Source organism: Streptomyces hydrogenans (assembly GCF_014656075.1).
In the GTDB taxonomy this organism is placed as follows: domain Bacteria; phylum Actinomycetota; class Actinomycetes; order Streptomycetales; family Streptomycetaceae; genus Streptomyces; species Streptomyces hydrogenans.
The window spans coordinates 1-55369 of the sequence record NZ_BNBS01000044.1; the positions used below are offsets into that span (position 1 = coordinate 1).

Consider the following 55369-nt stretch of genomic DNA (forward strand, 5'->3'; position numbering starts at 1 on the left):
CTCCAGGGTCCAGGAGGTGATGGTGGTGGTGCCGGTGTTCTTGACGGTCCAGTTGGCGCCGAAGCCGGTGCCCCAGTCCTGGGTCTTGGTATAGGTGGCGGTCGCCGAGGTCGCGGCCTCGGCGGGGGAGGCCAGGCCGACCATGGCGGCGAGCGGGAGGGCCAGGGCGGTCAGGGCCGCGGCGGCCCGTGCTCTGAATCCTCTTCGGCGCGTCGGTGCTTGAGTGCTCAACGGTGCTCCTCAAGTTGCGGACGTTCTGGGTGGGGGTGGTCCGGAAGAGTTGCGCGCGCCCCGCGAGCGTAGGAAGGTCTGGACCAATCGTCAAGAGGTCCAGACCAACGTCAGTTCCGTTTTCTCAGACCCCCAACTCCTGTGCCAGCACGGCCGCTTGGACCCGGCTCCGCAGCCCGAGCTTCCCCAGCACCTTGCTGACGTGCGTCTTCACCGTCGCCTCCGCCATGTCCAGACGGACCGCGATCTCCGCGTTCGACAGCCCCGACCCCAGCGCCGACAGCACCTCCCGCTCCCGGGGCGTCAACGGCTCCAGGACCGAGGGATCCGCCCGCGGGGCCGGCCGGGACTCCGTCGCGAACTCCGCGATCAGCCGCCGCGTCACCGCCGGCGCGATCAGCCCCTCACCGCGCGCCACCGTCCGCACCGCCTCGATCAGCTCCCGCGCCTCCGCGTTCTTCAGCAGGAAGCCCGAAGCCCCCGCGCGCAGCGCCCCGAAGACGTACTCGTCCAGATCGAAGGTGGTCAGCACCAGCACGTCCGCGAGCCCCTCCGCCACCACCAGGCGGGTCGCCGTCACCCCGTCCATCCGGGGCATCTGCACGTCCATCAGCACCAGGTCCGGCCGCAGCTCCCGGGCCAGCTCCACCGCCCGCTCCCCGTCCTCCGCCTCCCCGACCACCTCGATGTCCGGCGCACTGCCCAGGATCAGCACCAGCCCGGCCCGTACCGCGCTCTGGTCCTCGGCCACCACCACCCGCACCGTCATGCCCGCTCCTCCTCGCTCACGTCCACGGGCAGCTCCACCCGCACCCGCCACACCTTCGCGTCCCCGTCGCCCGCCACCGCACCGGCCTCCAGCGAGCCGCGCAGCAGCGCCACCCGCTCCCGCATGCCCACCAGACCGGCGCCCGAGCCCGGCGCGCGGGGCCCCGGCCGCTCCCCGTACCGGCTCGTCACCGTCACCCGCAGCGCCCCGTCCACGCGCGCCAGCGCCACCCGCACCTCACCGGGCGCCGCGTGCTTCAGCGCGTTCGTCAGCGACTCCTGCACGATCCGGTACGCGGCCAGCTCCACCGGCGCCGGCAACCCGGGACCGTCCCGCCGGGCGTCCTCCAGGACGAAGCTCAGCCCGCTCGCCGCGCCGTTGGTCCCCGCCTGCGCCACCAGGGCGTCGAGCCCCGCCAGCGAGGCGGTCGCGGCCGGCTCGGTCTCCGCGCCGCTGTCCCGGAGCAGCCCGATCAGCCGCCGCATCTCCGCGAGCCCCGCCACGCTGTTCTCCCGGATCACGGTGAGCGCCCGGCTCGTGGTGCCGGGGTCGTCGAGGGAGAGCGCCGCGGTGGAGTGGATCGCGATCGCGGAGAGGTGGTTGGCCACCACGTCGTGCAGCTCCCGCGCCATCCGGGCCCGCTCCGCCGCCACCGCCTGCGCCCGGTCCATCTCGGCGAGCAGCGCGATCTGTTCGGTGCGCAGCCGGGCCGCCTCCGCCGCCTCCCGGTGGTTGCGCACGATCGAACCGGTGATGGCGGGCAGGAAGGAGACCATGCCGGTGATGACGCCGACGAGCAGGGCGATCGCGTTCTGCCACCACACCAGGAACGTCACCGTGGTGGCGACCGTGACCAGCGCCGTCGTGTACGGGACGCGGCGGGCCTGTGCCGGGGTGCCGTACACGACCGCCGCGTAGACGACGTCCGTGAACATCAGCACGGTGGCCAGGTTCCCGTTGGTGAACTGGTCGGCCACGATCGCCAGGGTGCCCAGGAGCAGGGCGGTCTGCGGAGCCACCCGGCGCAGCGTCTCCGCCCCGGCCATCACCGTCAGGGGGACGAGCGCCGCCCAGCGCTGGTCGAAGACCCGGTCCCCGGTGGTGTACAGCCCGTAGGACCAGAGCAGCACGCCGACGGAGAACCCGGCGACGGCGATCAGGACGTCGTGGCGGTGCGGGCGGGGGAGGCGCGGGCGGGCGTCCGGGCCGGGGCGGTCGGGGCGGGGGAGGGTCACGGACCCATCCAACACGTCCGAGGCGCCCCGGACCTCGACTGCCGGGCCGATCCGCGCCCGCCCGCGCCTCCGTCGAAGGATGTAGGCGCGATTCCTCACCGGCGACGACGAACCGGACCCACCCGCACGGGACGCTGGGAGGGACCCGCCGGGGGAAGCGAAAGGGGAACCGCTGTGATCGTCACGATGATCGTGGTCTGCGAGGTGGGCTTCTGGGTCCTGCTGGCCGCCGGGCTCACCGCCCGCTACCTGCTGCGCATGCCCAGGCTGGGCATGGGGTTGCTGCTCTGCGAGCCGCTCCTGGAGGTGCTCCTCCTCGTCGTCACCGCGATCGACCTCAAGAGCGGCGCGGAGCCCGCCTGGCGCCACGGCCTCGCGGCGATCTACATCGGCTACACCGTCGGCCACGGCCACCGCACCGTGAAGTGGCTCGACGGCCACGCCGCCCACCGCCTCGGCGGCGGCCCGCCACCGCCGAAGCCGCCCCGCTACGGCATGGCCCGCGCCCGGCACGAGGGGCGGATCTGGCTCGGCACCCTGGTGGCCGGCTCCGTCGCCTCCGCCCTCCTGCTCGCCGCGGTCTGGTACGTCGGCGGCGACGGCGACACCTCGAAGCTGGAGGCCTCGATCGCCGGGGTCTGGCGGGCCGTGGGCATCCACGGCCTGATCGCGCTCAGCTACTCGGTCTGGCCGAAGAAGGCCCCGAAGCCCGACCACGAGGCCCCCTCGGCACTCTCCGCCCAGCACCCGGAGCACACCCGGGACCCTCGGCAGGGGTCCGTGGGCCGTCCGTCCTAGCGTTCGCCGCCCGGCACCCAGAGGACGTCTCCGACCTCCTTGTTGGCCACCCTGGCCAGGATGAACAGGAGGTCGGACAGGCGGTTGAGGTAGGTGGCGGTGAGGGGGTTCATGGTCTCGCCGTGGACCTCCAGGGCCGCCCACGTCGAGCGCTCGGCGCGGCGGACCACCGTGCACGCCTGGTGCAGCAGCGCCGCGCCGGGCGTGCCGCCGGGCAGGATGAAGGAGCGCAGCTTCTCCAGCTGCTCCAGGAAGCGGTCGCAGTCCGCCTCCAGCTTGTCCACGTAGTACTGCTCCACCCGCAGCGGCGGGTACTCCGGCTCCGCCACCACCGGGGTGGCGAGGTCGGCGCCCACGTCGAAGAGGTCGTTCTGGACGCGGGTGAGGACCGTGGCCACCTCCTCCTCCAGCCGCCCGAGGGCGAGCGCGGTGCCGATGACGGCGTTGGCCTCGTTGGCGTCCGCGTAGGCCGCGATCCGGAGGTCGGTCTTGGCGGTGCGGCTCATGTCGCCCAGGGCCGTCGTGCCCTGGTCGCCGGTGCGGGTGTAGATGCGCGTCAGATTGACCATGGACCCCACCCTAGTGACACCCCCGCCCGCCGCACCTGTCGTGAGTGTGACGTCCGTCAAAGAGAGCGTGACGCGCATTACTTCGCGGTCACATGGCGCCCCCGGCCCGCTAATCTCCGCCGGAGAGCCAGAAGTGAACAGGTGTTAAGGGGTGGAATTCGTGGCCGGTAAGCTCGCCGTCATCGGGGCCGGACTCATGGGAGCCGGCATCGCTCAGGTCTCGGCCCAGGCCGGCTGGGACGTGGTCCTGCGCGACGTCACCGACGCCGCCCTGACCCGCGGCACCGACGGCATCAAGGCGTCGTACGACAAGTTCGTCGCGAAGGGCAGGCTGGACGCCGCCGAGGCGGAGGCGGCCCTCGGCCGGATCACCGCCACCACCGAGCTCGAAGCCGTCGCCGACGCCGACATCGTCGTCGAGGCCGTCTTCGAGAAGATCGAGGTCAAGCACGAGATCTTCCGCTCCCTCGACAAGATCGCCAAGGACGGCGCGGTCCTCGCCTCCAACACCTCCGCCATCCCGATCACCAAGATCGCCGCGGTGACGGAGCGCCCCGAGGCCGTCGTCGGCGTCCACTTCTTCTCGCCCGTCCCGATGATGCAGCTCGTCGAGCTGGTCCGCGGCTACAAGACGAGCGACGAGACCCTCGCCACCGCCCGCTCCTTCGCCGAGTCCGTCGGCAAGACCTGCATCGTCGTCAACCGCGACGTCGCCGGCTTCGTCACCACCCGCCTCATCTCCGCCCTCGTCGTCGAGGCCGCGAAGCTGTACGAGTCGGGCGTCGCCACCGCCGAGGACATCGACCTCGCCTGCAAGCTGGGCTTCGGCCACGCCATGGGCCCGCTCGCCACCACCGACCTCACCGGCGTCGACATCCTCGTCAACGCCACCGGCAACATCTACGCCGAGACCCAGGACGAGAAGTTCGCGCCGCCGGAGCTGATGCGCCGGATGGTGGACGCGGGTGACATCGGCCGCAAGAGCGGGCAGGGCTTTTACACGTACTGATCCCTGCCGACCACACCACCTCACTCCATGGAGTGAATTCAGGTATCGGTTCGACGACAAGGCGCAACGTATCTGCCGAGGCAGCAGTCAGTTGTTGCGAAGACGGAGCATTTCCCGGGGAGCGAATATGCACATCAGGGGCGACCATGCCGAGCTGGTCGTCGGGGGCCGCCTCGACGTCCGGAGCGCGGCGGACGCCCGTACGGTCCTGCACTCGGCCGTCGACGACGGCGTCGGCGACCTGGTGCTCGACCTGACCGGACTCCACTCCTGGGACGCCACCGGCCTCGGCGTGATCATGGGCGCGCACCGACGGGCCGGCCGCTGCGGCCGCCGGCTCGTCCTGCGCGGGGTGCCGCCGCAGATGCAGCGGCTCCTCGTCGCCACCCGCCTCCACCGCATCCTCGCCATCGAGGGCGGCCTCGCGCTGGAGTCCCTGCCCCGCGTCTGAACGGCCGGTGCCGGCGCGGACCCGTGACGAACGACGCCCCGCCGTCTGTGAAGCCCCCGTGTGAACCAGGCGTCACGCTCAATCCTCACAAGACCGTGACGTCTTGGTCTCCACGGCACCCCGCCTGTTCCCGGAGCCCCCGCGACCGTCTAGGGTTCGGTCGCCCGCACCCGACGACGGACCCACCCGGCGGGCTCCGCACCACCGCTCTTGGGGGCTTTGACCATGGACCCGATACACCGGGGGCCGGACGAGTCCGGTCACGACGCCGCGGCCGAGGACGCCCGCCCCGCACACCCCGCCGCCCTGCCCGAACGCGCCGCCCCGGCACCCGCCCGCGCCCGGGTCACCCGGATCGTCTCCGGCGGACTGCTCCTCACCGTCAACCCCGTCGACGGCAGCGAGATCGAGCCCTGCCCGCCCGGCGAGGAGCCCCCGGCCGCCCGCCGCCGCACCCCGGAGGAGCGCGCCGAGGCCACCGGTGCCGCCGCCGGGCCCCCGCCGCCCGGCCCCGCCGACCCCGAACTGCCCCTCCTGGAACGCGACGAGCAGCGCGCCCGGCTCGCCGAGACCCTGACCCGCGGCCGCTCCGCCCGCCTCACCGGACCCGACGGCTCCGGCCGCACCGCGCTCCTCGACGCCGTCGCCGACGACTGCGCCGCGCTCGCCCCCGACGGCGTCGTCCGGCTCTCCGGCCGGCACCGCACCACCCCCGGCGAACTCCTCCACGAACTGCGCGCCGCCGTCCTGCACGCCCCGCACCACCGACCCGACCGCGACGGCCTGCGGGACTCCCTCGCCGGGGTCGGCGCCGTCGTCGTCGTCGACGACCTGGAGTTCGGCGGCGCCGCCCTCGACGAACTCCTCGCCGCCGCCCCCGAGTGCGCCTTCCTCCTCGCCGCCGCCCCCGGCGTCCCCGCGCCCTCCGCCGAGGCCCAGATCGAGGAGGTCGCCCTCCCGGGCCTCGGCCGCGCCGCCTCCCTCGCCCTCCTGGAGGCCGCCGTCGGCCGCCGCCTCACCGACGAGGAGGCCAACTGGGCCGGCGACCTCTGGTTCGAGTCCGAGGGCCTGCCGCTCCGCTTCGTCCAGGCGGGCGCCCTGCTCCGGCAGCGCGACCGGCTGCGCGTCACCCCCGCCGAGTTCGACGCCTTCGGCGCCCTGGAGGAGGCGTTCGGACCGTCCGGTACGGCGCCGGCCGCGGGCCCCGCCGACGCGGCGCCCGGCCCCGACCCGTACGAGGACCCGGACATCGAGGTCCACGAGGTGCCGCTGCCCAGCCTCGGCGAGGGCGCCGCCCCCGCCGCGCTGCTCGCCTCCCGGCTCAGCCGCTCCGCCCAGACCACGCTCCGCTTCGCCGTCGCCCTCGGCGGCGAGGTCCCGCACCACGCGCACCTCCCGGCCCTCGTCGGCGACACCCACGCCGACGCCGCCCTCGGCGAGCTCCGCGCCTGCGGCCTCCTCACCCCGGCCGGCACCCGGCACCGGCTCGCCGGAGGCGTCCTCACCCAGCTCCTCGCCCACGGCTACGGCCACGACGCCGCCGACCGCGTCCACGCCGCCGCCCAGCACTACGCCTGGTGGGCCGGGCACCCCTCGGTGGGCCCCGAGCGGGCCGCCGCCGAGTCCGACGCCCTGCTCGCCGCCCTCGCCGCCCTCCTCGCGGACACCGCGGGCGGCACCGAGGCCGAGGCGGAGCGCCGTACCACCGCCGTCGCCCTCGCCAGGGCCGCCGCCCCCGCCTTCGCCGCCGGCCTCCACTGGAGTGCCTGGGAGCGCGCCCTGCGCTCCGGCCAGGAGGCCGCCCGGCTCGCCGGCGAGGTCGCCGAGGAGGCGTACTTCCACCACGAACTCGGCGTCCTCGCGATCTGCGCGGGCAACCTCGCCCGCGCCCGCGCCGAGCTGGAGGCGTCGATCGGCCTGCGCGGCGTGCTCGCCGACAAGCGCGGCACCGTCGCGGGCCGCCGGGCCCTCGCCCTCGTCGGCGACCTCGGCCGCGAGCGGGAGCCCGCGCCGGCCCCGGCCCGCGCCGACCCGGGCCGGGTGCCGACGGCCCGACCGGCCGTCGGCGGCCCTGTCGTCACTCCGCCGTGAACGAGTGCACCGTCGTGGACCGGTACGTCTCCCCGGGGCGCAGCACCGTGCTCGGAAAGGCCGGCTGGTTGGGCGAGTCGGGGTGGTGCTGGGTCTCCAGGCACAGGCCGTCGCCCGGCCCGTACGCGCGTCCGCCGCTGCCGGGCCGCGTCCCGCGCAGCGAGTTGCCCGAGTAGAACTGGACGCCGGGTTCCGTGGTGGCGATCCGGAGGACCCGCCCCGAGCCGGGGTCCCGGAGCATGGCGACCGGTTGGGGAGCGACGGTGCGGCCCTTGTCGAAGACCCAGTTGTGGTCGTACCCGCCGGCGTGCCGGAGCTGGGGATCGGCGGCCGAGATCCGCTCCCCGACGCGGCGCGGCGTGCGGAAGTCGAAGGGCGTGCCGGCCACCGGAGCCAGCCGGCCCGTCGGTATCAGCCCCGGGGTGACGGGGGTGATCCGCGACGCGGCGATCGACAGCTCGTGGTCGAGCGCGGACCCGGCGGACTCCCCGGCCAGGTTCCAGTACACGTGGTTCGTGAGGTTGACGACGGTGGGCCGGTCGGTGACGGCCTCGTAGTCGATGCGCCAGTCGCCGCACGCGGCGAGGGTGTACACGACCCGCACGCGCAGGGTGCCGGGAAAGCCCATGTCGCCGTCGGGGCTGGTCAGGGTGAGGACGAGCCCGACGTCGCCGTCCCGGGCGAAGCCGTGCGCCCGCCAGTTCCGCCGGTCGAAGCCCTGCGCCCCTCCGTGGAGGGCGTGGGGGCCGCCGTCGACGGACAGGAAGTGGCGGTCGCCGTCGAGTGCGAAGCGCCCGTGGGCGATCCGGTTGCCGTAGCGGCCCACGAGGGCGCCGAGGAAGCCGTCGGAGCCGAGGTAGCCGTCGAGGTCGCCGAAGCCGAGGGACACGTTCACGCGGTGCCCGTGGCGGTCCGGGACCTCCACGGTCTGCACGATGCCGCCGTAGCTCAGGACGGAGAGGCGCGTCCCGCCGTTCTCCAGGTGCCAGCGCCGCACCTCGGAGCCGTCCCCGAGCCGCCCGAAGGGCTCGGAGATGGGGTGGTTCGTCTGCGGGGTGAGGGGTGTCGTCATGTCAGTGCCTTGGGGGAGGGCCCGGGGAGCGGGTGGTGGTCGAGGGGGTGCGGGTGCGGGTGCCCGCCGAGTCGGCACGCAGCCTTGGTCAATCTAGATGTTCGACGTTCTTCACGAAAGAGTTTCGATCAGCTGCTCGCCCCACCCGAGGAGGGAATCCACCGAAGGTCCGGGCGCCGGCGGAGAGAAGCCCGGACCCGTGAGTCCCGGGATCGATCCCCCGTCCGTCGCCCCCCACCCCCGCCCCCACCACCCCACCAGCCCTCCCGTCCGAGCGGGAACGGGGGGCCTGCGAGAGACTGGACACAGGCGGGCGCCATCGGACAAGGCCGTCACCGAGCAGGGCTCTCCGCACGGCCCTGCCCCGGATCCCCGCGGAGGACTGCGATGACGCTCTTCGGCTCCGCCTCCCCGGCCGGAGATCCCCCCGGCGCGACCGACGTCATCACGGCCACCGTCGACGAGCGGGGCATCGTCACGGGATGGAGCGAGGGCGCCACCCGCCGCTTCGGCCACCGCGGCGAGGACATCGTGGGGCGGCCCCTCGACGCGCTCCTCGCCGACGACGCGAAGGCGCTCATGGAGCGGACGGCCGGTGTGCAGACCTGGAAGGGCGAGGTCACCGCCCGCCACCGGGACGGCCGCCCGGTGACCGGCGCCCTGCTCGTACACCGCCGTCGGATGGCGACCGGAACCGACCGCCTCCTCGTCTGGGGCGCCACCGACGCCCCGCCCACCCCGCGGGATCGCCTGCCGGTCGACTGGTGCTTCGAGCAGGCCCCCTGCATCATGGCGGTCTTCGACACGGACCTGCGCTACGTCCACGTCAACGCCGACGAGGAACGGGCCATCGGCCTCTCGGAGACCCAGCTCCGCGGACTGCGCATCACGCAGGCGGTTCCTGACCCGGAGAGCGCGAGGATCGAGAGCGCCATGCGCCGCGCGATGGAGACCGGCGAGCGGCAGTACCTCGAAGTGCACCTCCAGGTCGCCGGTGCGCGGGGCGCGCACGCGTGGGCGATCCACCTCGCTCCGCTGACCGACCCGGCCGGCCGCCTGCGCGGGGTGTGCTTCGCCGCGCAGGACACCACCGAGCGGTACGAGGCCAGGCAGCGCCTGCTGCTCCTCAACGAGGCGGGCACCCGTATCGGCACCAGCCTCGACGTGGCCCACACGGCACGCCAACTCGTCGAACTGGCCGTACCCCGGCTCGCCGACGCCGCCGTGGTGGACCTCCTCCCCGTCCTGGACAACGCGACCGAACCGCCCGACGCCCCGCTCGCCGACCCGGTCGCCCTCCAGCGCGTCGCCGGGCGGCCCGACCTCCAGGACACCGCCGGCGCCGCGGCCGCGCCGTGCGACACCTCGCTTCCCGTCGAGTGGCTGACCGTCAGGGAACCGACGGTGTACGGGACGGGCGCCCCCGCCCTCGCCCGGTGGGCGCGGCTCGACCCGCAGGCCGACCGGTTCGTCGAGGCCGGCGCCCACGAGGTGATGACGGTGCCGCTACGGGTCCGCGGAACCACCCTCGGGACCGCGCTCTTCATCCGCCACCGCCCCTCCGCCCCGTTCGCGCGCGAGGACCTGCTGCTCGCCGGAGAACTCACCGCCCGGGCCGCCACCAGCATCGAGAACGCCCGCTACTACGCCCGCGAACGTGCCATCGCCGTCACCCTCCAGCACAGCCTCATGCCCCGCCGGCTGGCCGACCAGACCGCGGTCCAGGTGGCCTCGCACTACCTTCCCGCCAGCACCCGGGCCGGGGTCGGCGGCGACTGGTTCGACGTCATCCCCCTCTCCGGCGCCCGGGTCGCCCTCGTCATCGGGGACGTCGTCGGCCACGGAATCCAGGCATCGGCCACCATGGGACGGCTGCGCACCGCCGTCCGCACCCTGGCCGACATCGACCTGCCACCCGACGAACTGCTCACCCACCTCGACGACCTCATCGTGCGCCTGGCCGCCGACGAACACGGCGACAGCCCCCACGTCCAAGGAGAGATCGGCGCCACCTGCCTCTACGCCGTCTACGACCCGATCACCCGCGCCTGCGCCCTCGCCAGCGCCGGACACCTGCCGCCCGCGCTGCTCCGGCCCCACGGCACCGTGGAGTTCCTCGACCTGCCCGCCGGGCCACCCCTCGGCCTGGGCGGCCTGCCGTTCGAGACGACCGAGCTCGAACTGCCCGAGGGCTCCCTGCTGGCGCTGTACACCAACGGACTCGTCGAATGCCGGGCCCGCGACTTCGGCAAGGGACTCGAAACCCTGCGGCACGCCCTCGCCCAGCCCGCCGACTCCCTCCAGGCGGTCTGCGACGCCACGGTCCACGCGGTGCGGCCCGCCCGCCAGGACGACGACGCCGCCCTGCTCCTCGCCCGCACCCGTACCCTGCGGCCCGACCACGTCGTCACCTGGGACGTGCCCCCCGACCCGACGGCCGTCGCACCGGCCCGCCGTGACGTCCGGGACCGGCTCGCCGCCTGGGACCTCGAAGAACTCTCCTTCGTCACCGAGCTGATCGCCAGCGAACTCGTCACCAACGCCATCCGCTACGGCCAACCGCCCATCCGGCTCCGGCTGATCCGCGACCGCAGCCTCATCTGCGAGGTCAGCGACAGCAGCGTCACGGCCCCACGCCTCAAGCGCGCCAGGACCTTCGACGAAGGCGGCCGGGGCCTCCTCCTGGTCGCCCAGCTCACCCAGCGCTGGGGCACCCGCTACGCCCAGGGCAAGACCATCTGGGCGGAGCAGGACCTCCCCGGCGGCGCACCGGCCGCCTGACGGCGGGCCCGCCCCCCGCGAGGCGGCTCGCCCCGCGGGGGGCGGTACGCCGGGCGTGAGGCGGCCCGCCCCGTGCGCCTCACGGCCGCGGCGCCATCCCGGCGAAGAGGGCGTCGAGGACGCGGTCGACGTACTCCGGGGTCAACGGTTCCCCCGTGATCAGCAGACGGAAGTACAACGGCCCGGAGAGGATCGCCATCGCCAGGTCCAGGTCGAAGTCGGGCGACAGCTGGCCCTGGTCGCGCGCCGCCTCCAGACGGGCGACGGTCTTCGCGGCCTGCGGGGCGATGAAGCGCTCGTTCAGGGCCTCGGCGACACCGGGGTCGTGCTGGGCCTCGCCGACCAGGGACTTGAAGAGCGGGCTGAGCGGTCCCCCCGCCAACAGCCCGACCGCCTCGTGGATCTGCCGGCGCAGATCGGCGCGGAGGTCGCCGGAGTCGGGATAGTCCAGGGCCGACGCGCTGCGCGAGAGCAGCGAGTCGAGCAGCAGGGCGCCCTTGGACGGCCACCGGCGGTAGACGGTGTGCTTGCCGACGCCGGCCCGGGCGGCGATCGCCTCGATGCTGAGCTTGGCGTAACCCAGCTCCTGCCCGAGTTCCAGTGTGGTGCGCATGATGGCCTCGGTGAGATCGGGGCCGCTACGACGGACGGGGGTCATGCCTCCACAGTAACGGCACGGCACGTGCCGTTCTTGACAGGCTCCCGTGATCTGGGCACGCTGGGCGGAGAACGGCACGGCACGTGCCGTGCCGCAGTGGGGGCGTGCGTCAGCCTCGGGGGCGGGCTGCGCCGCACCCCTCCGCCCACGACCCGTACCCGACCTCGCCCCCGCCCCGGACCCCACCCCCCCACGTCCTGACCCGCCACCCCTCACCCGACACCTGTCACGCGCCACCAGGGAGCCCGCCATGCCCGTCCCCGACGAACCCGCCGTTCAGGCCGTCCCCGCCGACCCCACCGTGCTCCACCCGATGCCCGACCAGCCTCGGGTGGTACTGCTCAAGCCGCTGGTCACCTCCCCGCTGATCGAGGTCGGGGAGTACTCGTACTACGACGACCCGGACGACGCGACCGCGTTCGAGACGCGCAACGTGCTGTACCACTACGGACCGGAACGGCTCGTCATCGGCAAGTTCTGCGCGATCGGCACGGGCGTCCGGTTCCTCATGAACGGCGCCAACCACCGCATGGACGGCCCCTCGACCTTCCCCTTCCCCACCATGGGCGGCTCCTGGGCGGCCCACTTCGACCTGCTCACCGGCCTGCCCGACCGCGGGGACACCGTCGTCGGGAACGACGTCTGGTTCGGCCACGGCACGACCGTCATGCCCGGCGTGCGCATCGGGCACGGCGCGATCGTCGCCAGCGGCTCGGTGGTCACCAAGGACGTCCCCGACTACGGCGTCGTCGGCGGCAACCCGGCCCGCCTCCTCCGCACCCGCTACAGCGACGAGGACGTCGCCCGGTTGCTCGCCCTCGCCTGGTGGGACTGGCCCGCGGACCACCTCACCCGGCACGTGCGCACCCTCATGTCCGGCAGCGTCGACGAGCTGGAGAAGGCCGCACCGACCGCCCCCGGCCGGTAGTCCACCCGACCCACAGGCCCCGTCGCCCCTCGTCCTCCCCACCCCCTCGCGGAAGAGCCCGCCGGCATGCCCCCTGAATCAACCCCGACCCCCTTCGACGACTGGCTCCGCGCCCACGCCACCCCGCTCGACCACCTCGACCCGGCGGCGCCCCTGGACGACCTGGAGCCGCTGCGGGACCTCGTCGACGGTGCCCGCGTGGTCGCCGTGGGCGAACACTCCCACTTCATCGACGAGTTCGCCGCGATGCGCCTGCGCCTCCTGCGCTTCCTCGTCGAACGCTGCGGCTTCACCGTCCTGGCCTTCGAGTACGGCTTCTGCGAAGCCATCCCCCTCGACGCCTGGGTCCGAGGCGAGGGAACGGACGGCGACCTCGCCGCGCTCCTGGCGACCGCGGTCCCCATCGGGCTCCAGGACCCGGCGCGCTACCTCCGCGGCCACAACCGTACGGCCGCGACACCGGTCCGCTTCGTGGGGACCGACATCCCGGCGGCCGGCGGATCGCTGCTCCCCGCGCTGGCGCCCGTCGCCGACTACCTGCGCCGGACCGACCCGGAATCCCTCCCCATGGTCCGGTCCGCGCTCACGATCGCCGCGTCGTTCGCCGGAGACTCGGCGGCCGTGGCCGCACCCGCCTGGGCACGTCTGCCCGCCACCGACCAGGACGCCCTCACCGCACTCCTGGCGCGCCTGACCATCCGCTTCCGAGCCCTGCGGGCGCTGTACGTCACCCGGGGCGACGCGCGCGGGTACGACACGGCCCTGCGCTGCCTGGAGGCCGCCTGCCACGGCGACTACACCTTCCGCGCCATGGCCGGACTCTTCGCCGGCAACGGCCTCACCGCCGACACCACCGCCCGCGACCACTACATGGCCGAGTCGCTCCTGTGGCACCTGGACCGGCTCGACCCCACGGACCGGGTCGTCCTGATGGCCCACAACGCCCACATCCAAAGGACGCCGATCTCCTTCGACGGCCACCTCGCGGGCCTGCCGATGGGGCAGCACCTGCACGACGCGCTCGGGGACGCGTACGTCGCCCTCGGCCTGACCAGCACCGCCGGCCACACGGCCGAGATGCGCCGCGACGAGGCGGCCCCCTTCGGATTCACCCTCCACGACACCCCGCTGGAGCCCCCCGCGCCCGGCAGTGTCGAAGCGGCCTTCGCCGGCAGCGCCCCGGGCCTCGCCGTCGCCGACCTCCGCCGGGCCAGGACCGAACGCCTCACCGGTCCCGACCGCATCCGGATGCAGAGCGTCCACCTGCACACCCCGGTCGTCGACGCCTTCGACGCCATCCTCCACACCCCCACCTCCACAGCCACCTCCGCCACCCACCTGGAGAAGCCATGACGAGCAGGTTCACCGAACTGGTCATCGACTGCCGCGATCCGGAGCGCCTCGCGGACTTCTGGTGCGCGGTCCTGGACTTCAAGGTGATCGACCGCGCCGAGGGCCAGGTCGAGATCGCCTCCTGGGAGCCGACCGTCGAGGCGGTCCGCGCCCGCCAGACGCCGCCCACGATCATGTTCATCCGGGTCCCCGAGGGAAAGACCGTCAAGAACCGCCTCCACCTCGACGTCAGCCCCGTCGACATCGGCACCGAAGCCGAGGCGACGCGACTGATGGCCCTCGGCGCGACCAAGGTGGACGTCGGCCAGGGTCCCGCCCGCAGCTGGATCGTCATGGCCGACCCCGAAGGCAACGAGTTCGACGTCGTCAGGTCCCTGGCCCCCACCGCGAAGTAGCCGGACCGCCCGAAGCGCCGTCCCCGCGTGCCCACCGGCGACGGCGCCCAGGCCCGGCACCCTCACCGCCCCCGCCGTCTCCTCAACTCGCCCAGCCAGGCCCGCACCTGCTCGTCGTCATGCAGGTACCCGGCGCCGTCCCCCGCGGGCAGATCGACCCCGTACAGACGATTCAGCGCCCACCAGGACACCTCGTCCCAGCCGACCCCGTCCTCCCGCACCCACCGCTCCGCCCACCGATCGGCCGCGTCCCGCGAAACCCGCCCCTCGACCAGAGAGACGAAGCACTCCTCGATCTCGTCGGGAGCGGGCGGGCGGTCGGCGTCCATGCTCCGACCGTACCGCCAGGGCGAACGCCACCGTGGAAGGGGTGCGAGGCGAAAGGCGCCGCGCTGTGCGAGTGGCCGTGGCGTACCTCGCGGTGCGACCATGCGGCGGGTGAACGACGGACTCCCCGACGGCTGGACCATATACGGCACCGACTTGGGCGCAGTCATCCGGGGCATGTGAGCGGCCCACCCCCGACGGCGAACGATTCCACAGGCGTGCCGCGCCTCGCCCGTCGGGCAGGATGCCCGTCATGGCACAGCAGATCATGTCCCCCTCCGCGTCCTGGCGTCGGATCGACGCCTGGCTGACCGCCCACGCGCCGGCCGAGGCGACCCTCCTCAATCCGCCCGCGACCCGGGACGACCTCCAGGAGGCGGAGCGGCTCCTCGGCGTCACGCTGCCCGACGGACTCGTCGAGTCGCTGCGATGCCACGACGGGGCGAGCACCTGGGTGTCCTTCCTGCCGGAGCAGTCACCTCTCACGGTCGTCGGCATCGTGGAACGCCGGCGGACCCGCATGGACGTCGCGGCGGAGAACGACGGCCTCGCCCCCCGCCCCTGGGACGACGAACCCTGGTGGCACCCGCTCTGGATTCCGTGGGCCGAGGGTGCCGACGGCGGGTCCCAGGTGATCGACCTGCGCCCCGGCCCGGACGCGGGCCGCCTCGGCTGGGCCGGGCACAGCGGTGGCGGCGACTTCACCGATTCCTGGCCCGACCTGCCGAGCCTTCTCCACGCGGTCGCTCACGCGCTGACCGAAGGCGGCGGCGTCCGGGAGCTGCACCCGTACCTCACCGCACGGGGCGAACTCTGGTGGGACGAGGAGGGCTGCGAGCGGCTCAACGGCGACCCGCTGACACCCGCACCCGTCGGGCTTCCGTAGCTCCGGTCTCGCGTCCCTGCCCCGGGCTCCCTGGCACGCGGGCCCCTGAGTTCCCGCACCCGCCCGGCAGGGTCCCTCCCTGCCGCGGCGCGAAGGCACCTTCGCCGTCCTTTTCGTACGGCGCCGGGCTCACCGACCGGTGGCACTCCGACCGGCCGACCGGGCAACGCCGTGCCCCGGCGGCCCGCACGCGTGCGCCCGCCGGCGCCGACCCGCACACCCGAGCGGGAACCGGCACGCGGCTCGACACGCTCCGCGCGAGCCCGGAATCCGTTCGTCCGCGCGGGGGGAGGTAGGGCAGGGTTGCGCCATGACCACCGAGGGACTGGACGACGACGGCCACATCGCCCGGGAGGGTTCGCTGGACCGCGTCCCGGCGGAGTTCACCCCCGTGGTCGCCACCGCCCGCGCCCTGATCGCCGAGACCTTCGGCGACGACCGGCTGCACAGCGCCTACCTCTACGGCAGCATCCCGCGCGGCACGGCGATCCCCACCGTCTCCGACCTCGACCTGCTGCTCGCCCTGCGCCGCGAGCCGACCGGCGCCGACCGGACGGACGCCGACGCCCTGGAAACCCGGCTCGACGCCTCCTTCCGGCAGATCGACGGCGCCGGCGTCCTCCTCTTCAGCACCGACACGCTGCTCAGCGACCTGGAACGCCACGACCTCGGATGGTTCGTCGCCTGCCTGTGCACCCCGCTGCTCGGCGACGACCTCGCCACCGTCCTGCCCCGCTACCGCCCCACACCCCTGCTGGCCCGCGAGACGAACGGAGACCTCGGCCTGGCCCTGCCGCGCTGGCGCGAGCAGTACGCCGCCGCCGTGACGGACGACCGGCTCAGGGCGCTCAGCCGCGTCGTCGCCCGCCGCGTCGTCCGCAGCGGCTTCACCCTGGTCATGCCCCGCTGGGGCGGCTGGACCAGCGACCTCACCCGATCCGCCGAGGTGTTCGCCCGCTACTACCCCGACCGAGCCGGGCAGATGGCCCTGGCCGCGACCACCGCCCGCACCCCGACGACCGACCGGACGGTCCTCACCCTCCTGATCGACGAACTCGCCCCCTGGCTGGCCGCCGAGTACACCTCCGTCCACGGCCCCAAGACCCCCCGGCCCTGACACCGACGCCGTTCCCCGTCGACCCCATCCGGAGCGAGTACGTCCAGGGCCCGGGACCGACGGCTCCCGCTCACCCGAGGGCTCGGACGAGGTGCTGCCCGAAGAAGGCGGCGGCTTCCTCGCCCACCCTCGTACGGACGGCGGGGTCGGAAGGGGTCGGCAGGAAGAAGTCGTCGTGGCGGACGCGGGGGCCGGCGGAGCGGCCGGCCGCTCCGGGGATGTGCTCCAGGTACGGCCTGGTGTCCACCTCGTAGGGGTTGACCGTGTCCGCTCCACCCCAGCGGATCCCCACGGGCACGCGCACGGTGGCGAGGCTCGCGCGGGTGACGAGACCGCCGACGCCGGGAGCCACTTGGAAGACCGCCCGGACACGGGGGTCCGTGAAGTCGGCCTCCGCGCCCTCCAGTGCCTGCCGCAGCTGCTCCTCCAGCGGGTACTTCTTCCGCAGCGCCTCCAGCACGTCGGGGAACTCGGGAATCTCCGGCAGGGGAACCGCCCTCGTCAGCACCGCCCGGAGCAGCGCCGGATCGAGACGGACGCCGGCGAGCGCCACCGCCGTGTAGCCGCCCAGGGAGAATCCCGCCGCGCCGACCGGCCCGAGCGGCTCCTCGCGAGCGAGCACGTCGAGGACGAAGGAAGCGTCGCGAGGCCGGTCCCACACGTGCAGAAAGCCCTCGGGCTCGTAGCCGTCGATGAAGTTGTTGCCGTGGTGGTCCAGGGCCACGACGCGGAACCCTGCCCGGCGCAGCGGCTCCACCAGCCACTCCATACGGCTGCCGGAGCCTCCGGTGCCGTGCGAGACGACGACCAGCGGAGCCCGTCCGGTCGACAGGTGCTCCGGTTCCCACTGGTAGACGCGGACGGGGCGCGGACGCGACGGATCCCGCAGGTCGGGGCGGGACTCGTCGTGGAGGAGGCGTATCAGCGGCTGCTGCCCGGAGGTCGTCATGGCGACATCGTAGGTTCGAGCCGCGCGGAGGGATCGGGGTGGTCCTCGCGGCAAGGAGGGACCACGTACACGTCACCTGATGCCCCCCGGACGCGTTGGACGGGCATGAAGATCACCACCGCTCTGGCCGGCGTCGCGCTCGCGGCTCTGGCCCTCTCCGGCACCGCTGCCGCCGCCCCTTCGCCGTCCACGGACGGCCACCTCTGGCTCACCGTCACCCGCACCACCGCCGAAGGCACCTCCGCCACCGGGAACCTGTGGCTGGAGTGCCCCGGCCGGGAAGGCGACGCCGGTCATCCCCACCGCGCCTCCGCGTGCGCGGACCTGGCCACGGCGGGAGGAGACCTCGACGCCCTGCCGGGCCGTGAGACGGCCCTCTGCTCGAACGACGCCGTCCATGTCGTCGCGACCGCCCACGGCAGGTACGGCAGCCGCGCGGTCCACTGGGAGCACGCGTACGCGTCCGACTGCCATCTCACGCTCGCCACGGGCGAGATCTTCGACTTCTAGCCCGTCCGGCGGGCGACCGACGAGGATCCTCGCCATGACCCATGTGATCGAGCCCGCCCTCCCCGACGACGCCTCCCGGCTGGGGCCGTTGCTGTTGCGGGCCTGGCTGCAGACCTACCCCCACCGAGGGGCGGGGATCGACGAGGAGTGGATCCGTGAGCACCGCGGCTCGTCGGCCACGGCGGAGGGCATCGCCCGATGGCGCGACTTCATCGAGGCGGCCCTCCGGGATCCGGACCTGTTGTTCTGCCGGGTGGTCCGTTCGGAGGCGGAGGCGGAGGCCGGTGCGTCCGCGGAGACCGTGCGGGAGATCGTCGGGGTCCTGTGCGGGCGCCGTGGCGAGGAGGTCACCCTCGGGCCGATGTACCTGTTGAACCACGTCCGGGGGCGGGGACTCGGCGACCGTCTGATGGCCGAGTTCCTCGACTGGGCCGGCGGCGCGCGCATGCGGCTGTGGGTCACCGAGTACAACGAGGGCGCGGTCCGTTTCTACCGACGCCACGGCTTCGAGACGACCGGCGACCGAGAGCTGTGGCAAGGAAGGCTGCCCAATGTGCGCATGACCCGCGAGGCCGCCTCCCCTGCCGGGGGCAGGGACGGTTGAGCCTCGCGGGACGTGTGGGCGGGGGCTGAGGGAGGCGCCTGGCGTTCGCGAAGGTCACGCGGGGCGGTCGTCGTCCTTGGGCCCCTGCTTGACGGACTCCGCGATCTGGTGTGCGGCTTGCGCGGGCGTGAGGTGGGTCGTGTCGACGACCTCGGCCTCGGCGTGCAGCCACGTGCGGGCCGCCTCGGCGTAGGGCTCCAGGTGGCGGAGCCGGAACGGCGAGTCGGGGCCGATCACGGTGTCGCCCGCGATGCGGCCGCGCAGGGTGTCCTGGTCCGCGTGGAGCACGAAGTGCCGGACCGGGACGGAGTGCCGGGCAAGACCCGAGCTGATCTCGCGCCAGTACTCCTCGACCAGGACGGTCATGGGCATCACCAGGATGCCGCCGGTGTAGTCGAGTACGCGCCGGGCGGTCTCGACCACGAGGGGCCGCCACGGCGGCCAGTGCTGGAAGTTGTCCGTGACGGGCAACCCCGGCGTGATGTCCATGAGCGTCTCGCCGACCTTCTCCGCGTCGAACACCCGGGAGTCCGGAATCAGCCGCTGCACGAGCGCGCTGGTCGTCGTCTTGCCCGCGCCGTGGGTGCCGTTGAGCCATACGATCATGACACCCGACGCTAGCGCGGTACGGCCCGCGGGAACAGACACGACGGAAGCGGGCCACCGACCCACTCCGCGTGCGTCCACTCCGCGTGCGTCCCGCTCCGGGAACCGTTTCCACGCGTCCCCGCTCCGGCCGTGCGGTCACAGGCCCGAGCCCGGGTCACAGACCGGGGATTCCGGCGCGCCTCGTGTGCAGCTCGGAGCGGACGAGTTCGAGGAGTCGGCCGCTCCAGTTGCGGCCGCTGCCAGCGTTCTCGCCCCAGTAGGCCGAGTTGACGTCGTCGTAGACCAGGATGGCGTCGTCCGTGGCCAGCAGGATCTCGGCCAGACGGGGGTGCTGGTCGTACTTGGCGCGCAGCAGGCTGGTCATGACGGCGGTGCGGAGGTGCTCCCAGCCCTCGCGGCGGGCCGCCGCGGCGGCGAGTCCGCGTGCGGTGGCGGCGGTGTCCGCTGCCGCGATCGCGTCGTGAACCTCCGGCCGGGTGACCGACAGGGCCCAGTAGGCGTGCGTGACGGAGGGGTACGGGATCCCGCCGATGGTGACGGGGGCCGGATAGTCGTCGCGCAGCGCGACGGGGCCGGGGTCGGCCACCGGCTCGTCCGGGCACAGGGGGAAGAGGTGGACCGTCGGGGTGTGCGGGGTCGCCGGCCCGTCGGTGGGAATCCCCGCGTCGTGCTCCGCGAGGCGGCGGGCGCGCTCCTCGAAGTACGCGAGGGCCCGGTCGTAGCTCTCCTGTGAGACCGGCGGGTCCTGCGGCAGGTAGGTCCGGCCCCCGGGGCCCGCCACCAGGGTCCGCAGCGGCCAGTCCTTGCTGTCCATGTCGCCGAGGGCCCGGCGACGGCGCGAGGCCGGGATGGCGAGGAAGGCCGCGCGTGCCGCCGCACGGTTCTCCTCCGTCCGGTCCGCGAGGAAGGCGGAGACGGCGGCCATGCAGCGGCCGATCGAGTCGGGCCGCCGGTTCAACCGGTCGATGGCGTCACGGACTTCCGCGACCAGCAGCTCGGGGGTGAGCCGGTTCCGCGGCTCACCGAACTTCCAGGTGGCCATGGCGTGCGCGGACGCCCCCGCGCCGTCCGGGAGGGTGGTGGCCACCCAGCCGGACCTGACCTTCTCCTCGAACTCCTCGACGGTGATCAGACCCCAGCAGTCGACGAGCCCGTCGGCGTAGATCAGGAGGTCGGTCAGGAAGTACCTGCCGTTGCGGATGAAGATGTGCCGCCACGTCCCGGGTATCCGGACGCCGTCCGCGGTGCGGTAGGTGACGCGTCTGCCGATCATCCGGTGATCGTAGTGGGCCGAGGGTGTGGCGCAGGCCCGGCCTCGGCGTCGGTCCCGACGGCCCTCGGCGCCGTTCGCTCCGGCCCTCGTCACCGCCCGCCTCGGCGCCCGCACGCGGTGGTCGGCGCGTGCCACGGGCCGGGGCGGGGGCGGATCCGCGGGTCGTCAGCGCGTCTCGCTTCCCGTGGGAACGACCGCCTTCGGCTGTCCGGCCGCGGGCAGCGGCACCGGGTTCGCGGCGGGCGTCGCCGCGCCGGCGGGTTCCGGCGCGGTGGTCACGCGGTGCGTGCGCGTCGGCAGGCCGAAGGTCGGGTGGGAGGTGGTCCACAGCGCCGTCCGGAGGATGCCCGCCTTGACGCGTGCGGCGTTCCGGCCGCCCATGAACTTCGTGCGGGCCCGCGCCTCGCGATCGACCGGCTGCAGGATCCCGTCGCGCCGCCCGAGGCTGATGTGGTTGCCGACGTAGTCCAGACCGGTGTGCGCGACCTGGCGACCGGTCAGGCGCGCGATGATCGCCGTCGTGGCCTGCCGGCCGGTGAAACCGGCGGAAGCGCAGGACATGGGCAGGGGGAGACCGTTGTCGGCGATCGCGCGGGCGCAGTCGCCGACGGCGTAGACGTTCGGGTGCGAGACCGAACGCATGGTGCGGTCGACGACGACGCGGCCGCCGTCCGCGACCTCCAGCCCGGCGGCGCCGGCGATCGGGGCGACCGCGAACCCGGCCGCCCACACGGTCGCGTCGGACGGCAGGACCGTGCCGTCCGCGCACCGCACCCCTGCGGCTTCGACCGCCTCGACCTCGGTGTGCTCGCGCACGGTGATGCCCAGCCGGTCGCAGGCGCCGCGCAGATGGGCGCGGGCCCCGTCCGAGAGCGGGGCGCCCAGCCGGCGCCGCGCGATCAGGGTCACCGAGAGACCGGGCCGTGCCTCGGCGATCTCGGTGGCGGTCTCGATGCCCGTCAGCCCGTCGCCGACGACGCACACGTTTCCGCCCGCACCTCCCGCCTCCAGACCGTCCAGCCGCTCACGCAGTCGCAAGGCGGAGGGCCGGGCCGCCACGTCGAAGGCGTGCTCGGCCGCGCCCGGCACGCCGTGGTCGGCGCCGTGACTTCCGAGCGCGTACACGAGCGTGTCGTAGTCGACCTGGCCGACGCCGTGGGCGTCCGTCACGTCGACGACCCGGCGCTCGGGGTCGAGGGCGGTGACCCGGGCCAGCCGCAGCCGGACCCCGGTGCCCGTGAAGACGTCGGCGAGCGGCGGGGCGTCGACGTCCTGGCCGGCCGCGAGCTGGTGCAGCCGCAGTCGCTGGACGAAGTCCGGCTCGGCGTTCACGACGGTGACCTCGGCGTCCTGGGAGGACAGCCGACGGGCCAGCGTCCCGGCGACGTAGGCCCCGGCGTAGCCGGCGCCGAGGACGACGATGCGGTGCTTCATGACGCTCCTGTCGGACATGGCTTCCTCCGCTGTCTCGTGTCTCGATGTGTCTCGTGCTTCGATGCGTTCGTCCTCAAGACACCGCGCCCCCGGCCGCTGTGACATGAGGTGACGCAGGTCACGATCGCCCCCGCCGTCGCCGCTGCTGCCGTGTCGGAGGGAAGGGGAAAGGGCGACACCTCTCCGATGCATGCGAATTTCGCATCCCTGATGCTAATTTGGCATGCATGTTGGGTACGGAAGAGGTTCTGAGGCTGACCGTGGCGGCCCTCATGTCACGGGCGGGGGAGCGGCAGGGCGACCTGGCCGCCGCCATCGGGCTCTCCCAGGCGCAGGTGTCGCGCAAGCAGAGCGGCGCCGCGCACTGGTCCCTGGACGACGTCGACCTGCTCGCCGCTCACTACGGCCTGCCCGTCCTCGACCTGCTCGCCGGGCCGACTCACGCCGTGGGCGTCCTGCACGGTGCCGCCCCCCGGCTCCCGTCCGCGGCGCCCGCCCCGACCGGCCCCACCTCGGAGTCGACCCCCGAGCCGGTCGCCGCACCCGTCCCCGCACCCGTCCCCGCACCCGTCCCCGTGCCGGTCCCCGTGCCGGTCCCCGTGCCGGTCCCCGTGCCGGTCCCCGAGGCGGTTCCCGTGCCGGTTCCCGAGGACGGCCCGGTAGGCGCGCTGCCCGCGCCGGGACTTCCCCTGGGGCCGTGCGTGCTGTGCGGGGAGACGGCCTTCGACGAGGTCGACGGCTTCCCCCAGCACCTCAGCGCCGAGGCGTGCGCCGCCGCCGCGGCGGCTTCGGCCCCGTCCGCCCCTTCGCCCGCCCCGTCCGCCCCGGAACCGCCCTTGCCGGCGGACGAGCCCGGACCTGGACCCGTACCCGTACCCGACCCTGAATCCGAACTCGGACCCAAGCCCGAATCCGTACCGGTCGCCCCACCAACCCCACCAACTCCTCCGACCCCGCCCGCCGCACCCGCGACGTCACCTCGACGCACCGCCCCCGCGTACGTCTCCGCCCTCCTCGTGGAGCAGATCACCGACCGCGTCCGGGAGGCCCTCACCGACCACGACGGTGACGCGGACGCCGCACAGGCCGCTCTGATCAAGTCGGCGATCCCGGACGTCATGGCCCTGTTCAAGGCGTCCCGCGCGAGCGGTCGTTACGAGCACTCCGACTTCCCTCCCACCGCCGACATCCTGCGGAAGAAGTCCCAGAAGGGCGCGGACGAGATCTGGGAGGGCCGCCCCAAGTGGCGCAACCCGGCGGTCTTCGCGGCGGCCAAGCAGGGCACCCGGTTCGAAGTGACCGCCCTCGACATGAACGCCGCCTACCTGAGCGCCCTGAAGTGCTGGCTGCCCATCGGACAGCTCCGTGAGGACACCAGTGGCGTCCACGACCCGAAGCGGTCCGGCGTCCACCTGATCACCCCGGCGGACTGGGAGCAGCCCGACCTGCCCAACCCCCTGGGCAACCGCATCGAGCCGGGGCCGCTGTGGGTGACCGAGTCCACGCTGCGCCAGCTCCTCGCCTGCTCCCGCAACGGCCTCGCGGGTCCCCCCGTCCTCCACCGCTCCCTCGTCTCCGGCGCGTCCGAAGCCCTCCTGGAACGGCTCCGCCGCGCCCTCGCCGACGTCCGCAGGACGGCGCTGGCCGAAGGCGACACGCTCACCGTCGAGTACGTCAAGGCGATGTACGCGAAGTTCGTCTCCACCATCGGGGAGTCGAGCGCCAACCGTGAGATCCGCCGGCCGGACTGGATGCACATCATCCGCGCGAAGGCGTTCGCGAACCTGTGGATGAAGGCCGAGAAGGCGCGGCTCGCCGGGCTGACGGTCGTGGAGATGTCCGGTACCGACGAACTCCACGTCATCGGCGACTGGCGCTCCGTCTTCAGCGAAGGCCGCGACCTCCATGAGGTCAAGGCGAAGAAGGTCTACACCCTCGGAGGCAAGTGATGAACGGATCCCCGGACCTGTGGGCCCGCTGGGGCAGCTTCGGCGCGTACGACGCCCGCGGCATGAAGGGCGGCGAGGCGCTCATCCTGGAGCTCAACCGCATCGTCCACTCCTCCGGCATCGCCTCGCCCGTCACCTCCAGGCGCGGCCTCACCGCCCGACTGCGCTACCTCGACAGCGGCGCCGGCCGCGCGGCCCTCAAGGAGCAGGGCGTCACGCCGCGCACCATCCGCGCCTGGATGAGCAACAAGGGCAAGACCGCGCCGACTTCGGCGAGCCGGGAGAAGATCGATGCCGCCTACTGGCACCGCCGCCGCGACAACCTCATCCGCTCGGGCTGGCTGACCCGCCACCTCGACAACGAGGGCCGCGGCAGCAGCATGGAGATCTACCCCGTCGACACCGCCCGGACGGCCCCCGAACACGTCCGCCCGGGCATCAGCCAACGCACCGTCACCGTCCGCTACATCTGGGGCGACCTCGTCGACGCCTGGGCCCGCAAGGACGCCGTCACCGTCGACGAGATCTGGGACGACGTCATCACCGACCTCGACTCCGACTACAACGCCTACGCCTACGTCTCCGCCGTGGGCATCAGCGCCTGACCCCGCCGCCCCCGCTCCCGCCCCCGGCTCCGCGCCGGTGTCGCCGGGGTGGCGGGGGCTCCCGTGGGCCCACCCCGACGACGACCAGGGCTCCTGACTACTTCACCTCGACGCCGTACCCGCGGACCAGGCCCTCAAGGCCCTGGTCGTAGCCCTGTCCGACCGCGCGGAAGCGCCACAGCGGTCCCCGGCGGTAGAGCTCGGCGAGGAGCAGAGTGCGCTCGCTGGTGGCGGCGTCGAGGGTGGCCTGCGCCGTGACCGGCGCGTCGCTGCCGGGCGCGAGGGTGATCTGTACGGCCCCGATGTCGCCGAAGACGGCGGCACCGTCGATGGCGGCGGCGATCGCGACCCGCCGGACCGCCGGCGGCAGGACGGTCAGGTCGACGGTGACGGACTGCTCGGTAGGGCCGTCGCAGAGGAGCCGGACGGCTCCGTCGGGGCTTTCGGGAGCTCCGTAGAAGACGAAGTCCCCGTCGCAGGAGACCTGCTCGTCCTCGTCCAGGACGAAGGCCACGACGTCGATCTCGCAGTCCGACTGCCGTGCCCAGGAGGCGCCCAGGTGCCAGCGGCCGTTCGAGGGGAGCGTGGGCAGGTCGACGACGCCGCCGCGGGGCAGGACGGCCCCCGCCGTGCCCGTCCGGGCAGGGGCGGCGACCGTCTCGGGAGCGGGGGGCGCGCCCAGCCAGTCCGGCGCGTGGACCGGCAGCTCCAGCGCCGTGACCCGGGCCATCCGGCGGTCGGTCTCGCCCCCGGGGAGGAGGATGACGTCCGTGACGCTCGCCGAGAGGTTGAGCGCGGCGGCCCAGCCCCGTTCCACGATCCGCACGCGCGCCGCGGACGCCGCCTCGTGGGTGCCGCCCAGCACCAGGACCCGCCGACGGCGGGGTGCGGCGACGGCGGGGTGCGTCGGCGCGGACGGGGGCGTGGTGACGGCGGCGGGCGCCGGTTCGGTCCGTGCCGGTACGGGGAACGGCTCGGGTGCCGGTACCTCCGCCGGAGCTGCCGCGGGCGGTGCGGTCGGCGCGGGGGACTGCTTCACGTGCGGGGTCCCGGGGCGGACGTCTTCCAGGAGCCTGAGGAACGTGTCTTCGTCCAGGACCGGTACGCCCTCGGCGGCGGCGCGCCTGGCCTTGGCCGACGCGGAGGCAGCCTCGTTGGTGACGAGGACGCTGGTGTGGCGGCTGACCGACGCCATCATGTTCAGTCCCGCGCCGACGGACCGACCGACCAGCTCGGCCCGGGCGGTGGTCGTCTCGCCCGTGATGGCGATCTTCATGCCCTGGACGAGCGGGCCGCCCGGTTCGAGCCGGCCCGGATTGCGGAAGGCGCACGGGGTCTTCGGCGGGTTCGGCGCGAACTGGGGATCCTGCCGGGGCGGGCAGGGCACCAGGGGGAGCGGCAGGTCGAGCCGCGCGGCCTCGGCGAGGGAGGCGCGGAAGATCCCGGCCAGGACGCGCGTGTCGTCGAGGGCGTCGTGGGCCCTGGTCTGCGGAACCCCGTAGTGGGCGGCGAGCGACGCCAGGCTCAGATCGTCGGTGGGCGGTTCGACGCGACGGTTCAGGGCGAGGGTGCACAGGCGCTGGGTGACGGGGAGGCGCAGCCGCGCGCGGGCGAACTCGTGGGCCAGGAAGTCGTAGTCGAACTGCGCGTTGTGGGCCACCAGGACGCGGTCGCGCAGCAGCGCGCCGACGCGCTCCGCCACCTGGTCGAAGGTGGGGGCGCCCGCCAGGCGCTCCGGAGTCAGGCCGTGGACGTGGACGGGACCGGGATCGCATCCGGGGTTCACGAGCGTGCTGAACTCCCCGGTCTGCGTTCCGTCGGGACCGAAGGTCAGCACCGCGACCGAGAGGATCCGGTCGCGCCGGGGGACCAGCCCGGAGGTCTCCACGTCGACGAGCGCCCAGTCGTGGGCGTAGTCGGGGCGTGGAACGTCGAGTGCGGGGGCTACGGAAAGCATGACGGTAAGGATGATCCGGACGTGATCACCAGTTCAACCCGAAGGGCGATTTACATAGATATGCCGTCGCAGAGGCTCGCCCCGGACGGCAGCGCCGGCGAAGGTCCGCCGGGCAGAGCGCGCTCCGGGCAAAGGGGGCCTCGGACAAGGGGGATCTGGTCAGGGCGGCCTCCAGGGAGGGCGGGCTCCAGGCGAGGCGGGCTCCGGGAGGGTGAAACATTTCCGCGGACTCGGGACGTCGGAGGTACGAGAGCAAGCGCACCACCTCCCGCACCGCGATCCGAGGATGTCCCTTCATGTTCCTTTCGCTCCCCAGGTCGGCCACGGCCCTCGCCCTCGGCCTCGCGGCGGTCGTCGCCACCGCCGCGTCGCCCGCCGCCGCCCAGACCGGCACCTGGCGCGACGTCAGCCCGCCGGGCAGTGACGGCAGCGTGCTGTTCGACGTCGAGACCACGCGCGGGACGACCTGGGCGGTCGGCCTCCGCAGCGACGACACCACCCGCCCGTTCGCGCCGGTGGCCATGCGCTGGACCGGTACCGGCTGGCAGGCGCCGCCGCAGCCCGCCGACCACGGGCGCCTCGACGAACTCGCGGCCGGCGCGCCGGACGAGGTGTGGGCGGTCGGCACGCGCTACGACGCCGTGGACGACACGGACTGGGGGCGGGGGAGCGCCCTGCTCCAGCACTGGAACGGCACCGCGTGGACCGAGGTCGCCCTGCCCTTCCCCGAGGGCGCGACCGATACGTCGCTGTCCGCCGTCGCCGTGGACGAGGGCGGCTCGGTCTGGGTGTACGGCGGCTACACCGACGCGGCCGGACAGTACGTACAGGCCCTGTTCCGAGGGGACGCTGACGGTGAGGCGGACGCGGACGGGGACGGCGGCTGGACCCGGCTGCCCGGGGACACCGGGCTCAACTGGGTCTCCCAGCTGGAGGCCGGCCCCGGCGGCGTCCTCCACGCCGTCGGCGACGGCGTCTCCCGCTTCGACGGCACGTCATGGACCAAGCAGAGCCTGCCGCCCACCCTCGACGGGGCGCTCTTCGACGGCATCCAGACGCGGACGGCCGACGACATCTGGGCCGTCGGCCACATCCGGGACGAGAAGCTGTGGCGCCGCCCGGTCGTCGTTCGCTTCGACGGTCGGGCGTGGCGCACCGTCCGCACCCCCGCGGAGACCGGCCAGCTGTACGACATCGCCTTCGACGGCTCCGGCCGCCCCGTGGTGGTGGGCGAGACCATGAACCCCGAGGTCGACCCGGACGGCAACTACGTCCTCACCCCCGGGCCCCGGGGCTTCCTCACCCGCACCGAGGAACCGCCGGGAGCGGGCTTCCTGTACGGCGCCGCGACCGACGCGGCGGGCCGGGTCTGGACCGTCGGCGGCACGGCCGGCGCGGAGGGCGGCATCTCCCCGGGGGCGTACGCGGGCATCCGCCGCTGAACCGCCGGAACCCTGAACGGACCGACGCCGTCCGTGCCACGGCACGACGAGGCCCCTGGGCAGCCGCCGCCGGTGTCCCCGGGGCCCGCGGGGCGGGTGTCGTGAGCGCGATGACAGCCGGCAGCACCGCGCTCGCCGGCGTGAGCGGCCTCAACGCCGCCATGCGCCGGAGTATGCTCGCTCGCCGGCCCGACCTGCGGCCCGTACCGACGCGGCGACCGTGATGTGGGGGCGGCATCCCTTCCGTTCGCCCCAGGGGGCAGTATGGGGCCGATGTCGTCTCGCGCGGTGGGTGGAGGTCGGTGTGACGGAGGGCGAACGCGACGCGGTGCGTTTCCAGCACGTCCTGGAGCGCAGCCGGAGGGCCGAGCGCGTGGGGTGGTCGGCCATCGGCGTGGTCGTGGGACTGGGGGTCCTGGCAGCTCTCGCGGTACTCGTGGTGGTCGTGCTGTTCGTCGTCGCGGCGGTCAGTGTGAACTGAGTGCCGTCGGATTCCGGAGCCAGACGTAGTCGACCGGCTGTGCCGTGTTCCAGCTCGCGGCGAGGCCGGCGTCGACGGTGACGAATCCGGCGCCCCGATAGCAGGCCAGAGCGGGCTCGTTGTCGGGGCGCACGCGCAGGAAGACGTCGCGGAATCCCGCCGCGAGCGCCCGCCCGAGGAGCTCTCGCACCAGAATCCGGCCGATGCCCCTTCCGCGTGCGCCGGGGGCCACGATGATCCGGGCGAGCTCGGCCTCGTCCTCCTCGTCGTCGAGCCACACCTCCCCGTATCCGAGGACGGTCCCGTCCTCGACGAGCACGTGCGCCCGGACGTCGTCGTCCTCCTGCCAGGCGGCGACCGTGCGCGCGGTGACGGGGAACTCCCGCCGCCCGCACCACCGGACGACTTCGTCGGCATGGGCGGGCCACTCCGCCACGAGGGAGGCGTGAGCGGCCGTGAAGGGGAGGAGGTCCATGCGTGTCGGTCCGTCCGTGAGCGTGAGGCGAGCGGGAGAGCGCCCTTCAGCATCCCGGGAGTCCGGCGCTCGACGCACCTCCGTTTTCACCGGCGCTTTCGCGTACCTGGTGCGACAGGCGCTCGACGTATCCCCGTTTCGGCCGGCGCCTCCCGGCGCTCGTCCCTCAGGCGGTGCGCTTCACGTGGTGGACCAGCCACGTCATCAGGGCGTCCAGGTCGGCCGTGGCGGCGAGGACCCGGTCGACCGCCTCGGGGGTGTGCAGCCACTCCTCGCAGCCCAGGGTGCGGGCGGCGACGAGTGAGCGGTGGCGCAGCAGGGCCGCGCGGGGGTGGTCGGCAGGGTAGCCGCGCGGGGGGCGTTTCATGACGTCCCCGGAGATGTCGTAGCCCTTCCCGCGTACGTCCTCGACGAGGGCGGTCAGTTCGCGGCCGCTGCGCTCGGAGGCCACGGCTCTGCGGAACGAGTCCACCTGGCCGGGATCGGGGTACCACCAGGCGCCCTGGATCCGCAGGCCGTCCAGGGAGAACCGGAGACCGATCTCGATCTTGCGGCCGAGCCGGATCACCGCGCTCTGGTTCTGCCACCACCAGGAGCCGGTGCGGTAGTGCCACACGGAGAAGTCCTCGTACCGGGGGTCGGCGTCCGCGATGTCGCCGAGCAGGGCGATCATGGGCTGCCGGACGAGTCGTTCGCGGTCCGCGCGGCAGTGCTCGCGGACCGCGCGGGGCGGTTCGCCCTGGAGCTGCCACAGGACGTCCATGGCCTGCTCGGGCCAGCCGGTGAACTGTCCTCGCATGCGCGCAGGATAGCCCGTGCGGGGGAGCGGCCGGACCCCTGCCGTCCGCTCCCCGCGTGCGCGGGTGGTTTCCCTCGGCGGCCGCCGCCGTCCCCGGGGCGTCGACGGCCCGCCACCGTGGTCCAAGGCGTTCAGGAGGGCTGGACGTGGTCGAAGACGGCGAGGGCTTCGGCGGGGTCCGGGCTGACGAGGCGTTCCAGGCCGGCCGCCGTGATGCTCGCCCATCTGCCGGCCCGTTCCCACATCCGTACCTCGAAGGCGCGGACGGCCCCGTCGAGGTCTCCGTCGCCGGTGGCGATGGCCTCGGCGAGTTCGGCGCCCTCCAGCATCGCGAGGTTCGCGCCGGCCCCCAACGGAGGCATCAGGTGGGCGGCGTCGCCCAGGAGCGTCACGCCGGGGACGTGGCTCCAGGTGTGGGACACCGGCAGGACGTACAGGGGGCGGTGGACGAAGGCGGTGGTGTGGCGGAGGAGGTCGAGGACGGGGTCGGCCCAGCCGTCGAACCGCTTCAGGAGGCTCGACCGCACGGCTTCGGCGTCGGCCAGGTCCAGGCCCGCGTGCCAGTCCAGCGGTGCGCGGAACTGGGCGTACACCTTCACGTGGCCGCCGCTGTTGCGCTGCGCGACGAGGGCGCGGTTCACCCCGTACACCGCCACGGAGCCGTCGCCGATCAGCCGGGCGAGGCCGGGGTGGCGGTCGTCGACGTCGTCGAGGGAGGACTCGACGTAGGTGACGCCGGTGTAGTGCGGCGTCGCCGAGGAGACGCTCGGGCGGGTCCGGGACCAGGCGCCGTCCGCGCCGACCACGAGGTCGAACGTCTCCTGCCGTCCGTCCGCGCAGTGGACGACGGCGCCCTCCCGGGCGCCCGGTACCACCCGCGTCACGTTCCGCCCCCACCGGACGTCGAGGGGGCCGAGCAGCAGGTCGCGGAGGTGCCCGCGGTCGATCTCGGGGTTGGCCCGGTCGTCCGGGCGGGGGCGCCAGTCGCGCAGGACGGTGCCGTCCGGGTCCAGGATGCGCATGGCCTGGCCCTCGGGGCGGGACAGCGCCCGGAACCCGGGCAGCAGTCCCGCCTTGTCCAGGGCGAGCTGGCCCATGCCCTCCTGAAGGTCCAGCGTGCCGCCCGGGGGACGGGCGTCGGGGCCGGGATCGCGTTCGAGGACGGTGACGGGGTGGCCGTGGCGGTGCAGGACGCGGGCGAAGGCGAGGCCCCCCGGCCCGCTCCCCACCACAGCGATACGATGTCTCATGGCGATACACTGTATTGCCTCCCTACGGTGTATCGCGGCAGAACGGTGAGAGACGACCATGACTGTGTGGGACCGGCCCGAGCCCCCGCCTTCCCCCGCCCCGCTCGACCGGGAGCGGATCGTCGCCGCGGCCGTCGCGCTGGCCGACGAGAGCGGACTGGACGGGGTGTCGCTGCGCAAGGTCGCCGGCCGGCTGAACGCGGGCCCGATGCGGCTCTACGGCTACATCGCCACCAAACAGGAGCTGTTCGACCTCATGGTGGACGAGGTCTACGCAGAGATCCTCCCCGAGGAGCGGCCCGACGACTGGCGTGAGGCGCTGAGCACCCTCGCCCACCGCACCCGGCACGCCGCCCTCCGGCACCCATGGCTGGCCGACCTGCTGGGCGGCCGCCCGGCCTTGGGGCCGAACGCCCTCTCCGTGGGCGAGGCCACGCTGGCCGCCCTCGACGGCCTCGCCGACATCGACACCGCCCTGCGCGCGGTGGAGACCGTCAGCGCCTACTTCACCGGCGCGATCCGACGCGAGATCGCGAACCTGCGGGCCGAGCGCGCCACGGGCCTGTCCCGGCACGACTGGCAGCGCGCCCACGGCCCGCAGCTGACGAAGACGCTCGCCACCGGCCGCTTCCCGGCACTGACCAAGGCCGTGTACGGCGGCACCGACGTGGACCCCGAGACGACCTTCACGACCGGCCTGGAGTGGGTCCTCGACGCCGTGGCCACCAAGCTGACCCCGCCACCGGAATGACCCACCGGTCGGCACGGAGCACGAACGAGGCCGGCGCCGACACGTAAGCAGCCCGCGCCGGACGGAGCACGAACGAGGCCGACGTCGCACGTAAGCAGCCCGCGTCGGCCGAAGCCCGCGTCGGCCGAAGCCCGCGTCGGCCGAAGCCCGCGCCGGCCGGGGCACGACCGTCTCCGACCGGCCGGTCGAGATGACGCGGAGGGCTCTCCATGCCGGTGTTCCCTCGCCCTCTCGCCGCAACAGGCATGCCGTTAAGGTCTCGTGGGGTGAACAAGGACGATTCTGGGCTGACCGAGACAGTGGCCGCGGCGCTGGGCGGCGAACGGGCTGCCGCCCTGACGGCACTCGCCGGGCGCGTGGCCGAACTCCGCGACATGAGCGAGGACGCGGCGACCACCGACGTGCTGCTGGTGCCTCTTGACGGCCGGGCCGCACAGCGGTGGGAGCGGATGGCTCAGCCCGACGAGCGCTGGGTCTACCTGCGTTCCGGCGACGGCACGAGCGTCCTCGCGGTGGACGAGGCGTCCGAAGCCGGGTTGCGGGAGCCGGCGGCGGCCGTCGTCTACCCCGAGCTGCACATGCGCATGGTCAGCTGGTGGCTCGTCCACGCCTGGCGCAGCGCCGATCTGCTCGAGGACACCCTGGAGAGCCTGACCCGGTGGCGCATCACCTCGGGCGCCGTCACGGCCCGGGCGGTCATCGAGGAGGCGGGCTCACTCGTCGACGAGGGGAACGCCCTGACCCAGGCGTGGCGGACCGGCAAGGCAGCAGCCGTCGACGACGACGTGAAACGTCCCGTGCTGGTCCGCGAGGCCCTCGGTCCGGTCCTGCTGAAAGCCGCGCTCGGCTCCCGGATGAAGGGCAGCCACGACAAGCTCCAGGCCACCAACGTCCTGACCCTCCTCAAGAAGCTGACCAGGGCGACGGGCGAGGCGAGGTTCCCGGAGTGGTACGACCTGCTCTCGGACGCCGCGCACCCCGCCTTCGGCGCGAGGATCGCCCTCGCCGCACCTCCGCTGGCGCACCCCTCGGAAGCCGTCACGGTGCGCACCTACGCCCGAGCCCCCATGGCCCTCGACGACGGACGCTCCCGTCGGCCCCTGGAACCGACCGTCGCCCTCGCGGTGGCCGACGCCGTGATCGCCGCGGGGACGCACCTGCTGGACGCTCTTGAGGACGGTCTGGCCGTCGTGGACGACTTCGGCCTGACGACAGCCGCGGCCACCCTCACGCGCCGGACCTACTGGCGCGACTTCCAGCCCGTACGGGGAAGCCGCGCCTGCCCCTGCGGCCGGGGCAAGTGGTCCGCCTGCGGTCACCGCTGGGGGCAGGAGACTCCCGCACGCGCCCTCTCCTGACCGCGTCTCAGCCCGCCGTCAGCTCGGCGAGTCGCTCGCGTGCGGCCGGATCGCGGACGGTCGCCAGACGCTCTCCGTCCTTGCTCCTGAGCAGGAGACCGGGCGCGGCCCGGCCCCACGGCGGGACGGCTCCGGTGTGCACTCCCTGCTCGGTGTCCACTTGCGACCACGGGTACGCGTCCTGCCGCCCGTCGGCCCGGCGCAGGACCATGCCGTCCTGGAAGCCGTACAGGACGGGAAGCCCGCGCCGGACGTTGCGCCGGCGCAGGGCGCCGATGCCGGCGGCGGCGACGGCGAGCAGCACGGCGAGGAGGGCGGTCGTGCGGCGGCCGTCGGCCCAGAGGCCCGCGGCGGGTGGGAGGAGGAGGGCGGCGGCGAGGAACCAGCCGCCGGCGGTCGCACGCGGGCGGTGCGTCACGACGAGCGGTCCGAGTCCTCGCCGGAGAGCCAGGGCGGTGACCTCCGCAGGTGGTGCCTCCATGCCGCCGCCCCCACTCGTCTCTCGACGCCCGTCCTTCCGGGGTCTCTTCCCGCGCGTGATGGCCCGCAACCCGTCACGGGAACGCCGCCGTCCTCCCTCGGCCGGGCCGGTCCGTCGCTCGGCGGGCCCGCGCCGAGACGGGTGAATCCCCGTGCGGGCGGACGCTCGGGGCGGGGCGTTCCGCGGGCGCCGCCCGCGTTGCGCCGGATCCTTTCTGCACCGTGGCCAGGTGCCGCCGGCGGACGCGGAACGCCTGTCGACCAGGTGGCCGCAGGACCGTCAAGTCCTCCGGCTCCGGGGACCGATGTAGCGGGGAGCCGTACCGGCGGGCGGCACTCCGGCCGTGTCGCCGACGGCACCATCACCTTCCCCGTGTCCCCGTTCGAGGGAGTTGTCCATGCGTACGCCCGTCCGACTGGCCGTCGCCGCCGTCCTCGCGGCCACCCCGGCCCTGGCCGCAGGCCCCGCCACCGCCATCGCGGAACCCGCACCGGCGCCGCTCCACACCGCCGGCGCCAACGCCCTGCCCGGCCAGTACATCGTCACGCTGAAGAAGGGAACCGACGCGTCCGGCGTGACGCGCAAGCTGAAACTGAAGCCGTCCCACGTGTACGGCGCGGCCCTCAACGGCTTCGCCGCGCCGCTGAGCGGCCTCCAGCTCGACGCCCTCCGCGCCACCCCGGGCGTCGCCTCGGTCGAGGAGGACGCGACGGCCGACGCGCTGCCCGTCCCGGCCGCTCCGGCCGGGCGCGCTCCGTCCGGCGTCTGGGGCCTGGACCGGATCGATCAGCGGGATCTGCCGCTCGACAACGACTTCGCCGTCCGGGGCAGCGGCGCCGGCGTGACCGCCTACATCCTCGACACCGGCATCGACTACCAGCACGCCGAGTTCGGCGGCCGGGCCGTCTTCGGCTTCGACGCGATGGGCGACGGCCGCGCGGGCCAGGACTGCAACGGCCACGGCACGCACGTGGCGGGCACGGTCGGCGGCATGACGTACGGCGTCGCGACCAAGGTCGACCTGGTCAGCGTCCGCGTCCTCGGCTGCGACAGCAGGGGCTCGTGGTCCGGGATCATCGCCGGACTCGACTGGGTCGCGAAGAACGCCAAGCAGCCCGCCGTGCTGAACGCCTCGCTGGGCGGCAGCCGCTCGCAGGCGGTGAACGACGCCGCGACCAACCTGTCGCTCGCCGGCGTCCTGCCGGTCGTCGCGGCGGGCAACGACAAGCGCGACGCCTGCCAGGTCTCCCCGGCCTCGGCGAACCGCGTTCTCACCGTCGGGGCCAGCGACCGCTACGACCGGGAGACCAACTTCTCCAACTACGGTTCCTGCGTCCACCTCTACGCCCCCGGCCAGGACATCCTCTCGGCCCGCCTCGGCGGCGGCTCGATCGCCGAGAACGGTACGTCGATGGCCGCGCCGCACGTCGCGGGCGCCGCCGCCCTGTACAAGCAGGCCCACCCGAGCGCCCAGCCGGAGGAGATCTACTCCGCCCTCCTCACCCACTCCACCAAGGACCACCTGACCTCCCTCAGCGCCGGCAGCCCCAACCGCCTCCTGAACACCGGCGGCCTCTGAGCCCCGCGCCGGGAGCGCCCGGACCGAGCGCTCCCGGCCCGGCTCCACGACGCGGCACGGTCACCCGATCGGAGGGCCAGGTGTGGTCCGGCCCGGGTGGTGACGGAAGGCTGGGCCGGACGGAAGCCGCCGACGACCCGTGGGAGCACCTGTGATCAGCCGCCTGGAGAACCTGCCGAACGGCGTCATCGGATTCGAGGCGTCGGGGAAGATCTCCGCCGAGGACTACCGTGACGCGGTCCTGCCCGCCCTCACGCACGCAGCCGAGGCGGGCGAGGTCCGCTTCCTGCTCGTCGTGCGCGACTTCGACGGCATGAGCGGCGGCGCCCTCTGGGAGGACCTCAAGGTGGGAGCCGAGCACCTGCGGAAGTGGAAGCGCATCGCCCTGGTGACCGACATCGAATGGATGGCCCATGTCACCTCGCTCTTCGGCTGGATGACCCCGGGGGAGACGAAGACCTTCCCCCTCGCGGACCGCGACCGGGCACTCGCCTGGGCCGCCGGCTGAGCCGGCCGACCGAGGTTCGGCGGGTGTTCACCGCGAAGACGCGTGACGGCTCCCCGAGGGCCGCGTGTGCTCGGGAGCGTGGCCGCGCCTCCCACGCTCCCGCGATCCCGTCAGGAACCGCCACCGCATGTTCTCGCTGAAGCCCACCCGCCGCCCCCTGGCGAGCACCCTCGCCGTGCTCGCCGCCACCGCCGTGGCCGGCAACGTCCTCTCGGCCGCGGGCCCCGCCTCGGCCGCGCCCGGCGCACCCGGGCTCCGGCCCTCGCTCTGCGGTCACGACCAGCGGCCGACTCCCCAGGAGTACCTCTGCGCCCGGCCCGGCGACCTCGTCGAGGTCCGCATCGGGGACGTGCGCCCCACGCAGCCCTCGCTGGGCCATGACGAGGTCTACTACAAGCTCGGGCGCTACACCCTGGGCAAGGACGAGATCAACAAGAAGTTCGACGACTGGTGCGAGACGAACGGTCAGGTCGAGGCCGCGAGCGCCGACCCGGACGCCCGGCTCGACGACCCGGACTCCTTCCGCTGCGAACTGCCCGTCGGGCAGGAGACGCCCGAGAGCGTGGCGGCCATGAAGACCGTGGTCATCGGCCCCGGCGGGAGCCTCTTCCTGACCGACGGCCACCACACCCTCACGTCCTTCTACGAACTCCCCGACGGAGGGGCGGACCTGCGGATCCGGCTGCGGGTCGTGGAGAACCTCAGCCGGCTGCCCCGGCCCAGGTTCTGGGACCGCATGAAGGCCGAGAAGTGGGTGTGGCTGCGCGACGCGCGGGGGAACGCCGTCGACGTCGGCGAACTGCCCAGGAACGTCGGCCTCGCCGAGTTCGACGACGACCCCTACCGCAGCCTGCTCTACTTCGGCCGCGACATCGGCTACACGGCCGGGACGATCCCGTTCCAGGAGTTCTTCTGGGGCGCGTGGCTGCGCGACACCCGCCCCGCCGGCCTCGCCAAGTGGGACACGAACGACCTCGCCGGATACCTCGGGGCCGTCGAGGCCCTGACGAAGGCGCAGACCGCCCTGTCGCCCGACGCGGTGGTCGACGGCGGCCGCACCGCCCGCGAACTCGGTGTCCTGGCCGCGTGGAACGACGGCAAGGCCCGGGACAAGGGAGAGTTCGGCAAGCTCTCCAAGCCGTACGCCGACGCGAAGCCGGGCAAGCTCGCGTACGCCCTGGCCTACAAGGCGCAGCTGGCCGACGACTGAGCGGGACCCGCGCCCGACCCCGTTCCGGAGCGGGACCCGCGCCTGACCCCGTCCCCGAGCAGGACCCCGCGCCTGACCTCTTCCCCTCCCCGCGTGACCGGGGGACGGGACGAGGTCAGGCGTCTTTCTCCATGCCGGGGCGCAGCCGTGCGAGCAGTGAGTACAGTGTCGCGCTGTCGTCGGCGTCGAGCGTGTCGAGGGCGCCGTGGGTCGTCTGCATCTCTTCGCGGACGCGCCGGATGACGTCCCGGCCCTCGTCCGTCGCGATCACGTTCTTGACCCGGCGGTCGGCGGGGTCGGGCTCGCGGCGGACCAGCCCTCGGGCCTCCAGACGGTCGACGATCCCGGTCACGTTCGACGCGTCGCAGACCAGCAGGGTGGCGAGGGCGCGCATCGGCAGCGGGCCGTTCAGCTGCGCGAGGACCTTGGCCTGGGTGGACGTGAGGCCGTGGTGGGCCGCGGCCGCGGCGAAGTCGCGCCACTGGGCGGTGCCGATGGCGGCGAGGAGTTCGAGCAGCTGGAGCTTGGTGGGCGTCTCGGGGGTGGTCGCGCGCATCCTTCGAGCGTACTCGCGATACTTGACATTATCAATTGTTTACTTGACCCCCTCAAGTATCCGGGCCTACCTTCGATGTATTACTTGATGACATCAACGATCTATGTCCTGAAGCACCGAGAAGGCCCCCACTCACTCATGAACCACGTGACTTCCGCGCCCGCCGGCGAGCGGCGCCGCGAGACGCTCGTCGTCCTCGCCCTGAGCCTCGCCGCCATGGTCGTGTCGATGATGCAGACCCTGCCGGTCCCGATCCTCGGCCTCATCCGCTCCGACCTCGGCACGACGACCGCCGGCGTCAGCTGGGTGACCACCGCCACCCTGCTCTCCGCCGCCGTCTTCACCCCGCTGCTCGGCCGCTTCGGCGACCAGCACGGCAAGAAGCCGACCCTGGTCGCCGTCCTCGGCGTCATGGTCGCCGGCTCCGTCGTCGCGGCCCTGGCGACCTCGCTCCCCGTGCTGATCATCGGCCGTGTCCTCCAGGGCGCCGCCACCGCGATCTTCCCGCTCGCCCTCTCCGTGCTGCGCGAGGAGGTCCGCCCGCAGAAGCTGCCCGGCGCGATGTCCCTGGTCAGCGGCACCCTCGCGTTCGGCAGCGGTCTCGCGCTGGTCGCGACCGGCCTGCTGACGTCCGGGTCCGACGCCGACTACCGCAGCGCCTTCTGGATGGCGACCGTCTTCGCCGTCCTCGCCCTGCTCGCGGTCGTCCTCCTGGTCCCCGCGACCCGTCACAAGACCGGCGGCCGCACCGACGTCCTCGGGGCGCTGACCCTCGGCGCCACCCTGCTGCTCCTCCTGCTGCCCATCTCGCAGGGGCACGAATGGGGCTGGACCTCCGGCCGCACCCTGGGCAGCTTCGCCGGCGCCGCCGTCATGACCGTCGTCTGGGTGTTCACCGAACTCAAGGTCCGCGAGCCCCTCGTCGACATGCGCATGTTCGTCCACCGGCCGGTCCTCATGGCCAACCTGGCGGGCGTCCTGGTCGGCTTCGGGATGTTCGCGAACTTCCTCGGCGTCTCCTACCTCGTCCAGATGCCCGAGGCCGTCACCGGCTACGGCTTCGACGCGTCCATCCTGCGCGCATCCGTCGAGTTCCTGCTGCCGGGCGCGATCGTCTCCCTGCTCGCCTCGCCGGTCGGCGGCCAGTTGGTCCGCCACCGCGGTCCCCGTACGGCTCTGGGCCTGGCGGCGGGCCTCGGCGCCCTCGGCTTCGCCTGGCTCGCCCTCGACCACGCCCACACCGCCTCGGTGATCGGTGCCGGTGTCGTCGTCGGCGCGGCCGTCAGCTTCGGATACGCGGCGATGCCCGCCGTCATCATGGCGAGCGTCCCGCACCACCAGAGCGGCATCGCCAACGGCATCAACTCCATCTCCCGCTCCACCGGCAGCGCGATCGGCAGCGCGGTCGTCACCACGATCCTGGCCTCGCAGACCCTGGAGCACCTGCCCGCCGGTGTCCCGCCCCTGCCCGCCGAGTCCGGCTTCACCCTCACCTTCTGGATCGGGGCCGCCGCCTTCGCCCTGGTCGCGGTCATCGCCCGCGTCGGCCTGCGCGGCGGCCACGGGCCCCGCGCGGAGGAGACGGACGGCCGGGCCACCGCCTCGGCCGAGACCGCCGGGACCGCCGGGACCGCCGGGACCGCCGGGGGTGCGGGGAAGGGGAAGGAGCCGGCGCTCGGGGGCTGAGGTGCGCCCCTCGCGCCCCTTGCACCCCTCGCGTCACTCGTAGAGTTCGGTGGCCGAAGGTGTCCGGTGCGGCCGGGCGACCGGTGTCGTGTAGGCGAAGTTCAGCACGGTGCGACGCAGGCCCGGCCGGACGAGGGGGGTGACGCGGTGCGCGGTGGTGTCGCTGCGGAGCAGGTACGCGTCCCCGGCGCGGTGGTGGGCGGTGCGGGCGCGCCCGGAGTCCAGGGTCCGTAGGGACGCGGCCCGGGGCAGGTACCGCACCAGTCCGCCGTCGGCCGGGTCGTCCGGCGCCTCCAGGAACAGGACGAGGGCGTACGGGTGGTCGTCCGTGTGCGCGCCGTGGGTGTCGCCGGCGCGGTGCAGGATGTTCAGCACGTGGCGCTCGACGGGGTCGTCCACCTCGATGACCGGCTCGCCCGCCACCTCCCGCACCAGCCCCATGAGGCTCCGGTCCCGGTACAGGGCGGGAATCAGTGTGGACGCCCGGCCGATGACGTGGCCGCCGAGGGTCGTCATGTGGCGGGGTGAATCGTCCATGCAGGCCATGGCGAAGTCACGGCGCCGCGCCACGGCCTCCAGACCGGTGGCCTCCCGGCCCAGCACGGCGAGCCCCTCGCCGGTCAGGAGTCCGGGCAGGGCGAGGTAGCCGTCCCGGGCGAACCGGTCGGCACCGTCGGGCCCGAGGCGCGTGAGGACGTCGGCATCGAGGAGCGAGGGCACGGAGGACTCCGGGGGAGGGGAGCGATACGTCGGGGTCTGCCTCCCCGTTCATGGCCCCGGCCACGCCCGGCTGGGGCCGAACGGTCCAACGAGCCGGATGATGGTGCGGCGGCCGTGGGGGCACCTGCGGAGGCGCCCCCCGTGTGGGTTCGGGCCGCCCCGAAGCGAGCCCGTGTCGGAACCGCGCCTCCGGAGCGCAGGAGCGCAGAAGCGGCGGAGGGGCAGGATCCGGTGATGGACACCGGCACGCCACGGGCAGCCGCGCTTCGGCGGCATCGGTGCTATAGGCCGCCGCCCGGCCCCGCCGCCCCGCACCGCTCGTGTACGCGATCCCGCCGCACGAGCAGACCGCGTTCCGGCGGGCCGCCGCCGCGCGGGGCCCGCCGGACGACGAGACCGGACAGTCGCGGGCGGTGCTCGACCTGTGCTGCTCGTACGGAATCACCGCCGCCCTCCACGACCAAGATGTCGCCCTCGTCGATCCGTGCGCCCGACGCGTGCGAGCCGGGCCCGCAGCGGTCCGCAGCGGCAGTTCACCGACGAGCGGGAACGGACGGAGGCCGTCGAGACGGTGTGCGCCCTGGGGCTCGAACCCGCCGCTCGCGATCCGTCCGGCTGCGAGGCGACCGGGTGCGATCCGTCCGGCCATGAGGTGACCGGGTGCTTCCGTGCGCTGTATGGGCACCGCAACTGCTGAGGCGGGGACGAAGCGCGGGCGCAAGGGCGGGGGCCCTCGCGTACCGCCCCTGCCTTCCGGCCCCCGGCCCGTCGGTTGCCCTGCCTTCCGGCCCCCGGCCCGTCGGTTGCCCTGCCCTCCGGCCCCCGGCCCGTCGGTTGCCCTGCCTTCTAACCCCCCGGCCCGTCGCTCGCTCTGCCCTCCGGCCCCCGGCCCGTCGGTCGCCCCGCCCCCCCCGGCCGCACCAGCCTTCCGGCCGGCCGACCGTCCCCGTGCACCCTCCCCGACGCGTCGGAGATTCTTGACGCGTCGGAATTCTCCGACCTATCGTGGAGCCATGCCCACCGACGTGTTCGGCGTGCTGGCCAATCCAGTGCGCCGCAGACTGCTCGAAAGCCTGCGGGAGGGGCCGCGCTCCACCGGCGAGCTGGCCGGGATGTTCGAGCTCGGCAGGCCCGCGGTCTCCGAGCATCTCGCGGTGCTGCGGACCGCCGGACTGGTGCGCGAGGAGCCGCGCGGCCGACACCGCTACTACCACCTCCAGGCCGCCCGGCTGGCCGAGGTGAGCGAGTGGCTGCACCCCTTCGAGCACTACTGGAAGCAGCGCCTGGACGCGCTGTCCGACCTTCTGGACGAGGAAGCCGACACATGACCGACAGCGCCGGAGACAGCGGCACGATCACCTGCGAGAAGTTCCTGCCCCACCCGCCCGCGGCGGTCTGGCGGGCCCTGACCGACCCCGGTCTGCACGCCCGCTGGTGGGCCGCCGGTGACATCAAGCCGGTGGTCGGCCACCGCTTCACCCTCGACATGGGCAACTTCGGCAGCCAGCCCTGCGAGGTGACCGCCGTGGAGGACCAGCGCCTGCTGGCCTACCGCTTCGCCGAGGGCACCCTCGACACCACCCTCACCTGGTCGCTCCGGCCGGAGGGCGAGGGCACGCTCCTCGTCCTCACCCATGCCGGCTTCGACCTCGACTCCCCGATGGGACGGCAGGCGTACGAGGGCATGGGCAAGGGCTGGCCCCACGTCCTGAACCGCCTCCCCGGAGCGCTAGACGAGGCTGCCTGACCCGAGGTCTCACCGGCTCACCGGCCGGTCGGGAAGACGGGATCCGTATCGGGGCCTGACCTCTGGTCAGGCCCCTCGGCGTGGGGCCGTCGACGACTCGCGGCGGCTTCGGGGTGCTCCGGGCCGCCGCCTCGTTCGTCGATCGCATGGTGAACAGGCCTTGCGTCGCGTCGCCCTGGGCCACTACGGTCCCCGTCATTCCCCGATCATCTACGCGCGTCAACACGGCCGGGGTCTCGTATGCCATCACGGAGTCGAGAGGTCCACATGCGGCGAACAGCCCGTCTTCGAACCGCCCTTGTCCGCACGGCGGCCGCCGCGGGCGCGGCCCTGGCCGTGGTCGCGGTCGCCTTGACCGCCCAGGGGACGCAGCGCCAGGACCCGGGCCCGGGCGACGCCGCGGCGACCGCCCCGGGCATCAGCGGGATCACCGTGACCCGGCGCACCGGGGGCGGTTTCGAGGCCCTGGTCGTGCACGACAGCAAGAAGCCCGGAGAGCCCCGGATCTCCCGGTACGCCCACCGCCCCGGCAAGGCTCCTCGCGTCGTGCCGCTCGACTGGCGGGGCGCGGGCGAACCCGTCGACCTGGAGGCCGTCGACCGGGTGCCCGGCAGGCCGGGCGAGTACATCGCGCTCGCCTCCGAAGGCATCGGCTACCGGGTGCGGGACGCCGGGGACGCCGGGGTGGAGGTCCTGGACCTGTTCCCGCTCCCGGCGATCTCGGAGGGCGACAACTTCGAGGGTTTCGCGCTCGCGCCGACCACGCGGCCCGGCGTCATGGTCGCGGTGTGGGCGGACCGGGGCCAGGACGACCGTCCGGCCACGCTGTACGCCGCCCGGATGGTCCTCAACCAGTACGGCGAGCCCCGGTTCGGCCCCGTACGGACCGCCGAACTCCGTGCCCCGTACCCCGCGCTGGACGTCCGGCACGCCTCCGACCTCACGATCACGGCCACCGGCGAACTGCTCGTGAGCTCCGCGTCGGACCCGGGCGACGAGGGCCCGTTCGACTCGGCCGTCTACCGGGCCGGTCACGTCGGCCTCGACGCCGCGGGCACGGTACGCCTCACCCTCGCCGAGGCCCCCCGGACGAGGGCGACGTTCGAGGGTCACAAGGTCGAGGCCCTCGCCTGCGTGCCCGGCACCCGCCAGGCCGCGATCGGCACGGACGACGAGGCGAACGGGGGCGCGCTCCTGACCGCGGCCCTCTGCGGGTAGGGCCTGAGGCCGAGGCGTACGGCGCCTACGGCGCCTACGCCGAGATGCCCACACGTCCTGAGCCGGAGCGCTTCTTCTTCCTGGATGACGCGGACCGGGACCTGATCGCGTTGCGCCGCTCGGACGGGCACCGGAGGCGCTGGGCTCAACGCGGCAGATGACCAGGTCGCGGGGATCGGCGCGATGGTCGTACGCGGGACCCCGCGCGACAGCCTGTTCACCCTGGACACCCTGCTGAACCTCGACGGCGGGGTGCGCCCGGAGATGGCGGCGGCCGACAACGCCTCGTACTCCGACATGGCCTTCGGCCCGTACAAGATGCTCGGTTTCCGCTTCGCCCCGCGCTTCCGAGACCTGTCGGACCAGCGGTTCTGGCGGGCCGACCTGCCCGGCGGCCAGGCGCCGGCCGCTGGAGGCGGTCGCCCGCAACAATGTGAACCTCAAGCGGATCGCCACGCACTGGCCGGACATGCTCCGCGTAGCCGGGTCGCTCATCACGAACCAGGTCCGTGCCTACGACCTGCTGCGGATGTTCGGCCGCGAGGGTCACCCAGACTCCGCTCGGCGCCGCGTTCGCCGAGTACGGCCGGATCGACAAGACCATGCATCTGCTCGCCTTGGTCGACCCGGTCGACGACACCTACCGCCGGTTGATGAACCGGCAGCTCACCGTCCAGGAGTCCCGCCACCGCCTGGCCCGCTCGATCTGCCACGGCGGCCGCGGCCAGATCCGCCAGGCATACCGCGAGGGCCAGGAGGACCAGCTCGCCGCCCTCGGCCTGGTCCTCAACGCCGTGGTCCTGTGGAACACCCGTTACCTGGACGCGGCCATCGCCCAGCTCCGCGCCGAGGGCCAGGGGATCAAGGGGGAGGACGTCGCCCGCCTCTCCCCGCTCATGGACCTGCACATCAACTTCCTGGGCCGCTGCCTGTTCACCATCAAGGCCAGCGGTCCCGGCCAGGGCCTGCTGCTTTTCAGGGACCCGGACGCCGTCGCGGACGACGAAGACGAGGAGCGACGGGCGGCGCACCCGACCTGTCGGACCGTTCGTGGTGGAATCCGTCCTGTCAGGTCAGGACGATGCACCCCTGCCGAAGTCGCCAGCGGAGACGCTGCGCCCTACGCTGGGGATGTAGGAACTGTGGGCCATTCCGGGCGACCGCCAGGCGCGAGAGAGGCAGGCCCGAAGACGAGCCAGGCTCCTTTCCTTTCGCGTCGGCGTTTTCGACAGTCCCATCCATGTGTAGAGACGTCCTACGGACGCAAAGAACATCTGCGCCGCGGAGTATCTCCGCGCTGCTCCACCGCGCGGTGGCCCCGGCCGGCGCGAAATGAGAGTTCTGGCGCTGTTTCCTTTGCCGCACTGCGGCGTGCCGTGTCGCACAGCCCCATTGACCCGACCTCGAATATGTCGGCCTCGCATCACTTTGATGTGCCATCGACAAGGAGGAAAAATGAGCGGGTTCAGGGACATCGTAGGTCCCATTAAATTCCGGTTCACGAAGGAGGGATGGACGAGGGGAGTGGAGATCCGCGGCCTTCCGACGTTGAGTCTGCGGATCACGTTGGCGTCCCCACTCGGTCCGGGAGGGGACGTCCAAGCGCAGTTGCACCGCCTGGGCGGCCCGGTGGGCGGCCCCGTGAGCCTGCCGGCGGACGGAGCATCGCATGACCACACCTGGGCCAACCTGAGTCCAGGCATGTACAAGGTGGCTTTGACCAGCGGTACGCCGCTCCAGGGCCAGGCGAAGACCGGCACCTACACGCTCAGCAGTGACGCCCCGGAAGCCGACGAGGCCTTGGCCTCCTTCGGCGGGCCCGAGCTCGAAGAGTCTTGAACCCGCGTGGGTGTTGTCGCCTGCGAGCGCGGACCGACCTCGATCCTGGTCGAGGTCGGCCCAGGGTCGGCGCGGTGGGCCCGAAACCTTCGGCTGATGAGGAGCGATCATGAGACGCGGCGGGCAGATTGACATCATCCCGAGCTGGACCCCCCAGACCGCTCAGATAGAGATCGAATGGGAGGACAGCGGGATCTCAGGTCCTCACCCGACCGACAAATGGTTCGGCACCATGGCATTCATCGGCGGAGCCATCAGTCAAGAAGGGGTCTGGGAGTGGGATCCCGCCGCAAAGACCCTTCGCCTATGGGTGCTGGTGCCAGGCGGGGAGGGGCACCGGCATCTGATCGCAACGCTCCAGCAGTTCACATTGCCCCTGACGTCGGGCATGACGGGGACCGGAACCCTGGCCCCCACTCTCGGGCTTCCTGTTCTCGGGGAACTGACGTTGTCCTGGCGTGGGCACGTCCATGGCACTTGACGCAGGCGACCGCCCCGGACGCACCGGACCGGGCTCGGAGAGCACCGGTGCAGCGCCGATACGCCCCCAGCGGCCGCCGCCTGCGATGAAGCACGGTGTTTACGCTGGGTCCGTTGAGTCTCATTTTTCCTCAACGGGGACGGATCAGGCGTCCGAGTAGGAACGGCCCGGAGAACCGGTGTTGCTGTCAGGAGTTTTGACGCCTCGAACCGGCCGCGCCCGGCCTCTTCGCCGCCCTGGCCGAGTTCATCCGCGAACTCATCGTCATCGGCACCGACGAGGGCCCGGCCGCCGCCCACGAGCGCGGCCGGGTCGGCGGACGTCCGGGAGTCGCCACCGAGGAAGTCATCCGCGCCGGCTGCGACCTGCTGCCCGGCCCCGGCCGCTCCATCGCCTCGATCGCCAAGCTGCTGGGCGTCTTCCCGGGCACCCTCTACAACCACATCCCGGACCTGCGCGAGCTGCGCGTCGCGCCGTGCCCCGCCGGATCGAAGCGCCGACGGAACACGAGTACAGCAGGATCGATCCCAGCGGCACTTTCCGTACGCCGACCACGCACACCCGAGGCCCCTTGCGGGGCACCCGCGGGCAATGGTCAGTTCCGGGCGGTGCGGGCCGCGTGCCGGGCGAGGAGACGGTCGCGTTGGGCCGGGTCGGTCGCCAGGTCGATCGCGGTCCAGGCCATGGCCAGGCCGCCGTCGAGGACGGCGCGGTCGGCGGCGGGAGTGGTGCCGTACCGGGTGAAGTCCGGGTGGTGCATGATCGTGTCGCCGCAGTCGTAGCCGATGGACGGGTGGATCGTCGGGACGACGTGCGAGACGTTGCCCATGTCGGTCGAACCGCCGCGCAGGCCGGGGCCGTTGGCGAGGACCGTGCGGCCCAGGGCCTCGGCGGCGGCCTGGTAGCTGCGGCCCATCGCGAGGTCCTGGCGGAGGTCGGCGTAGTCGTTGCCGACGGTCTCCAGGAGGAGGTCGGCGCCGGTGGCGAGCGCTCCGGCCTCGAAGCAGGCCCGCACCCGCGCCTGGAGCTCGGCGAGCTCCTCGCTGGTGCCGGCGCGGACGTCGTACGTCGCGGTGGCGTGGTCCGGGATGACGTTCGCCGCGTCGCCGGCCGAGGTGACGACGCCGGAGACGACCGCGCCGGGAACCATCTGCTGGCGGTGGGCGGCGATCGCGACCTGGGCGATCATCATCGCGTCGGCGGCGTTCACCCCGCGGTGCGGCATCGCGGCGGCGTGCGCGGGGACCCCGGAGTACGCGACGGAGAGGCTGCTGATGGCGAGCGTGGTGAGGCCCACGGCGTCCTGCGGTGCCGCGTGCACCATCATGGCGGCCGCCACGTCGTCGAACGCCCCGGCGCGGAGCATGTCGACCTTGCCGCCGCCCGACTCCTCGGCCGGGGTGCCCAGGAGTGCCACGGTCAGGCCCAGGTCGTCGGCGAGCGGCGCCAGGGCCAGAGCGGCGGCCACGGACGCCGAGCCGTTGACGTTGTGGCCGCAGGCGTGGCCGATGCCGGGGAGCGCGTCGTACTCCGCGCAGATCGCGACGACCAGGTCGCCGGTGCCGACGGTCGCGCGGAACGCGGTGGGCAGACCGTACGCTCCGCGGGTCACGTCGAAGCCGGCGCGTTCGACGAGGTCGGTGATGCGGCGGGCCGCGCGGTGCTCCTCGTACGCCAGCTCGGGGTCGGCGTGCAGGGCGTGGCTGAGGCCGAGGACCTCGTCCTGGCGGCGGGCCAGGGTGGCCCGGCTGTGGTCGCGGGCTGCGGTGATCGTCATCGGAGGTCCTTGGACGGGGTGCGGTAGAGGAACGAGGCGGCGCCGCCGGCGATCGCGATCACGGCGCACATCACCCAGGACGTGGTGTAGGCGCCGAGGTCCGGCAGGGTGTGGCCGACGGCGGTGTGGCCGGTGAAGACGGTGAGGACCGCGGCGGCGCCCAGCGAGCCGCCGACGTTGATGATCAGCTCGTTGATGCCGGAACCGACCGAGGTCCGGTCGTGCGGCACGGATTCGACGGCGAGGGTGCGCGTCGAGTGCTGGAGGAAACCGTTGCCGAGTCCGGCGAGCGCCGTGCCCAGGAGGAAGGGCGGGGCCGAGGAGTGCGCGGCGAGGACGATCCCGTACCCGACGGCCATGAGCGCGGAGCCGGTGACGAGCGTCAGCCGGTCGGTGACGCGGGCGGCGACCGCCGGGGCGGCGAGCGCGCCGAGGGCCATCGCGAGGAGGTTGGGGAGCAGCCCCAGGCCGATCGCGACGGGCCCGTAGCCGAAGCCGTACCCGGTCTCGGCGGGGCTCGTGCCGAGGAAGACGGAGTGGGCGACCTGGAGGCCCAGCATGCAGAAGCTGAAGGCGAGCGTCACGACGGAGACGACGACCACGTTGCGCCGGGCGAACATCCGGACGTCGATCATGGGCTCGGCCGTCCGCAGCTCCACGAGCACCCACAGGGCCGTGACGAGCACGCCGCCGACCAGGGTGGCGAGCGTCCGGGTGGACGTCCACTCCCAGCCGGGGGTGCCGCCGAGGCCGAGCGCGAGCATCAGGGCGACGAGGCCGACGGAGAGCAGGACCGCCCCGGCCCAGTCGACGGAGCCGCCGGGCCGGTCCTCGGACTCGGGGAGCAGCGGCCAGGTCACCACCAGCGCGAAGCTCGCGCCGATCGCGGGCACCCAGAGGGCGGCCGTGGGGCTGTCCACGGTGGCGGCGATGACGCCGCTGGACAGCAGACCGAGGGTGAGGCCGCCGATCAGCGCCGCGACCATGAGGCTGATGCCGCGGCGGCTCTCGGCGTCGCCGCCGTCGGGACGGTTGCGGAGGATGCCGACGAGCAGCGGGAAGAAGCCCGCGATGGCGCCCTGGAGGATCTGGCCGGCGAGCAGCATCGGGAACGAGCGGCTCAGACCGACGAGCACGGAGCCGGCGATGACGATCGCGAGGTTCCAGCGGAGCAGCCGGCGGTGGCCGTAGAGGTCTCCCATGCGGGAGAGGACCGGCGTGAACGCGACGCTCGCGAGCAGGTTCGCGATGCTGATCCAGTTCAGGTCCGCCGCCGTGACCCGGAGGGTGTCCGTGAGGCCCTTGAGCAGCGGGGAGAGGAAGCCCTGGGTGAGGCCGCTGGTGAGCTCGACCAGCGCGACGGAGGCGATGACCGCGCCCGCGGGGACGGGGCGTACGGCTCTTCTTCGTACGGGGGCGGTGCGGGTGCCGAGGTCCGTCATACGTACTACCTCTTCGGGAGGGCCGCGTGGGCTCGATGGGAAGGAAGGCCGCCCGGCAGGTGGGGGAGCGGGGGCGGAAGACGCACCACAATGTGGCGAGCGCGTGGCACTTCGGGCAAGACTTGGCCGTGAAGACGGCCGATTGCGGCGGAGAGGTGGGGGTCCACGGCGGATTCGGGCATGAAGGGGTTTCGCGAGGCGCCTTCGGGCGGGCTCGCGACCGGCGGGAGACGAGACGGAATGACGACGGAACGAACGGCGCGGTACGGAGGCGGCGGCGCCGCGGCGCGGGGCGACGGTGCCGGCGGTGCGGCGCGTGGCGAGGGTGCCGGCGGAGGAGCGCGGGGCGAGGGCGCGGGGGCAGCCGTGCGGGGTGCGGGTGTCGGCGGTGGCGCGCGGGGCGAGGGCCCCGGTGGTGCCGCGCGGGCCGAGGGCCCGGCCGGTGCCGCCCGGGGCGAGGGCGTCGGGCGCGCCGTGCCGGGCGCCGGTCTGGACGCGCTGGACCACGGGATCCTGAAGGTCCTGCACCGCGACCCCCGCGCCCCCTTCGCGGAGGTCGCCGCGGCCGTCGGAGCACACGAGCGGACCGTCGCGCGGCGCCTGGAGCGGATGACCGCGGACGGGCGGGTCGCGTTCGTGGCGGCGCTCGTCCCCGAGTACCAGCACGAGGGGGTGACGGCGGAGATCGCCGTACGGTGCGCGCCGGGCCGCGTCCACGAGGTGGCGCTGACGCTCGCCGCCCTGGACGAGACGCGTTCCGTGGAGGTCGCCACCGGGGCCCTCGACGTGTTCGTCGAGCTCCAGGCCGCCGGGCACGACGCCCTCCTCACCCTCGTCGACACGGTGATCGGCCGGCTCGACGGGGTCGTGGACCTCCACTCGGCGGTGGTGCTGCGGCTGCTGCTGACGGCCAGCGACTGGGCGCCCTACGACGACGAGCCCACGGACGTGCGGCGGCACGCCATCGAGGGCACCCCGCTTCCGGAGCCCCCGCTCGTCGACGAGCTCGACCGGCGGCTCGTCGAACTGCTCCGGCGCGACGCCCGCATGTCGACGACCCGGCTGGCCCGGGAACTGAGCGTCGGCGAGACCACGGCGCGGCGGCGGCTGGCCCGGCTGACGGCCTCGCACGTGCTGCACCTGCGCCTGCACGCCGACCCGGCGGTCCTCGGATACCCGGTCGAGGCGCGCTTCCGGCTCGGAGTGCCGCACCGGGAGCTCGACGCCGCCATCCGGCTCCTCGCACGGGAACCGGCCCTCCGCCACCTGGTGGTCACGAGCGGCGGGACGAGCCTGCTCGGCTACTCCAGCCACCGCGACACCCGGGACTTCCAGGAGTTCACGGCCCGGGTCCTGGCCCGCCTGGAGGGCGTGACGTCGACGGAGACGGCGCTGCTGATGCGTACCTACAAGCGGGCCGGAGTCGCGGCGGTCCACGGCTGAGGGGCGACCGCCCGCCGCCCCGGACGTCCGCGCCCCGGGGGATCAGCCCCGCAGCGTGGCGATGACCTTCTCGACGCGCCGCTGCCGTGTCTCGGGCTTCTTCGCGCTCTCGACGGCCCGTGCGTGCTCGCGCCTGCGGCTGTGGGAGAGGCTGTCGTAGGCGGCGCGGGCGACCGGGTCGTCGTCCAGGGCCCGGGTCAGCTCCGGGGGCTCGACGACGACGCGCGGCTCGGTGTCGAGCTCCACCTCGACGTCGACCTCCTCGCCGATCGCGACGTCCGCGGCCTGCCGGTTGGCGTTGCTGAGGCCGATCAGGTGGCGGCCGCGCAGCAGGGCGATCCGGCTCCTCCACACATGGCCGTGGACCGTGATCGTCACCGGCGGCCGCGCGCCCCCGCCGAGCGCGGCCACCACCTCGGCCGGCACCTCCAGCCCCCGCATGGGCTCGGGCGGCTCGACCCGGGCGCGAAACTTCATGGTCTTCCTCCTGTCGCTCCGCCGGCTCACCGCGGATCCGGCCCGCCCGGCACACGAGAAACGCTACGGGCCGTGCGGCGGCGGGGCTTCTCGAATCCTGACCGGGGCCGGGTCGGGCCCGGGCGGATGCGGGGTCGGGCGCGCCCCGCGGCGACGGCCCCGCCCCCTTCACCGCGACCAGGCTGTCCATCCCCCGCACGGCGACCAGGCCTGCGGCCCTTCCCGTGGCACCCGCCGCCACGTCGAGGGCGAGCCGTCGTCAGGCGTCCGGGGGCGCCCCCTCGGCGAGGCCCGCCGCGGCTCTCGCCCGGACGCGCGCGAGGCGCTTGTCCCAGGCGGCCGCGCGCCGGGAGAGGAACGGACCCCGGGAGGGGCGGGCGCCGTGGTACATCGCGTAGCCGAGGTCGCGGGCGTCGTAGTCGGCGAGCTCCCCCGCCGGGGTGACCCAGTACGCGACGCCGTCCGAGAGGGCGATGCCGCACCGGGAGCCGACGGCCGTCGGGAGGGTGTCGGTGTTCCTGTCGTGCGGGTGCCGTTGCCGGAGCGGAGTGCCGTCGGCCGCGTCGAGCACCAGGAACGAGGCCGGGGCGATGTCGCGGTGCCCCGTGGTGACCACGGCGAGACGGTCCTCGTCGACGCTCGGCGGGGTGCGGACCGGGGTGTCCGTCCGCAGGTGCCACGACGGCCTGCCGGTCGCCGCGTCGAGGGCGGCGACCGCGCCTCCCCGGTGCCCGCCGTCGCCGTCGCGCCACCACCCGGCCGCGTACACCCGGCCGCCGTGGACCACGGGGCTCCCTTCCAGGGTGGCGAGCGCGCCCAGGCCGGTGTTCCACACGGTGCGGCCGTCCCGGACGTCGAGGGCGTGGACGCCTCCGGGGAGCGTGAGGACGTGGACGACGCCGTCCTCGCCGACGGCGACCGACGTGTCGCCCGAACAGGGCAGCGCCCGCCACCACAAGGGGGCTCCGGTGCGCAGCGCGAAGGCCCCGACGCCGGTGTCGGTCGCCACGACGACCTTGCCGTCGTGGATCGCCGGTGACTGCCCCTGTCCCGGAGCCTCCCGGACCCGGGCGAGCAGCCCCGCGACCGGAAGGAGGTGGGAGGGAGGAGGTCCGTCCGAGGGTCCCGCGCCGTCGGCGAGATCCGTGTGCCACAGCGGCGCGGTCGGGTTCCGGGCGAGGTCCGGATCGGCGGACGTCACGGCCAGCCGGCGCCTCGGCCCGAGGGGATCGGAGAAGAGGCCGGACCCGGGGAGGCGCCCGCAGGCCGCGACGAACCCCTCCGCCACGGCGGGCGCGCCGCCTCCCGCGCAGCCGAGCGCCGGACCGGGCGCGCGCACGTCGCCGGTCGCGGCGTCCACGGAGTGCAGGATCCCGTCCCCGCGCAGGAGATGGACGAGGCCGTCGTGGACCGTGGGCCCGGCGACGTACGGCACCGGGGACCTGCCGTGACGTCCCGGCGCGGTCTCCGGGTCCGGCAGGGCGCGGGCCTGGACGCTCCACAGGAACGTCCGCGTGAGGGGCTCGCACGCGTACGCGACGCCGTGGTCGGTCGTCCCGTAGACGACGCCGTCGACGACGGCCGGCGTCGCGAGCGTCCGCCCGCGCAGGACCACGCGCAGCCGCGAGGGCGGTCGCCGTTCCCCGCTGTCGACGGAGCGGTGGCATCCGGTCCGTGCCATGTTCGCCTGGTACACCCGTCTCCCCGCCGCCCAGTCGCGTCCGCCCGACACCCTGACGAACTCCGGGCGTTGGGGCGGGCGTTCGGGCCAAGCTACAGCCCTTCGGCCCGGAACCGAAGGTTCGGGCCGGGGCCCGGAAGCCCCGGCCCGTCCCGCGTCCCCGCCGCTCCCTCGCCCCGGCCGCGACCCGGCGAGCGCGTCCTTCGTTCGGGTGATGCGGGTGACGCGGCGTCGAGGGCCCGCGGGGACGGTTCCGCCGTTGTGCGCCGTGGTCGGTCGGGCCTGGTGGTCCGGATCCGGCGGCCGTGCCCGGTGGGCCGGTGTCAGGGCGCGCGTCGCCTACGGTGAACGGGCTCCGGACCCAGCGGGATCCGGGGGCGAGCGGGCTCCGGACCGAGCTGTCTCCGGGCCGAGCGGGATCCGGGGACCGAGCTGTCTCCGGGCCGAGCGGGATCCGGGGACCGAGCGGGATCCGGACTCGGCGGGATCCGGCGACCGAGCGGGATCCGGACTCGGCGGGATCCGGCGACCGAGCGGGATCCGGACCGCTCACGCTGAACGGCGAGGAAGGGGCGGGGCATGATCGGCACCCCATGGAGTGACCGGTCCGTCGTGGTGACGGGCGGGACGCGCGGTATCGGGCGGGGCATCGCCGAACTCTTCGCACGGCGGGGTGCGGCGGTGCTGCTGACCGGTCGGGACGAGGCGGTGGCGCGTGCGGTCGCCGCGGAGCTGGTCCGGGCCACCGGCGGGCGGGTCGACGGCGTGGGGGTGGACCTGCGGACTCCGGCCTCGGTCGAGACGATGGCGGCCGAGGCGGAACGCCGCCACGGGCACATCGACGTCCTGTGCGCGAACGCGGGCATCTTTCCCGAGAGGCCCCTGCGCGAGATGACCGCGGCCGACATCGACGAGGTCCTGGCCGTGAACCTGCGCGGGTCGATCCTTTCGGTACGGGCCTGCCTGCCCGCGATGGAACGAGCCGGGCGCGGACGCGTCGTCCTCACCTCCTCCATCACCGGCCCCACCACGGGGTACACCGGCTGGTCCCACTACGGGGCGAGCAAGGCGGGGCAGCTCGGGTTCCTGCGGGGCGCGGCCCTGGAGCTGGCGCCCCTGGGCATCACCGTCAACGCCGTGCTGCCGGGCAACGTCCGCACCGAGGGGCTGGACGCGCTAGGCGAGGACTACCTGCGCCGGATGGCGGCGTCGATCCCGCTGGGCAGGCTCGGGGAGACCACGGACGTCGCCCACGCGGTCGCGTTCCTCGCCTCGGACGAGGCCGCCTTCATCACCGGCCAGACCCTCACCGTCGACGGTGGGCAGACCGTTCCCGAGTCCCTCGACGCCCTCGCCCTCCCGCTCGTCCCGGCCGCCGTCTCCGGCTGAGGCCGAGGCCGGGGGAGCGCGCCGAGCAGGGTCAGTAGGGCAGTCCCTCGGTCGCCGCGCGCAGGGCGGCGTCGAGACAGGCGGCGAGTTCCTCGTCCGCGGCGTCCGGACGGTCCGCGTAGCGGTGGGCGAAGCTCTCCACCGCCGCGCGCAGGGCGCCGTTGAGGGTGGCGGCGTGCACGGTCACCCGCAGGGCGTCGTCGGCGGTGCCGGTGTCCGCCCCGGCCGTCGAGCGCTGCGCGAGGAGCGTGGCGAGGACGGGCAGGGCGTCGTCGTGGGCCTGGAGCCAGACGGCGCGCAGCGCGGGCTCGGTGGAGGTCATGCGGATCAGGTCGAGGATGGCGGGGGTGAAGGCGGGCAGCTCGCCCTCGCGGCAGGTCTCGGCGAAGAAGTCCCGCAGGCTCACATCCGCCGGCCAGTGCCGGAGGCGGTCGACGGCGAAGTCGAGCCCGGCCGCCAGCAGGGGCAGCACGCAGCTCTCCTTCGTGGGGAAGTGGCGCCACAGGGTGCGCGCGGACACGCCCACCTCCTGGGCGATGTGCTCTCCCGTCGTGGCGGCGATCCCTCGCGTGGTGAAGAGGCGCACCGCCGCGCAGGCGATGTCGAGGCGCAGGGCCGTCTTGCGGCGGTCGAGGAGCGACGGCCGCTCCCCGTCCGGCGGCACCGCCCCCTGGCGCGGTGCCTCGATCGGCGTCTGGTGCACCCTGGCCACCGTCCTCGCGTGCGGAGATCGCCGCAGCATACCGAGGAGCGGGCGACCGGCGGCACCCTCGTGCCCGCCGGACCGTCACCTGGGCGATCCGAGCCGGTCGCTCGATGCCCACGGGCCCCAGAAGACGCGTGCAGACATCTTGTCAGTGAGTGACACCCGTCCTTACTCTCCAGTAAATGACTGGCGAGTAACCCCCTTTCCACCCCCTGAGGTGACATGGCCGCGCCAATTTCACCCGTCGGCGCGGTCGCCCGACCGGGTTCCGCCGGACCCCGACGAACAAGGAGTGCCCCTTGAGCCGCAAGCGACTCCGCCCCCTCTCCGCCGACGCGGGAGCCCGTCTCCTCGCGGCGGCCGTCGCGGGCGCCGTCTGCGCCTGCCTGGCCGCCGCCCCGGCCTCCGCCACCGACACGGAACCCGTCGTCTCGCGCGGGGTCACCATCCCCGCGTTCTACAACCCGCCCACCGAACTCCCCGCCGCCGACGGCGCGTTGATACGGACCGAGCCGATGTCGCTGGGGCTGAGCATCCCCGGCCTCGACGGCCGGCCCCTGCCGGGCACGGCGACCCGCCTGATGTACAAGTCCACCGACTCCTCGGGGCGGCCCGTCGCCGTCACCGGCACCTACATCGAGCCCTCCGCCGCCTGGAAGCGGTCCGGACCGCGACCGCTGGTCGCGATGGCCTCGGGCACCATGGGACAGGGGGACCAGTGCGCGCCCTCGTTCGCCCTGGAGCACCCGCTCACCCTGACCGGCGACACGATGTCCGTGGGCTACGAAGCCCTCGCCGTCTACCGGATCCTGGCCTCCGGCGCGGCCGTCGTCCTCACCGACTACGTCGGCCTCGGCGCCACCGACCGGCTGCACACCTACGTCAACCGCCTCGACCAGGGCCACGCCCTGCTGGACGCCGCCCGCGCGGCCCGCGCCGTGCCCGGCGCTTCCGTCACCGCCGGCTCGCGCACCGGCCTGTACGGCTACAGCCAGGGCGGCGCGGCGGCCGCGTCGGCCGCCGAACTCCAGCCCTCCTACGCGCCGGACGTCCCGCTCAGCGGTACGTACGCCGGCGCCCCGCCCGCCGATCTCACCTCCACCATGAAGGGCATCGACGGCAGTGCGCTGGCCGGCGCGCTGGCCTGGTCGATCAGCGGCTTCGCCCAGGCGGACCCGGATCTGCGCGCCGTCGTCGAGGAGCACGTCAGCGACAGCGGGAAGGCGGTGCTCCGGGACGCCTCGACCATGTGCGTCGGCGACGCGCTCTTCGGCTACGGCTTCGCGAAGAGCAGCCGGTGGACGAAGGACGGC

General features: G+C 73.8%; 53 protein-coding genes and 1 pseudogene (1 of these 54 cut by a window edge). 31 read left to right on the forward strand and 23 right to left on the reverse strand.

The genetic code is table 11. The features are described 5' to 3' along the window. The 3 genes from IE321_RS42065 to IE321_RS19700 form a co-directional block, all read right to left on the reverse strand. A partial coding sequence (locus IE321_RS42065; protein WP_229916464.1) for a cellulose binding domain-containing protein occupies window positions 1-231 on the reverse strand: 231 nt, incomplete at its 3' end. A gap of 124 nt (window positions 232-355) precedes the next feature. Then, window positions 356-1000, reverse strand: coding sequence for a response regulator (locus tag IE321_RS19695; RefSeq protein WP_190223907.1), 645 nt, complete (start codon window positions 998-1000; stop codon window positions 356-358). After that, window positions 997-2235, reverse strand: a complete 1239-nt coding sequence (locus IE321_RS19700; protein ID WP_190223908.1) for a sensor histidine kinase — start codon at window positions 2233-2235, stop codon at window positions 997-999. Before IE321_RS19700 ends, IE321_RS19695 begins: the two co-directional genes overlap by 4 nt. 174 nt (window positions 2236-2409) lie before the next feature. Here IE321_RS19700 and IE321_RS19705 point away from each other — a divergent pair, with 174 nt between their 5' ends. Continuing rightward, on the forward strand, window positions 2410-3033 hold the full coding sequence (locus tag IE321_RS19705) for a hypothetical protein (protein WP_051841624.1): 624 nt from the start codon (window positions 2410-2412) through the stop codon (window positions 3031-3033). On the opposite strand, the gene IE321_RS19710 is transcribed toward IE321_RS19705, so the two are convergent. Beyond that, the gene (locus IE321_RS19710; protein WP_043219720.1) at window positions 3030-3602 is read right to left on the reverse strand and encodes a cob(I)yrinic acid a,c-diamide adenosyltransferase; all 573 of its coding nucleotides are present in this window, start codon (window positions 3600-3602) and stop codon (window positions 3030-3032) included. The genes IE321_RS19705 and IE321_RS19710 overlap by 4 nt on opposite strands. A gap of 160 nt (window positions 3603-3762) precedes the next feature. Between IE321_RS19710 and IE321_RS19715 the strand changes: the two genes are divergently transcribed. From IE321_RS19715 to IE321_RS19725, 3 genes are all read left to right on the forward strand, one after another. After that, window positions 3763-4611, forward strand: coding sequence for a 3-hydroxyacyl-CoA dehydrogenase family protein (locus IE321_RS19715; RefSeq protein ID WP_190223909.1), 849 nt, complete (start codon window positions 3763-3765; stop codon window positions 4609-4611). Between the two features lie 127 nt (window positions 4612-4738). Next, window positions 4739-5062: an STAS domain-containing protein gene (locus IE321_RS19720; RefSeq protein WP_030759835.1), complete on the forward strand. Its 324-nt coding sequence runs from the start codon at window positions 4739-4741 to the stop codon at window positions 5060-5062. 225 nt (window positions 5063-5287) lie between these two features. After that, entirely contained in the window at window positions 5288-7153 is a 1866-nt protein-coding gene (locus IE321_RS19725; RefSeq protein ID WP_229916466.1) for an ATP-binding protein, read from the forward strand. Here the strand turns inward: IE321_RS19725 and IE321_RS19730 are convergent. Continuing rightward, window positions 7140-8225, reverse strand: a complete 1086-nt coding sequence (locus IE321_RS19730) for an aldose epimerase family protein (RefSeq protein ID WP_190223910.1) — start codon at window positions 8223-8225, stop codon at window positions 7140-7142. The two genes, IE321_RS19725 and IE321_RS19730, sit on opposite strands and share 14 nt — an antisense overlap. Window positions 8226-8612: 387 nt before the next feature. Here IE321_RS19730 and IE321_RS19735 point away from each other — a divergent pair, with 387 nt between their 5' ends. Next, window positions 8613-11006 (forward strand): SpoIIE family protein phosphatase, encoded by a 2394-nt coding sequence (locus tag IE321_RS19735; RefSeq protein WP_190223911.1) that lies wholly within the window; start codon window positions 8613-8615, stop codon window positions 11004-11006. A gap of 79 nt (window positions 11007-11085) precedes the next feature. Here the strand turns inward: IE321_RS19735 and IE321_RS19740 are convergent, their stop codons facing one another. Further along, window positions 11086-11664 carry a TetR/AcrR family transcriptional regulator gene (locus IE321_RS19740; RefSeq protein ID WP_043225356.1) on the reverse strand — a complete coding sequence of 193 codons (579 nt, stop codon included), beginning with the start codon at window positions 11662-11664 and terminating at the stop codon, window positions 11086-11088. A gap of 250 nt (window positions 11665-11914) precedes the next feature. Here IE321_RS19740 and IE321_RS19745 point away from each other — a divergent pair, with 250 nt between their 5' ends. From IE321_RS19745 to IE321_RS19755, 3 genes are all read left to right on the forward strand, one after another. Continuing rightward, entirely contained in the window at window positions 11915-12592 is a 678-nt protein-coding gene (locus IE321_RS19745) for a CatB-related O-acetyltransferase (RefSeq protein ID WP_190223912.1), read from the forward strand. 66 nt (window positions 12593-12658) lie between these two features. After that, on the forward strand, window positions 12659-13945 hold the full coding sequence (locus IE321_RS19750) for an erythromycin esterase family protein (protein ID WP_190223913.1): 1287 nt from the start codon (window positions 12659-12661) through the stop codon (window positions 13943-13945). Beyond that, entirely contained in the window at window positions 13942-14340 is a 399-nt protein-coding gene (locus tag IE321_RS19755; protein ID WP_190223914.1) for a VOC family protein, read from the forward strand. The genes IE321_RS19750 and IE321_RS19755 overlap by 4 nt, the downstream gene beginning before the upstream one ends. Before the next feature lie 62 nt (window positions 14341-14402). On the opposite strand, the gene IE321_RS19760 is transcribed toward IE321_RS19755, so the two are convergent. Continuing rightward, window positions 14403-14669, reverse strand: coding sequence for a hypothetical protein (locus tag IE321_RS19760; protein WP_190223915.1), 267 nt, complete (start codon window positions 14667-14669; stop codon window positions 14403-14405). Window positions 14670-14920: 251 nt separating this feature from the next. Here IE321_RS19760 and IE321_RS19765 point away from each other — a divergent pair, with 251 nt between their 5' ends. Both IE321_RS19765 and IE321_RS19770 read left to right on the forward strand, forming a co-directional pair. Continuing rightward, window positions 14921-15553 carry an SMI1/KNR4 family protein gene (locus IE321_RS19765; RefSeq protein WP_190223916.1) on the forward strand — a complete coding sequence of 211 codons (633 nt, stop codon included), beginning with the start codon at window positions 14921-14923 and terminating at the stop codon, window positions 15551-15553. Between the two features lie 310 nt (window positions 15554-15863). After that, on the forward strand, window positions 15864-16670 hold the full coding sequence (locus IE321_RS19770; protein WP_190223917.1) for a nucleotidyltransferase: 807 nt from the start codon (window positions 15864-15866) through the stop codon (window positions 16668-16670). 70 nt (window positions 16671-16740) lie between these two features. Here IE321_RS19770 and IE321_RS19775 read toward each other — a convergent pair whose 3' ends face one another. Next, window positions 16741-17619 (reverse strand): alpha/beta hydrolase family protein, encoded by an 879-nt coding sequence (locus IE321_RS19775; RefSeq protein ID WP_190223918.1) that lies wholly within the window; start codon window positions 17617-17619, stop codon window positions 16741-16743. Window positions 17620-17724: 105 nt separating this feature from the next. Here IE321_RS19775 and IE321_RS19780 point away from each other — a divergent pair, with 105 nt between their 5' ends. Both IE321_RS19780 and IE321_RS19785 read left to right on the forward strand, forming a co-directional pair. Beyond that, complete coding sequence (locus IE321_RS19780; RefSeq protein ID WP_190223919.1) at window positions 17725-18129, forward strand: SSI family serine proteinase inhibitor; 405 nt, start codon at window positions 17725-17727, stop codon at window positions 18127-18129. Window positions 18130-18163: 34 nt separating this feature from the next. Beyond that, on the forward strand, window positions 18164-18733 hold the full coding sequence (locus IE321_RS19785; RefSeq protein ID WP_190223920.1) for a GNAT family N-acetyltransferase: 570 nt from the start codon (window positions 18164-18166) through the stop codon (window positions 18731-18733). Between the two features lie 54 nt (window positions 18734-18787). Here IE321_RS19785 and IE321_RS19790 read toward each other — a convergent pair whose 3' ends face one another. The 3 genes from IE321_RS19790 to IE321_RS19800 form a co-directional block, all read right to left on the reverse strand. Then, complete coding sequence (locus IE321_RS19790) at window positions 18788-19339, reverse strand: P-loop NTPase family protein (protein ID WP_190223921.1); 552 nt, start codon at window positions 19337-19339, stop codon at window positions 18788-18790. A 157-nt stretch (window positions 19340-19496) separates the two neighbouring features. After that, entirely contained in the window at window positions 19497-20615 is a 1119-nt protein-coding gene (locus IE321_RS19795; RefSeq protein ID WP_190223922.1) for an NADAR family protein, read from the reverse strand. A 165-nt stretch (window positions 20616-20780) separates the two neighbouring features. Continuing rightward, a complete protein-coding gene (locus tag IE321_RS19800; protein ID WP_190223952.1) occupies window positions 20781-22049 on the reverse strand; it encodes an NAD(P)/FAD-dependent oxidoreductase in 1269 nt (422 codons plus the stop codon). Between the two features lie 227 nt (window positions 22050-22276). Between IE321_RS19800 and IE321_RS42070 the strand changes: the two genes are divergently transcribed. Both IE321_RS42070 and IE321_RS19810 read left to right on the forward strand, forming a co-directional pair. Further along, window positions 22277-23998 (forward strand): helix-turn-helix domain-containing protein, encoded by a 1722-nt coding sequence (locus tag IE321_RS42070; protein ID WP_226652923.1) that lies wholly within the window; start codon window positions 22277-22279, stop codon window positions 23996-23998. Continuing rightward, window positions 23998-24603, forward strand: a complete 606-nt coding sequence (locus tag IE321_RS19810; protein ID WP_190223923.1) for a hypothetical protein — start codon at window positions 23998-24000, stop codon at window positions 24601-24603. Before IE321_RS42070 ends, IE321_RS19810 begins: the two co-directional genes overlap by 1 nt. A gap of 97 nt (window positions 24604-24700) precedes the next feature. Here IE321_RS19810 and IE321_RS19815 read toward each other — a convergent pair whose 3' ends face one another. Next, window positions 24701-26560 carry a DEDDh family exonuclease gene (locus IE321_RS19815; RefSeq protein WP_190223924.1) on the reverse strand — a complete coding sequence of 620 codons (1860 nt, stop codon included), beginning with the start codon at window positions 26558-26560 and terminating at the stop codon, window positions 24701-24703. Between the two features lie 296 nt (window positions 26561-26856). Here IE321_RS19815 and IE321_RS19820 point away from each other — a divergent pair, with 296 nt between their 5' ends. Together IE321_RS19820 and IE321_RS19825 are read left to right on the forward strand one after the other, a co-directional pair. Continuing rightward, complete coding sequence (locus tag IE321_RS19820; RefSeq protein WP_190223925.1) at window positions 26857-28002, forward strand: NHL repeat-containing protein; 1146 nt, start codon at window positions 26857-26859, stop codon at window positions 28000-28002. A gap of 304 nt (window positions 28003-28306) precedes the next feature. Then, the gene (locus tag IE321_RS19825) at window positions 28307-28483 is read left to right on the forward strand and encodes a hypothetical protein (protein WP_158983360.1); all 177 of its coding nucleotides are present in this window, start codon (window positions 28307-28309) and stop codon (window positions 28481-28483) included. Here the strand turns inward: IE321_RS19825 and IE321_RS19830 are convergent. From IE321_RS19830 to IE321_RS19840, 3 genes are all read right to left on the reverse strand, one after another. Beyond that, a complete protein-coding gene (locus tag IE321_RS19830; protein WP_190223926.1) occupies window positions 28470-28958 on the reverse strand; it encodes a GNAT family N-acetyltransferase in 489 nt (162 codons plus the stop codon). The genes IE321_RS19825 and IE321_RS19830 overlap by 14 nt on opposite strands. Before the next feature lie 166 nt (window positions 28959-29124). Next, a complete protein-coding gene (locus IE321_RS19835; protein ID WP_226652922.1) occupies window positions 29125-29757 on the reverse strand; it encodes a DUF2461 family protein in 633 nt (210 codons plus the stop codon). A gap of 131 nt (window positions 29758-29888) precedes the next feature. Beyond that, window positions 29889-31007: an FAD-dependent oxidoreductase gene (locus IE321_RS19840; protein ID WP_190223927.1), complete on the reverse strand. Its 1119-nt coding sequence runs from the start codon at window positions 31005-31007 to the stop codon at window positions 29889-29891. 58 nt (window positions 31008-31065) lie between these two features. Here IE321_RS19840 and IE321_RS19845 point away from each other — a divergent pair, with 58 nt between their 5' ends. Together IE321_RS19845 and IE321_RS19850 are read left to right on the forward strand one after the other, a co-directional pair. Further along, window positions 31066-31758 carry a TetR/AcrR family transcriptional regulator gene (locus IE321_RS19845; protein WP_190223928.1) on the forward strand — a complete coding sequence of 231 codons (693 nt, stop codon included), beginning with the start codon at window positions 31066-31068 and terminating at the stop codon, window positions 31756-31758. Between the two features lie 266 nt (window positions 31759-32024). After that, a complete protein-coding gene (locus IE321_RS19850; protein WP_226652921.1) occupies window positions 32025-33116 on the forward strand; it encodes a hypothetical protein in 1092 nt (363 codons plus the stop codon). Window positions 33117-33123: 7 nt separating this feature from the next. Here IE321_RS19850 and IE321_RS19855 read toward each other — a convergent pair whose 3' ends face one another. Further along, window positions 33124-33597, reverse strand: a complete 474-nt coding sequence (locus IE321_RS19855; protein ID WP_190223929.1) for a hypothetical protein — start codon at window positions 33595-33597, stop codon at window positions 33124-33126. Window positions 33598-33994: 397 nt separating this feature from the next. Between IE321_RS19855 and IE321_RS19860 the strand changes: the two genes are divergently transcribed. The 3 genes from IE321_RS19860 (at window position 33995) to IE321_RS19870 (ending at window position 36894) form a co-directional block, all read left to right on the forward strand. Beyond that, window positions 33995-35176: a S8 family peptidase gene (locus IE321_RS19860; protein ID WP_190223930.1), complete on the forward strand. Its 1182-nt coding sequence runs from the start codon at window positions 33995-33997 to the stop codon at window positions 35174-35176. Window positions 35177-35327: 151 nt separating this feature from the next. Next, complete coding sequence (locus IE321_RS19865) at window positions 35328-35684, forward strand: SpoIIAA family protein (protein WP_190223931.1); 357 nt, start codon at window positions 35328-35330, stop codon at window positions 35682-35684. A gap of 127 nt (window positions 35685-35811) precedes the next feature. After that, window positions 35812-36894: a ParB/Srx family N-terminal domain-containing protein gene (locus IE321_RS19870; protein WP_043225388.1), complete on the forward strand. Its 1083-nt coding sequence runs from the start codon at window positions 35812-35814 to the stop codon at window positions 36892-36894. Between the two features lie 115 nt (window positions 36895-37009). Here IE321_RS19870 and IE321_RS19875 read toward each other — a convergent pair whose 3' ends face one another. Continuing rightward, window positions 37010-37450 (reverse strand): MarR family winged helix-turn-helix transcriptional regulator, encoded by a 441-nt coding sequence (locus tag IE321_RS19875; RefSeq protein WP_043225391.1) that lies wholly within the window; start codon window positions 37448-37450, stop codon window positions 37010-37012. A gap of 138 nt (window positions 37451-37588) precedes the next feature. Here IE321_RS19875 and IE321_RS19880 point away from each other — a divergent pair, with 138 nt between their 5' ends. Then, window positions 37589-39136 carry an MFS transporter gene (locus tag IE321_RS19880; protein ID WP_190223932.1) on the forward strand — a complete coding sequence of 516 codons (1548 nt, stop codon included), beginning with the start codon at window positions 37589-37591 and terminating at the stop codon, window positions 39134-39136. Window positions 39137-39169: 33 nt separating this feature from the next. On the opposite strand, the gene IE321_RS19885 is transcribed toward IE321_RS19880, so the two are convergent. Next, window positions 39170-39856, reverse strand: a complete 687-nt coding sequence (locus tag IE321_RS19885) for a HalD/BesD family halogenase (protein ID WP_043225393.1) — start codon at window positions 39854-39856, stop codon at window positions 39170-39172. A gap of 1013 nt (window positions 39857-40869) precedes the next feature. On the opposite strand from IE321_RS19885, the gene IE321_RS19890 reads away from it, so the two are divergent. The 6 genes and pseudogenes from IE321_RS19890 to IE321_RS19915 all read left to right on the forward strand — a co-directional run bounded on the left by IE321_RS19890 (window position 40870) and on the right by IE321_RS19915 (window position 45141). Continuing rightward, window positions 40870-41184, forward strand: a complete 315-nt coding sequence (locus IE321_RS19890; protein WP_043225397.1) for an ArsR/SmtB family transcription factor — start codon at window positions 40870-40872, stop codon at window positions 41182-41184. Beyond that, window positions 41181-41603, forward strand: a complete 423-nt coding sequence (locus IE321_RS19895) for an SRPBCC family protein (protein WP_190223933.1) — start codon at window positions 41181-41183, stop codon at window positions 41601-41603. Before IE321_RS19890 ends, IE321_RS19895 begins: the two co-directional genes overlap by 4 nt. Window positions 41604-41870: 267 nt before the next feature. Continuing rightward, the gene (locus tag IE321_RS19900; protein ID WP_190223934.1) at window positions 41871-42821 is read left to right on the forward strand and encodes a hypothetical protein; all 951 of its coding nucleotides are present in this window, start codon (window positions 41871-41873) and stop codon (window positions 42819-42821) included. Window positions 42822-42947: 126 nt separating this feature from the next. Further along, window positions 42948-43813 (forward strand): annotated as a pseudogene (locus IE321_RS19905) (Tn3 family transposase); the annotation flags it as partial. Window positions 43814-44276: 463 nt separating this feature from the next. After that, window positions 44277-44660: a hypothetical protein gene (locus tag IE321_RS19910; RefSeq protein ID WP_190223956.1), complete on the forward strand. Its 384-nt coding sequence runs from the start codon at window positions 44277-44279 to the stop codon at window positions 44658-44660. A gap of 109 nt (window positions 44661-44769) precedes the next feature. Continuing rightward, window positions 44770-45141, forward strand: a complete 372-nt coding sequence (locus tag IE321_RS19915; RefSeq protein ID WP_190223935.1) for a hypothetical protein — start codon at window positions 44770-44772, stop codon at window positions 45139-45141. Between the two features lie 595 nt (window positions 45142-45736). Here the strand turns inward: IE321_RS19915 and IE321_RS19920 are convergent. Further along, window positions 45737-46918, reverse strand: coding sequence for a M20 family metallopeptidase (locus IE321_RS19920; protein WP_190223936.1), 1182 nt, complete (start codon window positions 46916-46918; stop codon window positions 45737-45739). Beyond that, window positions 46915-48360, reverse strand: a complete 1446-nt coding sequence (locus IE321_RS19925; protein WP_190223937.1) for an MFS transporter — start codon at window positions 48358-48360, stop codon at window positions 46915-46917. The genes IE321_RS19920 and IE321_RS19925 overlap by 4 nt, the downstream gene beginning before the upstream one ends. A 240-nt stretch (window positions 48361-48600) precedes the next feature. Here IE321_RS19925 and IE321_RS19930 point away from each other — a divergent pair, with 240 nt between their 5' ends. Next, the gene (locus IE321_RS19930) at window positions 48601-49803 is read left to right on the forward strand and encodes an Lrp/AsnC family transcriptional regulator (RefSeq protein ID WP_190223938.1); all 1203 of its coding nucleotides are present in this window, start codon (window positions 48601-48603) and stop codon (window positions 49801-49803) included. A 42-nt stretch (window positions 49804-49845) separates the two neighbouring features. Here the strand turns inward: IE321_RS19930 and IE321_RS19935 are convergent, their stop codons facing one another. Next, window positions 49846-50280, reverse strand: a complete 435-nt coding sequence (locus IE321_RS19935) for a YdeI/OmpD-associated family protein (RefSeq protein ID WP_190223939.1) — start codon at window positions 50278-50280, stop codon at window positions 49846-49848. A 259-nt stretch (window positions 50281-50539) separates the two neighbouring features. Then, window positions 50540-52012, reverse strand: a complete 1473-nt coding sequence (locus IE321_RS19940) for an outer membrane protein assembly factor BamB family protein (RefSeq protein ID WP_350810737.1) — start codon at window positions 52010-52012, stop codon at window positions 50540-50542. 528 nt (window positions 52013-52540) lie between these two features. Between IE321_RS19940 and fabG the strand changes: the two genes are divergently transcribed. After that, complete coding sequence (gene fabG, locus IE321_RS19945; RefSeq protein ID WP_190223941.1) at window positions 52541-53350, forward strand: 3-oxoacyl-ACP reductase FabG; 810 nt, start codon at window positions 52541-52543, stop codon at window positions 53348-53350. Window positions 53351-53381: 31 nt separating this feature from the next. On the opposite strand, the gene IE321_RS19950 is transcribed toward fabG, so the two are convergent. Beyond that, on the reverse strand, window positions 53382-54014 hold the full coding sequence (locus IE321_RS19950) for a TetR/AcrR family transcriptional regulator (RefSeq protein ID WP_372470317.1): 633 nt from the start codon (window positions 54012-54014) through the stop codon (window positions 53382-53384). A 341-nt stretch (window positions 54015-54355) separates the two neighbouring features. Between IE321_RS19950 and IE321_RS19955 the strand changes: the two genes are divergently transcribed. Continuing rightward, a protein-coding gene (locus IE321_RS19955) for a lipase family protein (RefSeq protein WP_190223943.1) crosses the window boundary here: on the forward strand, window positions 54356-55369 show its 5' portion. Its footprint extends 345 nt past the window's final position; 1014 of the gene's 1359 nt are visible here — the first part of the coding sequence; its start codon is at window positions 54356-54358; the stop codon falls past the right edge of the window.

What these genes read in the sequence shown, in the direction of transcription:
- IE321_RS19695 (WP_190223907.1), bottom strand. Translation starts at nt 1,000, where the DNA reads ATGACGGTGCGGGTGGTGGTGGCCGAGGACCAGAGCGCGGTACGGGCC.
- IE321_RS19710 (WP_043219720.1), bottom strand. Translation starts at nt 3,602, where the DNA reads ATGGTCAATCTGACGCGCATCTACACCCGCACCGGCGACCAGGGCACG.
- IE321_RS19720 (WP_030759835.1), top strand. Translation starts at nt 4,739, where the DNA reads ATGCACATCAGGGGCGACCATGCCGAGCTGGTCGTCGGGGGCCGCCTC.
- IE321_RS19725 (WP_229916466.1), top strand. Translation starts at nt 5,288, where the DNA reads ATGGACCCGATACACCGGGGGCCGGACGAGTCCGGTCACGACGCCGCG.
- IE321_RS19730 (WP_190223910.1), bottom strand. Translation starts at nt 8,225, where the DNA reads ATGACGACACCCCTCACCCCGCAGACGAACCACCCCATCTCCGAGCCC.
- IE321_RS19735 (WP_190223911.1), top strand. Translation starts at nt 8,613, where the DNA reads ATGACGCTCTTCGGCTCCGCCTCCCCGGCCGGAGATCCCCCCGGCGCG.
- IE321_RS19740 (WP_043225356.1), bottom strand. Translation starts at nt 11,664, where the DNA reads ATGACCCCCGTCCGTCGTAGCGGCCCCGATCTCACCGAGGCCATCATG.
- IE321_RS19745 (WP_190223912.1), top strand. Translation starts at nt 11,915, where the DNA reads ATGCCCGTCCCCGACGAACCCGCCGTTCAGGCCGTCCCCGCCGACCCC.
- IE321_RS19750 (WP_190223913.1), top strand. Translation starts at nt 12,659, where the DNA reads ATGCCCCCTGAATCAACCCCGACCCCCTTCGACGACTGGCTCCGCGCC.
- IE321_RS19755 (WP_190223914.1), top strand. Translation starts at nt 13,942, where the DNA reads ATGACGAGCAGGTTCACCGAACTGGTCATCGACTGCCGCGATCCGGAG.
- IE321_RS19760 (WP_190223915.1), bottom strand. Translation starts at nt 14,669, where the DNA reads ATGGACGCCGACCGCCCGCCCGCTCCCGACGAGATCGAGGAGTGCTTC.
- IE321_RS19765 (WP_190223916.1), top strand. Translation starts at nt 14,921, where the DNA reads ATGGCACAGCAGATCATGTCCCCCTCCGCGTCCTGGCGTCGGATCGAC.
- IE321_RS19770 (WP_190223917.1), top strand. Translation starts at nt 15,864, where the DNA reads ATGACCACCGAGGGACTGGACGACGACGGCCACATCGCCCGGGAGGGT.
- IE321_RS19775 (WP_190223918.1), bottom strand. Translation starts at nt 17,619, where the DNA reads ATGACGACCTCCGGGCAGCAGCCGCTGATACGCCTCCTCCACGACGAG.
- IE321_RS19780 (WP_190223919.1), top strand. Translation starts at nt 17,725, where the DNA reads ATGAAGATCACCACCGCTCTGGCCGGCGTCGCGCTCGCGGCTCTGGCC.
- IE321_RS19785 (WP_190223920.1), top strand. Translation starts at nt 18,164, where the DNA reads ATGACCCATGTGATCGAGCCCGCCCTCCCCGACGACGCCTCCCGGCTG.
- IE321_RS19790 (WP_190223921.1), bottom strand. Translation starts at nt 19,339, where the DNA reads ATGATCGTATGGCTCAACGGCACCCACGGCGCGGGCAAGACGACGACC.
- IE321_RS19795 (WP_190223922.1), bottom strand. Translation starts at nt 20,615, where the DNA reads ATGATCGGCAGACGCGTCACCTACCGCACCGCGGACGGCGTCCGGATA.
- IE321_RS19800 (WP_190223952.1), bottom strand. Translation starts at nt 22,049, where the DNA reads ATGAAGCACCGCATCGTCGTCCTCGGCGCCGGCTACGCCGGGGCCTAC.
- IE321_RS42070 (WP_226652923.1), top strand. Translation starts at nt 22,277, where the DNA reads ATGTTGGGTACGGAAGAGGTTCTGAGGCTGACCGTGGCGGCCCTCATG.
- IE321_RS19810 (WP_190223923.1), top strand. Translation starts at nt 23,998, where the DNA reads ATGAACGGATCCCCGGACCTGTGGGCCCGCTGGGGCAGCTTCGGCGCG.
- IE321_RS19815 (WP_190223924.1), bottom strand. Translation starts at nt 26,560, where the DNA reads ATGCTTTCCGTAGCCCCCGCACTCGACGTTCCACGCCCCGACTACGCC.
- IE321_RS19820 (WP_190223925.1), top strand. Translation starts at nt 26,857, where the DNA reads ATGTTCCTTTCGCTCCCCAGGTCGGCCACGGCCCTCGCCCTCGGCCTC.
- IE321_RS19830 (WP_190223926.1), bottom strand. Translation starts at nt 28,958, where the DNA reads ATGGACCTCCTCCCCTTCACGGCCGCTCACGCCTCCCTCGTGGCGGAG.
- IE321_RS19835 (WP_226652922.1), bottom strand. Translation starts at nt 29,757, where the DNA reads ATGCGAGGACAGTTCACCGGCTGGCCCGAGCAGGCCATGGACGTCCTG.
- IE321_RS19840 (WP_190223927.1), bottom strand. Translation starts at nt 31,007, where the DNA reads ATGAGACATCGTATCGCTGTGGTGGGGAGCGGGCCGGGGGGCCTCGCC.
- IE321_RS19845 (WP_190223928.1), top strand. Translation starts at nt 31,066, where the DNA reads ATGACTGTGTGGGACCGGCCCGAGCCCCCGCCTTCCCCCGCCCCGCTC.
- IE321_RS19855 (WP_190223929.1), bottom strand. Translation starts at nt 33,597, where the DNA reads ATGGAGGCACCACCTGCGGAGGTCACCGCCCTGGCTCTCCGGCGAGGA.
- IE321_RS19860 (WP_190223930.1), top strand. Translation starts at nt 33,995, where the DNA reads ATGCGTACGCCCGTCCGACTGGCCGTCGCCGCCGTCCTCGCGGCCACC.
- IE321_RS19870 (WP_043225388.1), top strand. Translation starts at nt 35,812, where the DNA reads ATGTTCTCGCTGAAGCCCACCCGCCGCCCCCTGGCGAGCACCCTCGCC.
- IE321_RS19875 (WP_043225391.1), bottom strand. Translation starts at nt 37,450, where the DNA reads ATGCGCGCGACCACCCCCGAGACGCCCACCAAGCTCCAGCTGCTCGAA.
- IE321_RS19880 (WP_190223932.1), top strand. Translation starts at nt 37,589, where the DNA reads ATGAACCACGTGACTTCCGCGCCCGCCGGCGAGCGGCGCCGCGAGACG.
- IE321_RS19890 (WP_043225397.1), top strand. Translation starts at nt 40,870, where the DNA reads ATGCCCACCGACGTGTTCGGCGTGCTGGCCAATCCAGTGCGCCGCAGA.
- IE321_RS19895 (WP_190223933.1), top strand. Translation starts at nt 41,181, where the DNA reads ATGACCGACAGCGCCGGAGACAGCGGCACGATCACCTGCGAGAAGTTC.
- IE321_RS19900 (WP_190223934.1), top strand. Translation starts at nt 41,871, where the DNA reads ATGCGGCGAACAGCCCGTCTTCGAACCGCCCTTGTCCGCACGGCGGCC.
- IE321_RS19910 (WP_190223956.1), top strand. Translation starts at nt 44,277, where the DNA reads ATGAGCGGGTTCAGGGACATCGTAGGTCCCATTAAATTCCGGTTCACG.
- IE321_RS19915 (WP_190223935.1), top strand. Translation starts at nt 44,770, where the DNA reads ATGAGACGCGGCGGGCAGATTGACATCATCCCGAGCTGGACCCCCCAG.
- IE321_RS19920 (WP_190223936.1), bottom strand. Translation starts at nt 46,918, where the DNA reads ATGACGATCACCGCAGCCCGCGACCACAGCCGGGCCACCCTGGCCCGC.
- IE321_RS19925 (WP_190223937.1), bottom strand. Translation starts at nt 48,360, where the DNA reads ATGACGGACCTCGGCACCCGCACCGCCCCCGTACGAAGAAGAGCCGTA.
- IE321_RS19930 (WP_190223938.1), top strand. Translation starts at nt 48,601, where the DNA reads ATGACGACGGAACGAACGGCGCGGTACGGAGGCGGCGGCGCCGCGGCG.
- IE321_RS19935 (WP_190223939.1), bottom strand. Translation starts at nt 50,280, where the DNA reads ATGAAGTTTCGCGCCCGGGTCGAGCCGCCCGAGCCCATGCGGGGGCTG.
- fabG (WP_190223941.1), top strand. Translation starts at nt 52,541, where the DNA reads ATGATCGGCACCCCATGGAGTGACCGGTCCGTCGTGGTGACGGGCGGG.